At 69.8% G+C, this 53,241-nt stretch carries 54 protein-coding genes, 1 tRNA gene and 3 pseudogenes (2 of these 58 cut by a window edge); 36 read left to right on the top strand and 22 right to left on the bottom strand.

Translation table 11 applies throughout. From position 1 onward, the window contains the following. Nucleotides 1-57, top strand: the 3' portion of a protein-coding gene (locus ACFJIX_RS19285) for a transporter substrate-binding domain-containing protein (RefSeq protein WP_377153844.1). The gene continues 1,599 nt to the left of window position 1, outside the view; 57 of the gene's 1,656 nt are visible here — the last part of the coding sequence; its start codon lies beyond the left edge, outside the window; it ends in the stop codon at nucleotides 55-57. Further along, nucleotides 54-695, top strand: a complete 642-nt coding sequence (locus ACFJIX_RS19290; protein WP_377153847.1) for a hypothetical protein — start codon at nucleotides 54-56, stop codon at nucleotides 693-695. The genes ACFJIX_RS19285 and ACFJIX_RS19290 overlap by 4 nt, the downstream gene beginning before the upstream one ends. 27 nt (nucleotides 696-722) lie before the next feature. Here ACFJIX_RS19290 and ACFJIX_RS19295 read toward each other — a convergent pair whose 3' ends face one another. From ACFJIX_RS19295 to ACFJIX_RS19305, 3 genes are all read right to left on the bottom strand, one after another. After that, nucleotides 723-1,949, bottom strand: a complete 1,227-nt coding sequence (locus ACFJIX_RS19295) for a TAXI family TRAP transporter solute-binding subunit (RefSeq protein ID WP_377153850.1) — start codon at nucleotides 1,947-1,949, stop codon at nucleotides 723-725. Between the two features lie 278 nt (nucleotides 1,950-2,227). Next, a complete protein-coding gene (locus ACFJIX_RS19300) occupies nucleotides 2,228-2,689 on the bottom strand; it encodes a cupin domain-containing protein (protein WP_377153852.1) in 462 nt (153 codons plus the stop codon). A 133-nt stretch (nucleotides 2,690-2,822) separates the two neighbouring features. Further along, entirely contained in the window at nucleotides 2,823-5,012 is a 2,190-nt protein-coding gene (locus ACFJIX_RS19305; RefSeq protein ID WP_377153854.1) for an acyl-CoA dehydrogenase, read from the bottom strand. A gap of 139 nt (nucleotides 5,013-5,151) precedes the next feature. Between ACFJIX_RS19305 and ACFJIX_RS19310 the strand changes: the two genes are divergently transcribed. The 3 genes from ACFJIX_RS19310 to ACFJIX_RS19320 are packed head-to-tail and all read left to right on the top strand — an operon-like array spanning nucleotide 5,152 to nucleotide 8,314. Then, nucleotides 5,152-6,966, top strand: a complete 1,815-nt coding sequence (locus tag ACFJIX_RS19310) for a GMC family oxidoreductase (protein WP_377153856.1) — start codon at nucleotides 5,152-5,154, stop codon at nucleotides 6,964-6,966. 2 nt (nucleotides 6,967-6,968) lie between these two features. Continuing rightward, nucleotides 6,969-7,646: a gluconate 2-dehydrogenase subunit 3 family protein gene (locus ACFJIX_RS19315; protein WP_377153857.1), complete on the top strand. Its 678-nt coding sequence runs from the start codon at nucleotides 6,969-6,971 to the stop codon at nucleotides 7,644-7,646. After that, nucleotides 7,646-8,314, top strand: a complete 669-nt coding sequence (locus tag ACFJIX_RS19320; RefSeq protein ID WP_377153858.1) for a DUF1080 domain-containing protein — start codon at nucleotides 7,646-7,648, stop codon at nucleotides 8,312-8,314. Before ACFJIX_RS19315 ends, ACFJIX_RS19320 begins: the two co-directional genes overlap by 1 nt. A gap of 30 nt (nucleotides 8,315-8,344) precedes the next feature. Here ACFJIX_RS19320 and ACFJIX_RS19325 read toward each other — a convergent pair whose 3' ends face one another. Further along, nucleotides 8,345-8,836, bottom strand: a complete 492-nt coding sequence (locus ACFJIX_RS19325; RefSeq protein ID WP_377153859.1) for a hypothetical protein — start codon at nucleotides 8,834-8,836, stop codon at nucleotides 8,345-8,347. A gap of 188 nt (nucleotides 8,837-9,024) precedes the next feature. Here ACFJIX_RS19325 and ACFJIX_RS19330 point away from each other — a divergent pair, with 188 nt between their 5' ends. Next, on the top strand, nucleotides 9,025-9,867 hold the full coding sequence (locus ACFJIX_RS19330) for a DUF3667 domain-containing protein (protein WP_377153861.1): 843 nt from the start codon (nucleotides 9,025-9,027) through the stop codon (nucleotides 9,865-9,867). Between the two features lie 12 nt (nucleotides 9,868-9,879). On the opposite strand, the gene ACFJIX_RS19335 is transcribed toward ACFJIX_RS19330, so the two are convergent. Then, nucleotides 9,880-12,084, bottom strand: a complete 2,205-nt coding sequence (locus tag ACFJIX_RS19335) for an ATP-binding protein (RefSeq protein WP_377153864.1) — start codon at nucleotides 12,082-12,084, stop codon at nucleotides 9,880-9,882. A gap of 251 nt (nucleotides 12,085-12,335) precedes the next feature. Continuing rightward, nucleotides 12,336-12,938 (bottom strand): CHRD domain-containing protein, encoded by a 603-nt coding sequence (locus tag ACFJIX_RS19340; protein ID WP_377153867.1) that lies wholly within the window; start codon nucleotides 12,936-12,938, stop codon nucleotides 12,336-12,338. Here ACFJIX_RS19340 and ACFJIX_RS19345 point away from each other — a divergent pair. Next, nucleotides 12,937-13,077, top strand: a complete 141-nt coding sequence (locus ACFJIX_RS19345) for a hypothetical protein (RefSeq protein ID WP_377153869.1) — start codon at nucleotides 12,937-12,939, stop codon at nucleotides 13,075-13,077. The genes ACFJIX_RS19340 and ACFJIX_RS19345 overlap by 2 nt on opposite strands. Nucleotides 13,078-13,271: 194 nt before the next feature. Here ACFJIX_RS19345 and ACFJIX_RS19350 read toward each other — a convergent pair whose 3' ends face one another. Continuing rightward, complete coding sequence (locus ACFJIX_RS19350) at nucleotides 13,272-14,378, bottom strand: Glu/Leu/Phe/Val dehydrogenase (protein ID WP_377153872.1); 1,107 nt, start codon at nucleotides 14,376-14,378, stop codon at nucleotides 13,272-13,274. Nucleotides 14,379-14,602: 224 nt separating this feature from the next. Here ACFJIX_RS19350 and ACFJIX_RS19355 point away from each other — a divergent pair, with 224 nt between their 5' ends. The 3 genes from ACFJIX_RS19355 to ACFJIX_RS19365 are packed head-to-tail and all read left to right on the top strand — an operon-like array spanning nucleotide 14,603 to nucleotide 17,342. Beyond that, nucleotides 14,603-15,703: an ATP-binding protein gene (locus ACFJIX_RS19355; RefSeq protein WP_377153875.1), complete on the top strand. Its 1,101-nt coding sequence runs from the start codon at nucleotides 14,603-14,605 to the stop codon at nucleotides 15,701-15,703. Beyond that, on the top strand, nucleotides 15,700-16,125 hold the full coding sequence (locus ACFJIX_RS19360) for a response regulator (RefSeq protein ID WP_377153878.1): 426 nt from the start codon (nucleotides 15,700-15,702) through the stop codon (nucleotides 16,123-16,125). Before ACFJIX_RS19355 ends, ACFJIX_RS19360 begins: the two co-directional genes overlap by 4 nt. Continuing rightward, on the top strand, nucleotides 16,122-17,342 hold the full coding sequence (locus ACFJIX_RS19365) for an ATP-binding protein (RefSeq protein WP_377153881.1): 1,221 nt from the start codon (nucleotides 16,122-16,124) through the stop codon (nucleotides 17,340-17,342). Before ACFJIX_RS19360 ends, ACFJIX_RS19365 begins: the two co-directional genes overlap by 4 nt. On the opposite strand, the gene ACFJIX_RS19370 is transcribed toward ACFJIX_RS19365, so the two are convergent. Both ACFJIX_RS19370 and ACFJIX_RS19375 read right to left on the bottom strand, forming a co-directional pair. Beyond that, nucleotides 17,329-18,075, bottom strand: coding sequence for a 2OG-Fe dioxygenase family protein (locus tag ACFJIX_RS19370; RefSeq protein WP_377153883.1), 747 nt, complete (start codon nucleotides 18,073-18,075; stop codon nucleotides 17,329-17,331). The two genes, ACFJIX_RS19365 and ACFJIX_RS19370, sit on opposite strands and share 14 nt — an antisense overlap. A gap of 83 nt (nucleotides 18,076-18,158) precedes the next feature. Then, nucleotides 18,159-19,196 carry a CDP-6-deoxy-delta-3,4-glucoseen reductase gene (locus ACFJIX_RS19375; RefSeq protein WP_377161858.1) on the bottom strand — a complete coding sequence of 346 codons (1,038 nt, stop codon included), beginning with the start codon at nucleotides 19,194-19,196 and terminating at the stop codon, nucleotides 18,159-18,161. Nucleotides 19,197-19,356: 160 nt separating this feature from the next. On the opposite strand from ACFJIX_RS19375, the gene ACFJIX_RS19380 reads away from it, so the two are divergent. Further along, nucleotides 19,357-20,280, top strand: coding sequence for an NAD-dependent epimerase/dehydratase family protein (locus ACFJIX_RS19380; RefSeq protein ID WP_377153886.1), 924 nt, complete (start codon nucleotides 19,357-19,359; stop codon nucleotides 20,278-20,280). Between the two features lie 44 nt (nucleotides 20,281-20,324). Here ACFJIX_RS19380 and ACFJIX_RS19385 read toward each other — a convergent pair whose 3' ends face one another. Then, nucleotides 20,325-20,912, bottom strand: coding sequence for a rhomboid family intramembrane serine protease (locus ACFJIX_RS19385; RefSeq protein ID WP_377153889.1), 588 nt, complete (start codon nucleotides 20,910-20,912; stop codon nucleotides 20,325-20,327). 279 nt (nucleotides 20,913-21,191) lie between these two features. After that, a tRNA-Leu gene (locus ACFJIX_RS19390) sits at nucleotides 21,192-21,277 on the bottom strand. Between the two features lie 155 nt (nucleotides 21,278-21,432). Between ACFJIX_RS19390 and cysM the strand changes: the two genes are divergently transcribed. From cysM to ACFJIX_RS19405, 3 genes are all read left to right on the top strand, one after another. Next, nucleotides 21,433-22,362, top strand: coding sequence for a cysteine synthase CysM (cysM, locus tag ACFJIX_RS19395; protein WP_067274271.1), 930 nt, complete (start codon nucleotides 21,433-21,435; stop codon nucleotides 22,360-22,362). A 66-nt stretch (nucleotides 22,363-22,428) separates the two neighbouring features. Continuing rightward, nucleotides 22,429-22,956 (top strand): NUDIX domain-containing protein, encoded by a 528-nt coding sequence (locus ACFJIX_RS19400; protein ID WP_377153893.1) that lies wholly within the window; start codon nucleotides 22,429-22,431, stop codon nucleotides 22,954-22,956. 57 nt (nucleotides 22,957-23,013) lie between these two features. Next, complete coding sequence (locus tag ACFJIX_RS19405) at nucleotides 23,014-23,241, top strand: sulfurtransferase TusA family protein (protein WP_067274265.1); 228 nt, start codon at nucleotides 23,014-23,016, stop codon at nucleotides 23,239-23,241. A 103-nt stretch (nucleotides 23,242-23,344) separates the two neighbouring features. On the opposite strand, the gene galU is transcribed toward ACFJIX_RS19405, so the two are convergent. Then, nucleotides 23,345-24,214, bottom strand: a complete 870-nt coding sequence (gene galU / locus ACFJIX_RS19410) for a UTP--glucose-1-phosphate uridylyltransferase GalU (RefSeq protein ID WP_377153896.1) — start codon at nucleotides 24,212-24,214, stop codon at nucleotides 23,345-23,347. 84 nt (nucleotides 24,215-24,298) lie between these two features. On the opposite strand from galU, the gene ACFJIX_RS19415 reads away from it, so the two are divergent. Beyond that, complete coding sequence (locus tag ACFJIX_RS19415) at nucleotides 24,299-25,273, top strand: NAD(P)-dependent oxidoreductase (protein ID WP_377153899.1); 975 nt, start codon at nucleotides 24,299-24,301, stop codon at nucleotides 25,271-25,273. Here the strand turns inward: ACFJIX_RS19415 and ACFJIX_RS19420 are convergent. Next, on the bottom strand, nucleotides 25,215-28,073 hold the full coding sequence (locus ACFJIX_RS19420; RefSeq protein WP_377153901.1) for a valine--tRNA ligase: 2,859 nt from the start codon (nucleotides 28,071-28,073) through the stop codon (nucleotides 25,215-25,217). The genes ACFJIX_RS19415 and ACFJIX_RS19420 overlap by 59 nt on opposite strands. Nucleotides 28,074-28,442: 369 nt before the next feature. On the opposite strand from ACFJIX_RS19420, the gene ACFJIX_RS19425 reads away from it, so the two are divergent. The 9 genes from ACFJIX_RS19425 (at nucleotide 28,443) to ACFJIX_RS19465 (ending at nucleotide 35,888) form a co-directional block, all read left to right on the top strand. Continuing rightward, on the top strand, nucleotides 28,443-29,192 hold the full coding sequence (locus ACFJIX_RS19425; protein ID WP_377153904.1) for a hypothetical protein: 750 nt from the start codon (nucleotides 28,443-28,445) through the stop codon (nucleotides 29,190-29,192). Beyond that, the gene (locus ACFJIX_RS19430) at nucleotides 29,192-29,515 is read left to right on the top strand and encodes a 4Fe-4S binding protein (RefSeq protein ID WP_377153906.1); all 324 of its coding nucleotides are present in this window, start codon (nucleotides 29,192-29,194) and stop codon (nucleotides 29,513-29,515) included. The genes ACFJIX_RS19425 and ACFJIX_RS19430 overlap by 1 nt, the downstream gene beginning before the upstream one ends. Further along, on the top strand, nucleotides 29,493-30,212 hold the full coding sequence (locus ACFJIX_RS19435) for a response regulator transcription factor (RefSeq protein ID WP_377153908.1): 720 nt from the start codon (nucleotides 29,493-29,495) through the stop codon (nucleotides 30,210-30,212). Before ACFJIX_RS19430 ends, ACFJIX_RS19435 begins: the two co-directional genes overlap by 23 nt. Then, nucleotides 30,209-31,363: a sensor histidine kinase gene (locus ACFJIX_RS19440; RefSeq protein WP_377153911.1), complete on the top strand. Its 1,155-nt coding sequence runs from the start codon at nucleotides 30,209-30,211 to the stop codon at nucleotides 31,361-31,363. The genes ACFJIX_RS19435 and ACFJIX_RS19440 overlap by 4 nt, the downstream gene beginning before the upstream one ends. Before the next feature lie 270 nt (nucleotides 31,364-31,633). Beyond that, entirely contained in the window at nucleotides 31,634-32,329 is a 696-nt protein-coding gene (locus tag ACFJIX_RS19445) for a hypothetical protein (protein WP_377153914.1), read from the top strand. Nucleotides 32,330-32,394: 65 nt separating this feature from the next. Next, the gene (locus ACFJIX_RS19450; RefSeq protein ID WP_377153917.1) at nucleotides 32,395-33,078 is read left to right on the top strand and encodes a response regulator transcription factor; all 684 of its coding nucleotides are present in this window, start codon (nucleotides 32,395-32,397) and stop codon (nucleotides 33,076-33,078) included. Next, nucleotides 33,062-34,567: a sensor histidine kinase gene (locus ACFJIX_RS19455; RefSeq protein ID WP_377153920.1), complete on the top strand. Its 1,506-nt coding sequence runs from the start codon at nucleotides 33,062-33,064 to the stop codon at nucleotides 34,565-34,567. Before ACFJIX_RS19450 ends, ACFJIX_RS19455 begins: the two co-directional genes overlap by 17 nt. Nucleotides 34,568-34,658: 91 nt before the next feature. Then, nucleotides 34,659-35,003: a hypothetical protein gene (locus tag ACFJIX_RS19460; RefSeq protein ID WP_377153923.1), complete on the top strand. Its 345-nt coding sequence runs from the start codon at nucleotides 34,659-34,661 to the stop codon at nucleotides 35,001-35,003. A gap of 78 nt (nucleotides 35,004-35,081) precedes the next feature. Beyond that, the gene (locus ACFJIX_RS19465; protein ID WP_377153926.1) at nucleotides 35,082-35,888 is read left to right on the top strand and encodes an N-acyl homoserine lactonase family protein; all 807 of its coding nucleotides are present in this window, start codon (nucleotides 35,082-35,084) and stop codon (nucleotides 35,886-35,888) included. A gap of 74 nt (nucleotides 35,889-35,962) precedes the next feature. Here ACFJIX_RS19465 and ACFJIX_RS19470 read toward each other — a convergent pair whose 3' ends face one another. The 3 genes from ACFJIX_RS19470 to ACFJIX_RS19480 are packed head-to-tail and all read right to left on the bottom strand — an operon-like array spanning nucleotide 35,963 to nucleotide 38,435. Further along, nucleotides 35,963-36,790 (bottom strand): helix-turn-helix domain-containing protein, encoded by an 828-nt coding sequence (locus ACFJIX_RS19470; RefSeq protein WP_377153929.1) that lies wholly within the window; start codon nucleotides 36,788-36,790, stop codon nucleotides 35,963-35,965. A 32-nt stretch (nucleotides 36,791-36,822) separates the two neighbouring features. Then, on the bottom strand, nucleotides 36,823-37,554 hold the full coding sequence (locus tag ACFJIX_RS19475; RefSeq protein ID WP_377153932.1) for a lipase secretion chaperone: 732 nt from the start codon (nucleotides 37,552-37,554) through the stop codon (nucleotides 36,823-36,825). 17 nt (nucleotides 37,555-37,571) lie between these two features. Continuing rightward, nucleotides 37,572-38,435, bottom strand: coding sequence for an alpha/beta hydrolase family protein (locus ACFJIX_RS19480; RefSeq protein ID WP_377153935.1), 864 nt, complete (start codon nucleotides 38,433-38,435; stop codon nucleotides 37,572-37,574). Nucleotides 38,436-38,591: 156 nt separating this feature from the next. Between ACFJIX_RS19480 and ACFJIX_RS19485 the strand changes: the two genes are divergently transcribed. The 3 genes from ACFJIX_RS19485 (at nucleotide 38,592) to ACFJIX_RS19495 (ending at nucleotide 40,098) form a co-directional block, all read left to right on the top strand. Next, the gene (locus ACFJIX_RS19485) at nucleotides 38,592-39,059 is read left to right on the top strand and encodes a helix-turn-helix transcriptional regulator (RefSeq protein WP_377153937.1); all 468 of its coding nucleotides are present in this window, start codon (nucleotides 38,592-38,594) and stop codon (nucleotides 39,057-39,059) included. A gap of 74 nt (nucleotides 39,060-39,133) precedes the next feature. Further along, a complete protein-coding gene (locus tag ACFJIX_RS19490) occupies nucleotides 39,134-39,547 on the top strand; it encodes a VOC family protein (RefSeq protein ID WP_377153939.1) in 414 nt (137 codons plus the stop codon). A gap of 173 nt (nucleotides 39,548-39,720) precedes the next feature. Then, nucleotides 39,721-40,098, top strand: coding sequence for a DUF1801 domain-containing protein (locus ACFJIX_RS19495; RefSeq protein WP_377161860.1), 378 nt, complete (start codon nucleotides 39,721-39,723; stop codon nucleotides 40,096-40,098). Nucleotides 40,099-40,154: 56 nt separating this feature from the next. On the opposite strand, the gene ACFJIX_RS19500 is transcribed toward ACFJIX_RS19495, so the two are convergent. Beyond that, the gene (locus ACFJIX_RS19500; RefSeq protein ID WP_377153941.1) at nucleotides 40,155-40,574 is read right to left on the bottom strand and encodes a VOC family protein; all 420 of its coding nucleotides are present in this window, start codon (nucleotides 40,572-40,574) and stop codon (nucleotides 40,155-40,157) included. 200 nt (nucleotides 40,575-40,774) lie between these two features. Further along, on the bottom strand, nucleotides 40,775-41,374 hold the full coding sequence (locus ACFJIX_RS19505) for an alpha-ketoglutarate-dependent dioxygenase AlkB (RefSeq protein ID WP_377153943.1): 600 nt from the start codon (nucleotides 41,372-41,374) through the stop codon (nucleotides 40,775-40,777). A gap of 54 nt (nucleotides 41,375-41,428) precedes the next feature. Between ACFJIX_RS19505 and ACFJIX_RS19510 the strand changes: the two genes are divergently transcribed. Beyond that, complete coding sequence (locus tag ACFJIX_RS19510) at nucleotides 41,429-41,806, top strand: hypothetical protein (RefSeq protein WP_377153945.1); 378 nt, start codon at nucleotides 41,429-41,431, stop codon at nucleotides 41,804-41,806. Between the two features lie 28 nt (nucleotides 41,807-41,834). On the opposite strand, the gene ACFJIX_RS19515 is transcribed toward ACFJIX_RS19510, so the two are convergent. Continuing rightward, the gene (locus ACFJIX_RS19515) at nucleotides 41,835-42,365 is read right to left on the bottom strand and encodes a gamma carbonic anhydrase family protein (protein ID WP_377153947.1); all 531 of its coding nucleotides are present in this window, start codon (nucleotides 42,363-42,365) and stop codon (nucleotides 41,835-41,837) included. Between the two features lie 175 nt (nucleotides 42,366-42,540). Here ACFJIX_RS19515 and ACFJIX_RS19520 point away from each other — a divergent pair. The 5 genes and pseudogenes from ACFJIX_RS19520 to ACFJIX_RS19540 form a co-directional block, all read left to right on the top strand. Beyond that, nucleotides 42,541-42,861 (top strand): annotated as a pseudogene (locus ACFJIX_RS19520) (hypothetical protein); the annotation flags it as partial. Nucleotides 42,862-42,974: 113 nt separating this feature from the next. Beyond that, a pseudogene (locus ACFJIX_RS19525) lies at nucleotides 42,975-43,937 on the top strand (threo-3-hydroxy-L-aspartate ammonia-lyase); the annotation flags it as partial. Nucleotides 43,938-44,085: 148 nt separating this feature from the next. Further along, on the top strand, nucleotides 44,086-45,063 hold the full coding sequence (locus tag ACFJIX_RS19530; protein WP_377153949.1) for a M15 family metallopeptidase: 978 nt from the start codon (nucleotides 44,086-44,088) through the stop codon (nucleotides 45,061-45,063). A 153-nt stretch (nucleotides 45,064-45,216) separates the two neighbouring features. Continuing rightward, the gene (locus tag ACFJIX_RS19535) at nucleotides 45,217-45,684 is read left to right on the top strand and encodes a hypothetical protein (protein ID WP_377153951.1); all 468 of its coding nucleotides are present in this window, start codon (nucleotides 45,217-45,219) and stop codon (nucleotides 45,682-45,684) included. A 45-nt stretch (nucleotides 45,685-45,729) separates the two neighbouring features. Further along, complete coding sequence (locus ACFJIX_RS19540) at nucleotides 45,730-46,353, top strand: phosphohydrolase (protein WP_377153953.1); 624 nt, start codon at nucleotides 45,730-45,732, stop codon at nucleotides 46,351-46,353. A 63-nt stretch (nucleotides 46,354-46,416) separates the two neighbouring features. Here the strand turns inward: ACFJIX_RS19540 and ACFJIX_RS19545 are convergent, their stop codons facing one another. Beyond that, a complete protein-coding gene (locus ACFJIX_RS19545; RefSeq protein ID WP_377153955.1) occupies nucleotides 46,417-47,064 on the bottom strand; it encodes a TetR/AcrR family transcriptional regulator in 648 nt (215 codons plus the stop codon). Nucleotides 47,065-47,169: 105 nt separating this feature from the next. On the opposite strand from ACFJIX_RS19545, the gene ACFJIX_RS19550 reads away from it, so the two are divergent. From ACFJIX_RS19550 to ACFJIX_RS19560, 3 genes are read left to right on the top strand one after another with little or no spacing between them, the layout of a single operon-like run. After that, the gene (locus ACFJIX_RS19550; RefSeq protein WP_377153957.1) at nucleotides 47,170-48,252 is read left to right on the top strand and encodes a dipeptidase; all 1,083 of its coding nucleotides are present in this window, start codon (nucleotides 47,170-47,172) and stop codon (nucleotides 48,250-48,252) included. Further along, complete coding sequence (locus tag ACFJIX_RS19555) at nucleotides 48,249-50,363, top strand: amidohydrolase family protein (protein ID WP_377153959.1); 2,115 nt, start codon at nucleotides 48,249-48,251, stop codon at nucleotides 50,361-50,363. The genes ACFJIX_RS19550 and ACFJIX_RS19555 overlap by 4 nt, the downstream gene beginning before the upstream one ends. 10 nt (nucleotides 50,364-50,373) lie before the next feature. After that, nucleotides 50,374-50,781, top strand: a complete 408-nt coding sequence (locus ACFJIX_RS19560) for a RidA family protein (protein WP_377153960.1) — start codon at nucleotides 50,374-50,376, stop codon at nucleotides 50,779-50,781. A gap of 15 nt (nucleotides 50,782-50,796) precedes the next feature. On the opposite strand, the gene ACFJIX_RS19565 is transcribed toward ACFJIX_RS19560, so the two are convergent. Together ACFJIX_RS19565 and ACFJIX_RS19570 are read right to left on the bottom strand one after the other, a co-directional pair. Then, entirely contained in the window at nucleotides 50,797-51,348 is a 552-nt protein-coding gene (locus tag ACFJIX_RS19565) for a hypothetical protein (protein WP_377153961.1), read from the bottom strand. Nucleotides 51,349-51,562: 214 nt separating this feature from the next. Beyond that, a pseudogene (locus ACFJIX_RS19570) lies at nucleotides 51,563-53,241 on the bottom strand (TonB-dependent receptor domain-containing protein); it runs 224 nt beyond the window's last position.

Genomic DNA, 53,241 nt, shown 5'->3' on the forward strand with positions numbered 1-53,241 from the left:
GAGTCGCGGCTGCAAGCGGCGCCAACCGCGCCGCGACCGACACAGGCGCCGCAATGAGCGCGCCGGACGCTTCGCTGCTTCAGGTCCTGTCGGTCTTCGCGCCGACCTTCGTGCGCGCGCTCGGCACGAACCTGTCGCTCGCCCTGGAGGCGCTCGCGATCGGGCTGCCGGCGGGGCTGGCGCTCGGCGCGTTGCGCCTGCCCGAGACCCACGGCGAGCCATCGACGTGGCGGCGGCTGAGCGCGAGCGGGGCCGGCACCGTGGTCGCACTGCTGCGGGCGGCGCCGGCCTTCGTCGTCATGCATGTGCTGCTGCATGCGCTGCCCGCCCGCTGGGCGATGTCGCCGGGCGGCGCGGTGGCGTGGTCGTTGTCGGCCTATGCCGCCGCCTACGTGGCGGACAACCTGCGGGTGGCCGTTCTGGACTGGCGGGCCGGCGCGCGTGGCGGCGTGCCGCTGTTCCTGATGGGGCTGGCCCGGGCCTATTTCGTCATGGTGCTGTCCAGCGGCTTCGGCGCCGCCGTCGGCGTCAAGGAAGCGACCGCCGTGACGCTGCGCGCGCTGGAGCAACTGCCCCAGGCCGCCGACCGGCTGTGCCTGATCGGGGGCGTGGTGCTGGTCTTCGTCGCGCTTCGCCAGGCGGTGGACGCGGCGATCCTGGCCGCGCAACGGGGGGTGGAGCGCCGCTCCGGCTAGGCGCCGCTGAAGGGTGCTCGCCCGGGCTCAGCCCGCCGACATGTGCGGCCGCAAACGCTCCAGCCGATCGCGCGCGATCTGCTCCTGGCCCTGGCGCAGGATCACCGGCTCGACCATCCGGAACAGCATCCGTCCTCCCCAGCCGGGGCGTCCGCCGCGATCGACACGCCGCTGCAGCCAGCCCAGCCACCGCAGCGCGATGCCGAGCAACGCGGCCTCGATGAAGCCGGTCAGCGAGGTGAGCGTGCCGAAGGCCGACACCACCGCCACCAGGACCAGCACCGGTCCCCAATAGGCATCGACGACGCCGGCCACCGCCGCGGGAAGATGCTCGTACAGCCAGGGCGTGCCGCTTTTGGCCCATTCCAGCGCCAGCGGATGCACCGGCAATGCCGCGCCGGTCTGGCGCGGGTAGTCGCCCGGATCGGACACCAGCGTCTGGCCCTTGTGCACCTCGTTCATCGCCTGCAGCAGCGCATAGAGCACGGCGGGATGGAGGTCCTCGCGGACGACGACGTTGACCGTCGCGCCCACCAGCGACACGTCGCGCGGCGGCAGCGGCCCCTGCAGATCGAAGGCGCCGCGCACCAGCGTCGCGGGCTTCAGGTAGTCCAGGTTGCGGGCGATGCCCCGGCTGTCGCTCAGCGAGAACATCTGCAGCCCCGGATCGACCGCGAGCTTGCGCACCAGCGCGTTGTCGGGCGCCAGCATGAAGAAGCCGGCCTCGTGCTCGCCGCGCTGCAGCGCGTCGACGGCCTCGCTCATCTGCCGGAATGAGAAGGTGGCATTGGCCGCGCTGACGCCGTAGCGCGCCAGCACATCGTGGGCGGCTTGCGCGGTCGCGCTCCCCTCGAGCGGCATGACCAGTCGGCGGCCCTTCAGGCCGGCCAGCGTGGCCGGTTCCGACCCTTCGCGGCGCAGGAACAGGAACAGCGGCTGCAGTTCGACCACGCCCGCCGACAGGACCTGCGGATGCCGCGCCGCATCGACGCGCTGCGCGGTGAAGCCGATGTGCACGCCGGTGCTGGACGTGTCGAGCTTGTCGATGATGCGCAGGCTGTCGTTCTGGTTGCGCACCTCGGCCTGCAGGCCATGCGCGCGCAGATGCTCGGCGTAGCGGTGGGCATGGTTGTCGAACGATCCACCGGGCGGCCCCGCCTGGATGACGACGCGCTGCGGCGGCAACGCACGTCGGACGCCGCCCGACACTGCCCAGCACAGCGTCGCCAGCACGATCAGAACCCAGAGACTCAAGCGCGACATCGTGACCTCCCGGACTGCGCCATCGCGGCGCCGTGGCCATGATGATTGCCAACGCCGCGTCTGGCGCGGCCCACGGCGCGATCGCGGCATTCCGGAGGTGAAGAATCAGATCGGTTCCTAGGCCGACGGTGCGATCCGTTGCGAAGGCGCCGCAAGGCGCAGGCCCGATTCAGACCGTGACCGCGCTGGTGCCGTGCCGGTGCTCTCGACGATGTAGCTGAGCGGCCAATCGCGGGGCGTACCTCCGGGGCTGGAACTCCGGCTGGCGCCTACTCACGCTCGATGGGGGAGCCATCGCTTCTGGTGAAACGGCGTCCGCTACCGTCGTGATGCAGGACCACGTCGTGGTCCGGGTAGTGGACGGTCCCTGTCAATGCCCGGGTGCCCACAACGAGGTACACGGCCTCGGAGGTGGTTCGATTCTCCAGGCAGTGAGCCACAGGCGACCCCGCGGCCCAGGCGGCGGCCTCTCCGGCATGCAGAACGGACTCTTCGTTCTCGATGAGCACCAGCTCGCCGGAGAGCACGTACACGAATTCATCTTCCGTTTCGTGCCAGTGTCGATGCGAGGAACGAGAACCCGCCGGGAGGCGTTCGAGCCGCGCGCCGAACTGCGTCAGGCCGGCCTGGTCACCGAGGACAAGCTCGGCATAGGGACCATCATTCTGTCCGGAGAAGCGATTGACGACGCCGGGATGGTCGGTCCAGAGAGCGGTATTGAGCTTTGGCATTGCAGCGGCTCGGTGATGCGCGGGCTGGGAGGCGATGCGCGGGCCGGGTGTTCGGCGCCTTGAATCGCGAATGTACTAGCGCGGAGCCGGACCGACCGACTTGATGCAGCAATGCAGTGATGTCGCGCGGACTCTATCCGGCCGAGACGCGTAGACGCGGCTGAATCCGTTCAACGTCCCCAGCGCTTCGGGGCTCGTCCTCATCCACGGCAATCACTTGCTCCGCGGCTCGCAGATAGGCCAGCGCCGCGTCGGGATCGCGTGAGCCACGCGCCACCTCTTCCAGCGAACCGGAGCGGCGCAGCGCCTTGTTGAGCTCGGGCACCTCGTCGCCCAGCTTGCGGGCCGCATCCAGCGCGCTCATCAGGTCGAGCAGGCCGCCGTGCTTCGGACGCGAGACGTCGGGGCACAGACGGCGCACCAGCTCCGGCTGCGTGCGCAGCGCGTCGGCCAGCGCGATGGCCTCGCGGTCGCGCAACGGGGCGAGGTGGCCGGTGCCGTGCAGCAGCATCGGCGCCACCGCGCGCAGCAAGCGCGAGGGCAGGTTGGCGTAAAGCTCGCGCAGCAGCGTCGCGGCCTCGTACAGCTGCAGACGGATCGCCGCGCGCGCCACCGGCAGCGTCGCCGGGTCGTTCTCGACCTGGTAGCGCCACACGCAGGCGGCCGCGAGGTAGAGCGCGGCGAGCACGTCGCCCAGGCGCGCCGACAACAGCTCCATGCGCTTGAGCTTGCCCCCCAGCAGACCCATGGCGAGGTCGGCGGTAAGCGCGTAGCGGGCGGACAGCGAGGCGATGAGCGTCGCCTCGGCGCGCAGGTCGACCGGCGGCTTCCCGCGCAGCGGCGTGTGCGCCAGGCTGCGCCAGAGGTTGCGCATCACATGGCCGACATGGCCCGCGAGCGCGCGGCCGAGTCGCTCCTCGTCCTTGGCCTGCACGGCCGACATCTCTTCCAGCACGAAGGGATGGCAGCGCGTCGCGCCCTGACCGAAGATGATCAGCGCCCGCGACAGCAGGTTGGCGCCTTCCACCGTGATCGCGATGGGCGCATGGCGGTAGGCCACGCCCAGCAGGTTGCGCGGCCCGGAGATGATGCCCTTGCCGCCGAGCACGTCCATGCCGTCGTTGACCGCGCGGCGTCCCGCCTCGGTGAGCTGCACCTTGAGGATGGCGCTGGCGACGCTGGGCTGCTCGCCGGCATCGAGCGCCGCGGCGGTGTAGCGTCGCGCGGCATCGGTGGCGTAGAGCCGCGCGGCCATCTGCGCGGTGATGCCCGCGATCGCGTGGAATCGTCCGATGGGCAGGCCGAACTGCTCGCGCACCTGGCCGTAGCCGTTGACCACGAACAGCGCCGTCTGCTGCATCGCCGCGCCCAGCGCCGGCAGCGAGATGGCGCGGCCGGCGGCCAGGCATTCCATCAGCATGCGCCAGCCCTGGCCGACACGTTCCTCGCCGCCGATCACCCAGTCCATGGGCACGAAGACGTCCTCGCCACGGATGGGGCCGTTCATGAAGGCCGAGTCCATCGGACGGTGGCGGTGACCGATCTCCATGCCGGGCGTGGGCACGGGCAGCAGCGCGCAGGTGATGCCGAGTTCCTGCTGACCTTCGGGCCGCGAGGGATCGATCGCCTGGAAGGCGAGGCCCACCACGCTGGCCACCGGCGCGAGCGTGATGTAGCGCTTGTCGAAGCGCACGCTGAAGCCACGCACCGAGCGGCCGTCGATGACGCGCTCGGTGAGTACGCCGCGGTCGGGGATGGAGGCGGCGTCCGACCCCGCGTACGGCGAGGTGAGGCCGAAGCAGGGCAGTTCGCGGCCATCGGCCAGGCGCGGCAGGTAGTGCTGCTGCTGGGCCGGCGTGCCGTAGCGCAGCAGCAGTTCGGCCGGGCCCAGCGAATTGGGCACCATCACCGTCACCGCGCAGGCGGTGTTGACGGTGGCGATGCGGGTCACGACCTCGGCATGCGCGTAGTGGCCGAAGCCCAGGCCGCCGTATTCCTTGGGAATGATCATCCCGAAGAAGCGGTGCTCGCGCAGGTACCGCCACGCCTCGGGCGGCAGGTCGCCGGCCGTGTCGATGGCGTGGTCGTCGAGCATGCCGATGAGCGTGCGCACCTCGTGATCGAGGAAACGACGCTCCTCGTCGGTGAGGCGATTGGGACCTCGCGCGATCAGCACATCGAAATCGGGCTGGCCGGCGAAGAGCTGGCCCTCGAAGCCCACCGTGCCGGCTTCGAGCGCGGCACGTTCCGTGTCGCCCATCGCGGGCAAGGCCTTGGAGAAGGGCGTCATCGCCAGGCGCCCGAGGAGTCGGTGGAATCCCATAGGCAGAGCCTAGGTCCCCGTGCCCGGCGGCGACGTCGGCCTGGAACGCAGGCGCGCGTAGGACGCACGGCCACGATGGGCGGCCGCCAGGCACGCGGGAGCCGGTGGCACACTCCGCCGACCTGTTCAGGAGGGGCGCATGGGTTTTGTGACGACGCGCAACATGGCGCGCGACTACGACGTCATCGTCGTCGGCTCGGGTGCCGGCGGCGGCCAGACGGCCTACACGCTGGCCCTCGAGGGCGTGAAGGTGCTGATGCTGGAAGCCGGCCGGTACTACGACTTCCGCACCGAGACGCCGATGTTCCAGGCCTCGCACGACGCCCCGCTGCGCGGCGCGGGCACGCCGGACAAGCCCTTCGGCTTCTACGACGCGACCGTGGACGGCGGCTGGCAGGTGCCGGGCGAACCCTACACGCAGGCCTCCGACAACGAGGAGCAGCGCTTCGACTGGTGGCGCGCCCGCATGCTGGGCGGCCGCACGAATCATTGGGGCCGCATCTCGCTGCGCAACGGGCCCTACGACTTCAAGCCGCACAGCCGCGACGGCCTGGGCTTCGACTGGCCGATCGGCTATGAAGACCTGGCCCCGTACTACGACAAGGTCGAGATGCTGGTGGGCATCTACGGCAGCAACGAGGGCCTGGAGAACACGCCCGATTCGCCCGACGGCTGCCTGCTGCCCGCGCCCGCCGCGCGCGTGGGTGAACGCCTCATCGCCCAGCGCGCCGGCAAGCTCGGCATCCCGGTGGTGCCCATCCACCGCGCGGTGCTGACCGCGAAGCTCGACGACACCCGCCTCCCCGCGCTGCTGCATCCCGGCAACCCGCGCGCGCAGGCGCTGGTCGCGCAGTCCATGCGCGAGCGCGCCGCCTGCTTCTGGGCCACGCCGTGCTCGCGCGGCTGCTCCATCGGCGCGACCTACCAGAGCCCTGCGGTGCATCTGCCGCCGGCGCTCGCCAGCGGCAATCTCGACGTGCTGTGCGACGCCATGGTCTACGAGGTGACCACCAAGGACGGCAAGGCCAGCGGCGTGCGCTTCGTCGATCGCAAGACCGGCAAGCACATCGAGGCCAGGGGCCGCGCCGTCGTGCTGTCCGCCAGTGCCTGCGAGTCGGTGCGCATCCTGCTCAACAGCAAGACCAGCGCCTACCCGCAGGGCCTGGCCAACAGCAGCGGCAAGGTCGGCAAGTACGTGATGGACACCGTCGGCAGCGACCTGTCCGGTCAGGTGCCGCTGCTGGAGAACCTGCCCCCGCACAACGAAGACGGGGCAGGGGGCTCGCACATGTACGCCCCCTGGTGGCTGTACGGCCAGCAGGGCAAGGGCTGGGCCGAGAAGGGCCTGGGTTTCCCCCGCGGTTATCACATCGAGCTGGGCACCGGCCGCCGAATGCCCGGCGCCAGCACCGGCGCGAACCTGGAGTGGCTGACGAAGGGCAGCTACGGCGCGACGTTCAAGCAGGACGTGCGCCGCACCTTCGGCTCGTTCGTGTACCTCTCTGGGCGCGGCGAGATGATCCCCAACGAGCACTCGTTCTGCGAGATCGACCCGACGACGAAAGACCGCTTCGGCATTCCCGTGCCGCGTTTCCACTGGCAGTGGGCCGAGCACGAAACCCGCCAGGCCGCCCACATGCAGAAGACCTTCGCCGAGATCATCGCGGCCATGGGCGGCCGGGTGCTCGACGGCGGTCCCGAGCTGGACGGCCGCAAGGCCATCGCGCCCGGCGGCTCGATCATCCACGAGGTCGGCGGCGCCATCATGGGCGCGGACGCCAGGACCTCCGTCACCAACGGCTGGGGCCAGACCTGGGACGTGCCCAACCTGTTCCTGTCCGACGGTGCGCCTTTCGCCTCCAACGCCGACAAGAACCCCACGCTGACCATCATGGCGCTGGCCTGGCGCCAGGCCGACCACATCGTCGACCGCTTCCGCAAGAAGGAGCTCTGAGCATGGACCGCAGAACGACCCTGCAATGGATGCTGGCCGCCGCCGCGGCGCTCAGCGTCGACGTGTCGGCCGGTGCCACGCCCGCCACCAAAGGCGGCAAAGGCGGCAAAAGCGGCAAAAGCGGCAAAAGCGGCAAGGCGGGCATCGGCGGCAAGCCCGAGGGCTACGGCACCGACCCCACGCTGACGAAGAGCTACCAGGCCGGCGAGCTGTGGCCGTTGACTTTCAGCGCCGCGCAGAACCGCACCGCGCAGGCGCTGTGCGGCCTCATCATCCCGGCCGACGACCAGTCGCCCAGCGCCGCGCAATTGCAGGTGCACCGCTTCATCGACGAATGGGTCAGCGCGCCGTATCCCAACCAGGCCAAGGACAAGCCCGTCATCGTGAATGGCCTGGACTGGCTGGAGGCCGAGAGCCACAAGCGCTTCGGCGGCAAGCGCTTCGACCAACTCGACGTCGCCCAGCAATCGCAGATCGCCGACGACATCTGCTGGACCGAGACCGCCAAGCCCGGGTTCGCCACCGCCGCGCGCTTCTTCAAGCGTTTCCGCGACCTGACCGCCGGCGGCTTCTACACGACGCCCGACGGCATGAAGGACGTCGGCTTCGTCGGCAACATCCCCTCCGTCACCTTCGACGGCCCGCCCCTCAAGGTCCTGCAGATCGTTGGAGTCGCCTGATGCGCATTGCCCCCGTTGTCGCCGCGGCTGCTGCCGCCTTCACCCTGTCCGCCACTGTCCACGCCGCCGACATGCCCAACACGCTCACCGCCGAAGAGACCGCCGCCGGCTGGCAACTGCTGTTCGACGGCAAGAGCCTGGACCACTGGCGCGCCAGCGACCAGCCCGGCTCCTTCAGCGTGAAGGACGGCGCCATCGTCGTCCGCGGCCCGCGTTCGCACCTGTTCTACATGGGGCCGGTGCAGCAGCACGACTTCAGGAACTTCGAGCTGAAGGTCGACGTGATGACCTTCCCCAAGGCCAACTCCGGCGTCTACTTCCACACCAGGTGGCAGGAGGTGGGCTGGCCCGAGCTGGGCTACGAGGTGCAGGTCAACAACTCCCACAGCGACCCCAGCCGCACCGGCGGCCTGTGGGGCGTGCAGGACTACCTGAAGGTCGTGTCGCCGGACCACCAGTGGTTCACGCTGACCGTGCGCGTCGAAGGCAAGCACGTCACGACCTTCGTCAACAGCGAGAAGACGGCCGACTACACCGAAGAGGCGCCCCTCGTCCGCAAGAAGGGCCTGGAGAAGCGCTACCTGGCCAGCGGCACCTTCGCGCTGCAGGGCCACGATCCGGAGAGCGAGGCGCACTTCCGCAACATCAAGGTGAAGGTGCTGCCCTGACGGATCGGGAGTGCGAAGACGCGGAGGCGTTCAGCGTCCCTTCTGGCCCTGCTGGCCCTGCTGGCCCTTCTGGCCCTTTTCCACGTCCATCTTGCTGTCCGGATCCAGCGTGCGCACGAGGTAGCGCGTGCGCGCGTCGAAGGACCCGCGGGCGATGACGACGCCGGGGTTCTCCGCGTGATAGACCGCCGCCTCGAGGATCACCGGGTCCTTGGACGGCGCGATCAGCCAGCCGCCCGGTGCCACCTTGGGCAGCGGCGAGCACGGCATCGGTCCGGTGTGTTCCGCGATGCCCTTCTCGGGATACCAGATCACGCACTGGCCCTTCTTGAGCGGCAGCAGCGGCGCGGGGATGCGGTTCTTCGCCGTCACGTTGAAGTAGGAGTTGTCCTGCCCCGGCGCGGCGCGGCCGACGTCCCGCTCGGGGTCCGAGGCCTTGCCGACGGACTGGGCCGCGGCACCGAGGCCGGTCAGCAGGGCGGCAGCGCCGAGGACGGCGGCGGCCAGGTGGCGATGGGTCATGACGATCTCCTGTTGTGCTGGCGGCCTCCTCCTGAGGCCCTCGCCGACAACAGGCAACCGGCATGCCAGCGCCGCGGTGCCGGGGAACCCGGCCCGGCGTGCCCGGGCGCCCGACCTATCATCGTGCCCGCGCCGCCGGCAGGGAGTGAGCAGCCGGCGCGTCCACGACGACTTCGGAGCCGCCTGCAATGACGCCTCTCTCTCCGGCCCGCCACCCGACCCCCGGCGCCGCGACCTGCCACAACTGTGACCTGTCGCTCCAGCCGGGCGGGCACTTCTGTCCCCATTGCGGTCAGGAGGCGCATCTGCATGCGGCCTCGATGCGGGAGTTCATCCATGAGTTCGTCGGCCACTACGTCGCGCTCGAAGGGCCGTTGTGGCGGACCTTGTGGGCGATGCTGTTCCTGCCGGGGCGTCTGACGCGCGAGTACTTCATCGGCCGGCGCCGGCGCTATGTCCAGCCACTGCGCCTGTACCTGAGCCTGAGCTTCGTGTTCTTCATCGCCGTGCATCTGCTGCCGGGCGATCACATGCTCACGGTCAAGCGCGACGAACAGGCCATGGCGCAGGCGCGTCAAGGCAGTTGCTCCAGCCCGGGCAGCACCTGCAGCTGGTGGGAGCGCCGCCTCGACCACGTCGGCGAGCGTCTGGCCGGCGGCTCCGTCGCGCAGGTGCAGAAGCGCATGGACAAGCTCGCCCCCTACGCGATGCTGCTGATGCAGCCGGTCTTTGCCGGCCTGCTGGCGCTGATGTTCCTGCGACGGCGGATGAAGTATGCGGAGCACTTCGTCTTCGCGCTGCACCTGCATGCCTGCTGGTTCGTCGCCTATCTGCTGGCGCTCGTGATGCCCGCGCTGGCGACGGTCATCGTCGCGCTGGTGCTGCTGCATGGCGTGATCGCGCTGCGGGTCGTCTACGGCACGAGCTGGTGGGGCGGGATCTGGCGTGGCGGGCTGCTGGCGGGGCTCTATCTGCCGCTGCTGCTGATGGGCGTCGTGGGACTGGTGATCGGGGCGGCGCTGCTGGCTTGAGCGGTCGGCCGGTCAGTGGCTGGCGTCCAGCAGCTCCTGCATCACCTGCTCCAGCTCGTTGAACTCCACGGGCTTCACCAGGTGGGCGTCGAAGCCCGCGGCCGCCGTGGCGTCGCGATCGGAGCGCTGGCCCCAGCCGGTGATCGCGATCAGCGCGAGCGGCTCGGCGCCGCGCGTCGCTCTCAGCCGCCGCGCGACGTCCGTCCCGGAGAGCCCCGGCAGCCCGATGTCCAGCAGCACCACGCGCGGCTGCGTGTCCTCGAACACCGCCAGCGCCTCCTCGCCGCTGTACGCGACCGTCGCGCGATAACCGACGCCGCGCAGGACCTCGGCCAGCGTGTTGGCCGCGTCCACGTTGTCGTCGACGACCAGGACCAGGGTCTGCGCCTGCGTCGCCGTCGGGCGTGTCCCGTCGCCGCCGGCCCCGGGCTCGTTCGCGTGCGGGGTCTGCCCGTTGTCCGCCAGCGGCAGGGTGACCGTGAAGCGGCTGCCGTGCCCCAGGCCCTCGCTCGCCGCGGTGATCGTGCCGTTGTGCAGCTGCACGAGCTGCTTCGACACGGCCAGGCCGATGCCCAGCCCCGACGGCGCCGCCCCGCGCGCGTCGATCCGCGTGAAGAGCTCGAAGACCCGCGGCTGCATCGCCGGCGCGATGCCCACGCCCCGGTCCGTCACCGTGATCTGCGCCCGGTCCGCGACCACCGCCACGTGCACGTGCACCTCGCCCGGCTCCGGGCTGTACTTGGCCGCGTTGTCCAGCAGGTTGCCCAGCACCTGCTGCAGCCGCGTCGGATCGCCGTCGACCGGCACCGGCGTCGGCGGCAGCGACAGCGTGACGCGGTGCTTCATCTCGCTGTACAGCGGCTCGATCGCCTCCAGCGCCTGCCTCACCACCGTGCGCAGGTCGATGACCTGTCGCTTGAGCTCCACCACGTTGCGCGTGATGCGGCTCATGTCCAGCAGGTCGTCGAGCAGCCGCGCCATGTGCGCCGACTGCCGCGCGATGATATCCGTGGCCTGCGCGCGCGTGTCGTCGGACGACGACTGCCGCAGCATCGCCACCGCGTAGCGGATCGGCGCCATCGGGTTGCGCAGCTCATGCGCCAGCGTCGCGAGGAACGAGTCCTTGCGTTCGCTCTCGCGGCGCAGTTCCTCCTGCGCGGCGGACAGCTCGGTCACGTCGACCGTCGCGCCGATCACCCGCTGCACCTGCCCGTCGTGCGCCGTGATCGGCCGCAGCGAGGTCAGCAGCTGGTAGGTCCTGCCGCCGTGCGTCGTGCGCTGCGCCAGGTTCATCGCCTGGCCTGTGATCACCGCCTCGCGGACGATGCCGGCGAACTCCGGCTCGCCGACCAGGCTGCCGACCTCCGCGCCGATCAGCGCCTCGCGCGTGAAGCCCATCGGCGTGTTGAAGGCCCAGGTGTAGCGGCCCTGGACGTCGCATTCCCATGCCATCACCTTGCCGCTCTGCAGCGCGAGGTGGAAGCGCTCCTCGGCCGCCTGGCTCGCGCGCAGCGCCTCCTGCTGCGAGGTGACGTCGACCGCGACCCCGTAGGCATGCACCGCGCGGCCCTTCGCGTCCAGGCTCACGTAGCCGTCGAACTGCGTCCACACGACCTCGTCGTTGTCCGCGCGGGTGATCGGGCAGGCCAGGCTGAAGCGGCCGCCGCTCTCCGTCGCGTAGCGGTAGCGGTCGCGGAAGCGCGTGGCGTCCTGCGCGGACATGCCGGCCAGCATGTCGTCCATCGACGCCCAGTTGCGCCCGAACAGCTGCTTCGCGCCGCCGCCGGTGGTGGCGAATCCGGTGACCGCGTCCCAGTCCCAGGTGATCATGCGGCCCGCCGCCAGCGCGAGGTTGAGACGGCGCCGGCTGTTGCGCTCCTTCTGCATCAGCCGGCCCGCCCACGCCGAGACCGTCGCGACCAGCGAGCCGGTCAGCAGGAACAGCACGACCATCGCCGCGTCCGCGAACGAGTTGACCGGGAACATCTGCCCGACCGGCTCGATCCAGAAGTAGAGGATCGCCAGGCTGGCCGCCACCAGGAAGGTCAGCGCCGGGGCGAGGCCGCAGACCAGCCCGACGATCACCAGCGACGGGAAGTAGGGCAGCAGCGGCTCGCGGCTGTTGAGCGCGGGCTGGAGGAACAGGTTGAGCCAGGTCGCGGCGACGAAGACAAGCACCGCCGCGGGCCAGCGTAACCAGAACCTCTCGATCACCATCTCCCTGCCCCTCCCCCGTGCTGCCGCGGCGCCGCTTTGGGCGCACCGCGTCGTTGCAAATCCTCGCCATAGCCCCGCTATGGCTCCGGTTTGCGCCTAGCGCTGCATCCCAAATCGGAGCCGCGTCAGCACGGGGGAATCATGCGGGACTTTCCTGTGGGGCGAGCATACAGAGGGCGGGCGGGGTTCGAACGCTCAGCGTGTCCCCGACGTGTGTCGAGGGATGACAGCGGTGACTGGGGGGGGGAGGGTCAGGACCGGCGCGCGCGTCGCCGCGCCAGTCCGCCGACCGTCAGCAGGCCGGCAACCATCAGCGCGTAGCTCGACGGCTCGGGCACCGCGCTCGCAGTCAGGAAGCCGCGGATCTCGCCGCCCGGCGCGAAGGTCGAGTGCACGTTGAGGTAGGCACTGCCGCCCGCCAGCCCCGTCGACAGCGCCGCGAAGGCGCCCGCGATCGTGCCGCCGTTGGCGTTGATGAAGGCCGCGTTCCAGCTGCTGGTCTGCGTCAGGTCGAAAGTCTGGTCGTAGCTCCCGGAGCTCACGCCGAGCGGGAAGTTCGGGAAGGTCGGCGTCGTCGTCGCGACGCCCGCGTTGCCGGCGCCCGCCACCGCCGTGCAGCAGTGGATGTGCGCCGCCGTCGTCGTGCCGGTCAGCCCGGCGAAGCTGACCTGCACGCGCATCGTGAAGTCGTCGTCGTTGAAGGTCACCCGCGCCAGCCCGGTGCCGGCGGAGGCGTTCGACGGGAACTCGGCCGCGCCGCTCAGCGGCGCGGTGTAGACGATGTCGTGCGCGACGGCGGGCATCGCAAGGCTCGCGGCCGCGATCGCCAGCGCCGCGAGGGGCAAGGACTTCATGGACTTCAAGCACTTCATGGACGTCGTCATGACGGTCTCCTGGGTTCGGCTCCGCAACGGGCTGCGCGGAACTCAGGCGGCGGTATACGTCGATGCCATCGGGCTTGTGCGCGACCGGCAGCCCGGCGTGGGGAGATGAAGTCCCTGGCGGGGACGGGAGGCAACCGGATCGCTGAAATCAGGCACACGGTCTGATGTAACGGGGTGTGCGCGGCGGGCACGCGGATTGCGTGAGCCATCGTTGGGACAGCCTCGGACGGTGGTGGAGGCAGACGAAAAAACGGCGCCCTGAAGGCGCCGTTGTCATCGAGGAGCGCGGCGGCTCCCGTGTCGTCAGGCCGGCTTGACCAGCAGCGAACGCGCCCAGGCGTCCGCCTCGCGGGCCGGCGTCTGGCCGCTGACGCGGATGCGGTCCAGCAGCTCGGCGACGCGGCCGCGGATCTGGCCGACCTCGGCCATCACGGCGTTCTCTTCGCCTTCGTTGCGGAACTCGCGCGCGACGCTGATGATGCCGCCGGCGTTCACCAGGTAGTCCGGCAGGTAGGTGATGCCGCGGGCCTGCAGCGCGTCGCCGTCGGCGGCGGTCGCGAGCTGGTTGTTGGCGGCGCCGGCGATCAGCGCGGCCTGCAGCGCGGGGATGGACTGCGCGTTCAGCGTCGCGCCCAGCGCGCACGGCGCGACCACGTCGACGTCGGCGGCCAGGATCTCATGGATGCCGACGGCCTTCGCGCCCAGCTCGGTCTGCGCGCGCGCGACCTTCTCGGCGTTCACGTCGGCGACGACCAGCTTCGCGCCGGCGCGGTGCAGGTATTCGGCCAGGTGCCAGCCCACCGCGCCCAGGCCTTGCAGGGCGACGCGCACACCCTCGAGCGACTCTCGGCGCAGCACGCGCTTGACGCCTTCGTCGATGGACACGAACACGCCGTACGCGGTCTTGGGGCTGGGGTCGCCGCCGAAGGCGCCGTCGCGCGGGATGCCCGAGACGTACTGCGTGTGCGCCATCATGCCCAGCATGTCGGCGGTGGTGGTGCCGACGTCCTCGGCGGTGATGTAGGCGCCGTCCAGCGACTGCACCGCGCGACCGAAGGCCGCGAACAGCGCGGCGCGGTCGAAGTCGCCCTGCGGCTTGATGATCACGGCCTTGCCGCCGCCGAAGGGCAGGTTGGCCAGCGCGTTCTTCAGGCTCATGCCCTGCGACAGGCGCAGCGCGTCGTTCAGTGCGGCCAGTTCGTTGTCGTAGCTCCAGAAGCGGCAGCCGCCGAAGGCCGGGCCGCGCGCGGTGCTGTGCACCGCCAGGATGGCCTTGAGACCGGTCACCGGATCGGCGGCCAGCAGCACGCGTTCGTGCGGAGCCTGGTCGGGCAGGCCGAAGAGGGAGGAGGGGATGGCGTCGGTCGAGCCGGCGGCGAGCGCGCGGGCGATGTCGGTGATGGCGTTCATGGGAACCTGCACTTGTGATGCTTGAAGAAGACCGGATCGCGGCGATCCGGCGGGGTCCGCTGCGCTTGTGGCGCACCGGCCCCGGAGTTTAAGCCGCCCTGTCGCGCCCGCGCCGCAGCACCCCGAGGTCCCCATGTCGGGCGATTGGCGCACGAGCAACGACGTGTTACACCTATCCATCGGAGAAGGACACAAGACGAATCCAATCGTCAGGGAGGCTCCGCATGTCAACTGATCGCAGCGACGACCGGTACCGGTCGATCGTGGAGGCGATCCCGAGCGCCATCGTGCTCGTGGATCGCCAGCGCCGGATCCGGCTGGTCAACCGCAAGGCCGAGGAGCTCTTCGGCTACGCCCGCGACGAGTTGCTCGACGCCTCGGTGGAGCTGTTGATCCCCAACCGCTTCCATGGCGACCACCCGCGTCACGTCGCGCAGTTCTTCGCGCAGCCGGAAACGCGGCCCATGGGCGCGGGGCGGGACCTCTTCGGCCGGCGCAAGGGCGGCGAGGAGGTGCCGATCGAGATCGGCCTGAGTCCGATCGAGACCGCCGAGGGCCTGTGCACGCTCGCCTCCATCATCGACATCACCGAGCGCAAGAGCGCGCGGGAACGTTACGAGGACGAGCTCCGGCGCAGCAATGCGGACCTGGAGCAGTTCGCCTACGTCGCCTCGCACGATCTGCAGGAGCCGCTGCGCATGGTCGCCAACTACACCGAGCTCCTGGCGCAGCGCTATGCGGGCCAGTTGGATGAGCGGGCCGACAAGTACATCCGTTACGCCTCCGACGGGGCGCGCCGCATGCAGCGGCTGGTGGCGGATCTGCTGGCCTACTCGCGGGTGGGATCGCAGGGCAAGCCGCTGGCGCCGGTCGCGGCGGACGAGGTGCTCGCCGCGGTGACGCACGGCCTGCAGCGCCTGCTGAGAGAGTCCGGCGGCACCGTCGACGCCGGGCCGCTGCCGCTCGTGCTGGCCGACGAGGTCCAGTTGCATCAGCTGCTGCAGAACCTGGTGAGCAATGCCATCAAGTTCCGCTCGGAGGCGGCGCCGCGCGTGCGCGTCGAGGCCCAGCGCGAGGGCCCGCGCTGGCGGTTCCGGGTCGGCGACAACGGCATCGGCATCGACATGCAGTACGCGGAGCGCGTCTTCCAGATGTTCCAGCGGCTGCACGAGCAGGGGCGATACGACGGCAGCGGCATCGGCCTGGCGATCGCCAAGCGCATCGTGGAACGGCATGGCGGCACGATCCGGATCGACTCGGAGCCGGGGCGCGGCAGTGTCGTGTCCTTCACGCTGCCCGCGGCCCAACCGGAGCAGCTCTCGTGAGCCGGCCGCTGAGCGTGCTCCTGGTCGAGGACAACCCCGGCGACGCCGATCTGGTGATCGAGACCCTGGAGCAGGGCAAGCTGATGCTGGACATCGCGGTGGCCGTCGACGGCGCGCAGGCGCTGGCGCGGCTGCTGCGCCAGCCGCCATTCGAGGCGGCGATGCCGCCCGACCTCATCCTGCTCGATCTGAACCTGCCCAAGGTGACCGGCCGCGAGGTGCTGGCGCGCATCAAGCAGGAGCCCGGCCTGCGGGAGATCCCGGTGGTGGTGCTGACCTCGTCCGACGCCGAGCACGACATCGTCAGGAGCTACCAGCTGGGGGCCAACTGCTACGTGACCAAGCCGGTGGGGCTGGTGGCGTTCCAGTCCATCGTGCAGGCGATCGAGGGCTTCTGGTTCACCGTGGTGAAACTGCCATGAGCGCCTTGCCCGACGACCTGGCCCTCGAGCCTCGACGCGCGCCCTGGCCGATCCTGCTGGTGGAGGACAACGACGGCGACGCCGACCTGATCACCGACCTGCTGGCCGAGGGCGGCACGGTGCCGCCCCGTCCGGTGCTGCGGGCCGCGCGGCTGGACGAGGCCGTGCGCGCGCTGCAGCAGCAGCGCATGTCGGCCATCCTGCTGGACCTGCGCCTGCCCGATGGGGAAGGCATCGACTGCGTGAAGGCCGTGCGGGCGCAGGCGCGCGACACGCCGATCGTCGTGCTCACGGGCATGGAGGACGACCAGCTCGCGCTGTCCTGCATGACGGCCGGCGCGCAGGACTATCTGTCCAAGCAGGACGTGCGCCCGCGCTCGCTGCTGAGGGCCATCGACTACGCGATCGTCCGCGCCCGCGAGGGTCGCGAGCGGATGCGCTCGCAGGCGCTGCGGCTGCGCAGCGCGGAGCTGGAGCTGGAGAACAAGCGCATCCTGGAAGTCAGCCGGCAGAAGGGTCGGGTGCTGGCCAACATGTCGCACGAGTTGCGCACGCCGCTGAACGCGATCATCGGCTTCTCCCAGTTGCTGACCGACGGCGCCGCCGGCCCGGACAGCCCGGCGGTGCAGCGCTACGGCGGACACATCCTGGCCAGCGGCCGCCATCTGCTGGCGTTGATCAACGACATCCTCGACATGGCGCGCATCGAGGCCGGCGGGATCGACCTGCATCCGGAAGCGACCCCTGTCGCCGAACTGGCGCGCGAAGTGGTCGACGTGGTGGCGGGCAGCTTCACCGACAAGGCGATGACGGTGCGGATGGAGATCGATGACGGACTGGGGAGCGTCTGGACCGATCCGCTGCGCTTGCGTCAGGTGCTCTACAACTACCTGTCCAACGCCTGGAAGTTCACGCCGGCGAACGGCGAGATCGTCGTGCGCGGCCGGCGCACCGGGGCACACGGCTTCCGGGTGGAAGTCTGCGACACCGGCCTGGGCATCGCGGCCGAGCATCTGCCCCGGCTGTTCACCGAGTTCACGCAGTTGCCCTCGGAAGAACGCCGCCGCTATCGGGGAACCGGCCTGGGTCTGGCGCTGAGCAAGCGCATCGTCGAGGCCCAGGGCGGCAGCGTCGGGGTGATGAGCTCGCCGGGCAACGGCTCGACCTTCTTCGCCGAACTGCCCGACCCGGGCGTGCCGCTCGTCAGCGCCCCATGAACGCGTCCGCGCGCAGCGTCACGACCAGCGTGTCACGATGGCCGGCATGCGCGGGATCGATCGGCTGGATAGGCGTGGTCTCGTGGATGACGCGTTCGTCGTCGAGCAGCAGCAGCGTCCACGGCTCCATCATCGTGAAGCGCTGGCCGCGCGGGCCATCCGCTTCGAAGACGCGCGACTCGCCGCCCTTGATGCCGTGGCGCGCCAGCATGAACACCGCCACCAGGTCCACGCCGTCGCGGTGCGCGCCCTCGGGCGTGGGCCGGCCGATGCCGCCCGCCGTGTCGATGCGGAACTGGTGCGCCTCGATGAACCAGGGCCGCGCGCCCTTGAGCCGGTCCGCGACCGAGGCCAGTCCCAGCAGCAGCCGCGGCCAGATCGGCAGGTCGACGGCGGCGGGATCCATCGGCTCGAACCAGCGTTCGATGCCGCCGTGCAGCGCGTTGTAGTCCACCGGCTGCCAATGCGCGCGATGCGGCGCCAGACGCACCGACGGCTCGGCCTGCGAGTCCACGACGAAGCTCGCATGCCGCCGGAACCGGTAGCGGCCGCCGTCGCGCAGGTAGGCGTCCGGGGGCAGGTCGTTCCAGTAGGTCTGCAGCGCGCGCAGATCCCCGGCCTGGCAGTGCAGCCAGTGCGTCAGGCTCTCGGGCGCGATGACGGTGTGGCCGAGGTTCTGCAGTTGATGTTCGAACTGCGCGGCGCTGGAGTACGGCGGCGGGAAATGCTTCATGCGCGAAAGTATGGAGCGTCGCGCCCGGGATGGCACATGTCACGCCGTGAACGCGGGATTGCCGGGGCGCTACGTGGACCGGATCAGCCCGCGTGTTTATCCAATTCGGACGTGAACGCGTCGGCGTAGAACTCTTCGGCGGGCAGGCCGCAGGACGCGACGAAGTCGCGCTGCGCGGACTCCACCATCACCGGCGCGCCGCACGCATAGACCTGGTGCTTCGACAGGTCGGGCAGGTCGGCCATCAGGACCTGGTGGACGAAGCCGGTGCGGCCGGTCCAGCCGTCCTCGGCCTTCGGCTCGGACAGCACCGGCACGTAGGTGAAGGTCGGCATCGCGGCGGCGGTCGCCACGGCCCAGTCGTGCAGGTAGAGGTCGACCTGGGACCGGCAGCCCCAGTACAGCGTCACGGGCCGGGTGATGCCCTCGTCCTGGATGCGCTCCAGGATCGCCTTGATCGGCGCGAAGCCCGTGCCCGAGGCGAGCAGCACGATCGGCTTGTCGCTGTCCTCGCGCAGGAAGAAGCTGCCGAACGGGCCTTCCATGCGCAGGATGTCCTTCTCCTTGAGCGCGCCGAAGACGTGGTCGGTGAACTTGCCGCCGGGCATGTGGCGGATGTGCAGCTCGATCGCCGGCGGCGTGCCGAGGCGGCTCGGCGCGTTGGCCATCGAGTAGCTGCGTCGCGCGCCGTCGCGCAGGATGAATTCGACGTACTGGCCGGCCCGGTACTGCAGGTTCTGCGTGGCCGGCAGCTGGAGCCTGACCACGGCGACGTCGCCGGCCGGCTTCTCCACGGTGATCACGCGGCTGGGCAGCTTCAGCACCGGGAACTCGCCGGCGCCGGGCACGGTGCGGGCCTCGACGGTGCAGTCCGTCTGCGGCTTGGCGCAGCAGGTCAGGATCAGGCCGGCGGCTTCTTCTTCCGGCGACAGCGCCTTGGTCTGGTGCTCGCCGTGCACGACCTGACCCTCCATCAGCCGGCTCTTGCAGGAACCGCAGGCGCCGTCCTTGCAGCCGTAGGGCAGGCCGATGCCCTGGCGGATGGCCGCGGCCAGCACGGTTTCGTCGTCGTCGACGGTGAAGTTGCGGCCGGCGGGCAGGACGGTGACCTGGAAGCTCATGATGCGGAGTCGGCGCGGCACGGGGCCGCGCGATGTCGTAAGAGGAGAGGGCGGAAGCGACACGGCCCGCGCGGTCCGCAGACCGGGGCGCGAGCCGTTCGAGCCATGAAGGCGATCTAAACTGGCCCGCCATTTTGCCCCAGCCCCGCTTCGACCCGCCATGTCCGGTGCCAATCCCGCCTCGCCCTCCGTCCACCGCCGCGGCCGCCGCAGCCGTCTGCTGATCGTCGGATGCGGCGATGTCGGGATGCGTGTGCTGCGGCAACTGGCCGGGCGCTGGACGGTGATGGCGTTGACGAGCAGCGCCGCGCGGGTCGATGAACTGCGCACCGCCGGCGCGATCCCGCTGATCGGCAACCTCGACGACGCCGCGACGCTGGGGCGGCTCGCGGGGCTCGCGGATCGCGTGCTGCATCTGGCGCCGCCGGCCGCGCAGGGGCGGACCGACGAGCGCACCCGGCGGCTGTTGCAGGCGCTGTCGCGCTCGGCGGCACCGGCGCATCTGGTCTACGCGAGCACGAGCGGGGTCTACGGCGATTGCGGGGGCGCGCGCATCGACGAGACGCGCCGCCCCAATCCGTCCAATGACCGCGCCTGGCGCCGGGTCGATGCCGAGGACCAGTTGCGCCAGTGGGGCCGCGCGACGGGCGCGCCGGTGACGATCCTGCGCGTGCCCGGCATCTACGCGTTCAACCGCGACGGCGGGCATCCGCGCGAGCGCCTCGGCAAGGGGCTGCCGGTGCTGGCGCGCGAGGACGATGTCTACACCAACCACATCCAGGCCGACGACCTGGCGCGCGCCTGCGTGCTGGCGCTGATGCGCGGCCCGCCGCAGCGGATCCTGCACGCGAGCGACGACAGCGAGCTGCTGATGGGCGACTACTTCGAGCTGGCCGCCACCGTGTGCGGCCTGCCGCCGCCGTCCCGCGTCACGCGGACCGACGCCCCCGGCGTGTTCTCGCCGATGCAGATGAGCTTCATGAACGAATCGCGCCGGATGGACAACCGTCGCCTCAAGCGCGAGCTGCGCCTGCGGCTGCGCTACCCGACGCCGCGCGAGGGGCTGCTCGCCGTCGAGGACTGAAGAGGGCGCGACGACTGAAGGGAAGGGCCGAGGGCGAGGGCGGCTCAGCGCCGGCGGCTGCCGCGCCAGTAGTTGATCATCAGCCAGGCGCCGAGCATGCCGCCCAGGTGCGCGAAGTGCGCGATGCCGCTGCCGCCGGTGATGCCCAGGAACAGTTCGAGCGCGCCGAAGATGGCGACGAAGTACTTGGCCTTCATCGGGATCGGCGGGAACAGCGGCATGATGACCCGGTCGGGGAACAGCAGCCCGTAGGACAGCAGCAGGCCGAACAGCGCCCCGGACGCGCCGACGGTGGGCGCGAGCGATCCCATCAGCAGCGTGAACACCAGTTGCGCCGCGGCGGCGGTCAGCGCGCTGGCCACCAGCAGTTGCGCGTAGCGCTTGCCGCCCCACACCGTCTCCAGCTCGGAGCCGAACATCCAGAGCCCGAACATGTTGAAGAACAGATGGGCGACGCTGCCATGCAGGAAGGCGTAGGTGATCGGCTGCCAGAACTCGAATCTGCCGGAATTCAGCGGCCACAGCTCCATCCCGACATTCATCGACGCCAGCGGCGTGATGACGATCGGGAGACAGAACAGGCCCACGCAGATCAGCATGAAGGCCTTGGTCACCGGAGGAATGAAGGGCATGGGGCAGGCGTCTTCAGAAGGCACCGCGGACGGCGCGTTGGGAAGGCGCAATGGACATGAGGTCAAGCCAATGCGTTCGGACCAGTGTAGCCCGGGCATGCGCAAGACCCGACCCGGGCCGCGCACGGCTTTCCCTTCAGCGGGATGACGGGAACCTGACAGAGGCGGCCAGGACGTCCGTGGCGCGGCTTGACATGCGGAACGGCCTGCCGAAAAACGCGGAACGATTGGAGGATGAGTTGCGGAAGAGGAGTTGCCAAGACCTGACCACCTGGAGGGTGGTGCCCGGAGCCGGACTCGAACCGGCACACCTTGCGGCGGGGGGATTTTGAGTCCCCTGCGTCTACCGATTTCGCCATCCGGGCGTCACGGCAACTTTCTGCGTGCGAAGCCACCGGGGGTGGCCTGCATGATCTGTTTCGGGGTTCGGAAGCGTTGCCGTGGAGGCAACGGTGAGCCGCGAAATGAGAAAGACATTATGCCACGCAGGAACACGCCTCCACTGAGAGAATGCATGCTTATGAGTGATGCAAGCGCCTTCGACCCCACGAGCTATCCGACCCTGGAAGACGTCATCGGCAACACGCCGCTGGTTCGGCTGCAACGCATGCTGGGGCCCGAACTGGCGGCGCGCGGCAACGTGCTGCTGGCCAAGCTCGAAGGGAACAACCCGGCGGGCTCGGTCAAGGACCGCCCCGCCATCAGCATGATCCGGCGCGCCGAGGAGCGCGGCGAGATCAAGCCCGGCGACACGCTGATCGAGGCGACGTCCGGCAACACCGGCATCGCGCTGGCGATGGCCGCCGCGATCCGGGGCTACCGCATGGTGCTGATCATGCCGGAGGACCTCTCGGTCGAACGCGCCCAGACGATGAAGGCCTTCGGGGCCGAGCTGATCCTGACGCCGCGTTCCGGCGGCATGGAATACGCCCGCGATCTGGCCGAACAGATGCAGCGCGACGGGAAGGGCCGGGTGCTCGACCAGTTCGCCAACAACGACAACCCGCGAATCCACTACGAAACTACCGGGCCCGAGATCTGGCGCGACACCGGCGGGCGCATCACGCACTTCGTCAGCGCGATGGGCACGACCGGCACGATCACCGGCGTGTCGCGTTTCCTGAAGGAGAAGAACCCGGAGGTGCGCATCGTCGGCGCGCAACCGGCCGAGGGCTCGCGCATTCCCGGCATCCGCAAGTGGCCGGCCGCGTATCTGCCCAAGATCTACCGGCCTGAGACCGTGGACGAGCTGGTGCTGGTCGGCCAGTCCGACGCCGAGGACATGGCCCGCCGCCTGGCGCGCGAGGAAGGCCTGTTCGGGGGCATCTCGGCCGCCGGCGCCTGCTGGGTCGCGATGCAGATCGCGCGCCAGGTCTCGAACGCGACGATCGTCTTCGTGGTCTGCGACCGGGGTGATCGATATCTGTCGACGGGCGTCTTCCCGGCCTGACGGCGCGCGGCCAATCAGGGATGATGGCCGCATCGCGACACGCAGGCGCCACCGCGCCCACGCCTCATGAGCTTCCGCTTCTGCCCGCAATGCGCCAGTGAACTGGCATGGATCGAGCTGCCGGAAGACGGCGGCCCGAAGACCCGGCTGCGTTGCCCGAACTGCGACTTCACCCACTGGAACAACCCGACGCCGGTGCTGGCCGCCGTCGTCGAATGCGTCGACCGCGAGGGCCAGGTCTTGCTCGCGCGCAACGCGGCGTGGCCGGGACCGTTCTTCGGCCTGATCACCGGGTTCATGGAAGCCGGCGAGTCGCCGGAAGAGGGCATCCGGCGCGAGGTGCTGGAAGAGACCTCGCTGGAAGCGCTGGGCGCGACGCTGATCGGCGTCTACGACTTCCAGAAGAAGAACCAGGTCATCATCGCGTACCACGTGCCGGCGCGCGGCGAGGTCACGCTGTCGCCGGAACTGGTTGAGTACACGCTGACGCCGCCGGGGCAGCTCGAGTGCTGGCCCGCCGGTACCGGCCAGGCGCTGGCGGACTGGCTGCGCGGGCGCGGCATCGAACCGAAGTGGATGGCGCCTCGCGGCTGAGGGGGCTGACTAGAATCCGCTTCATCGCCCCCGGTCATCGGCGGCAAGGACGCTCTCATGGACATTCACAAGGAACTCGACACCCGCGGCCTGAACTGCCCGCTGCCCATCCTCAAGGCCAAGAAGGCCCTGGCGGAGATGGAAAGCGGCCAGCTGCTGAAGGTCGTCGCGACGGATCCCGGCTCGACGCGCGACTTCCAGGCCTTCGCGCGACAGACCGGCAACGAGTTGGTCGAGCAGAGCTCGGCGGGCGACGAATACATCCACGTGCTCAAACGACGCTGAGTCGAAGACATCCCCGGAAACGAAGAAGGCCACGCGATGCGTGGCCTTCGTGCTTCATGACGCGGCAGTGACGGGAAGTCCTGCCGTCAGAAGTTCAGCGCGGTCAGATTTCCAGGGCCTTGAGGTACTCGCGGAAGCTGGCGCCCAGTTCCGGGTGCGCCAGCGCCAGTTCGACGTTGGCCTGCAGGAAGCCTTCCTTGCTGCCGCAGTCGTAGCGCTTGCCTTCATAACGGAAGGCGAAGACCTTCTCGCGGCGCATCAGCGCGGCGATGCCGTCGGTCAGCTGGATCTCGCCGCCGACACCGCGCGGCTGGGTCGCGATCTCGCGGAACACGCCCGGCGTCAGGATGTAGCGGCCGGCCACGCCCAGGCGCGACGGCGCGTCCTCGGGGGCGGGCTTCTCGACCATGTGGGTGAGATCCATCAGGCGGTCGCTGATCGCCGCGCCGGCCACGATGCCGTAGCGCTTGGTGTGCTCGGGCGGCACTTCTTGGACCGCCAGGATGGACGCCTGCCATTCGGCGAACTGGTCCACCATCTGCTTGAGCACCGGCGGCTTGCCGACCATCAGGTCGTCGGCCAGCAGCACGGCGAAGGGCTCGTTGACGACGACGCATTGCGCGCACAGCACCGCATGGCCCAGGCCCAGGGCCTTGGGCTGGCGGATGTAGATGCACTCCATGTCGTCCGGCTTGATCGAATGGACCATCGCCAGCAGTTCCTTCTTGCCGGCGGCTTCCAGTTCGGTCTCGAGTTCGAAGGCGGTGTCGAAGTGATCCGGAATGGCACGCTTGTTACGGCCGTTCACGAAGATCATCTGACGGATGCCCGCCGCGTAGGCTTCCTCCACCGCGTACTGGATCAGCGGCTTGTCGACCACCGGCAGCATCTCTTTGGGCTGCGCCTTCGTGGCGGGCAGAAAGCGTGTGCCGAGTCCGGCAACCGGGAAGATTGCCTTGTTGATGAGGGCCATTTACGTACACTCCGACGGTAATTGCGCCGGCATTCTTGCACGGCGCAGCTGAAAGAAAATCAAACAAACCTCTCCAAACCGCTCATGGCAGTGCTAGTCCTGGAACCGCTGGAGGCTGACGTCCTGGAATGGCTGGCGGAGCGCCACGTCATCCAGGCCGCACCCGATCTGGCGGAGGCGCCGCACGCCTTGAGAGAGCATGTTGCGCAGGCCCAGGCAATTTTCTTGCCCGCCTCGATCGCGCTGGATGCGGAGATGGTCCGGCGCGCGCCTCGCCTGCGTGCCGTGGGCCGCATCGGCGCCGGCGCGGAGAACATCGATCTCGAAGCCTGCCGCGCCGCCAACATCGAGGTCGTGCGTGCGCCGACCGCGGCGGCATCGGCGGAAGCCGAGTTCGTCATCGGCGCGCTGCTGGCGCTGCTGCGCCGCGTCCCCGTGCAAGGGGCGGATGGCAACTGGGTGGGACGCGAGCTGGGTTGCGCCACGGTCGGCCTGGTCGGCCTCACGCCGTCGGCGCGCCAACTGGCGACGCTGCTGCCGGCCTTTGGTGCGCGCGTGATCGGTTATGACCCCAGCCTGCACCATGCCGACCCGCTCTGGGGTCAGTGGGGCATCGAGCCCTACGGCTTGCGCGAGTTGATGCAGGCCGCCGACGCGGTCAGCGTGCAGCTGGCCTACTTCCCGCGCTACCGCGGCCTGATCGGCGAGCGGGTGCTGAACTTCTGCAAGCCGTCGCAGGTACTGGTGTCGACCTCGCACTCGGCGCTGTTCGATGAACAGGCGCTGGCCGACGCGCTGCAAGGCGGCCGGCTGCTGGCGGCCTGGCTGGATCTGATGGAGCCCGGCCTCATGGAAGCCGGGCGTCCCTTGCATGGCGTGCCCGGATTGCAGGTCACGCCGCGGATCTCGGCGACGACGCGCGAGTCACGCATGCGCGCCGCGTGGAGCGTGGCGCGGCGGATCTCTGAGATCCTGGCCACGCCCGCCGTCCAGCCTGAGTTCAGGCCGACCCACCCAGGCGCGCTGCCTGATCTTTTAGCCGAGCCACGGTGGCGCTGAAGTCGGCGATGCGCTGACGTTCCTGCTCCACGACGGCCGCCGGCGCGCGCGCCACGAAGCCTTCGTTGTCCAGCTTGGCCTTGGCCTTGGTGATCTCGCCTTCCAGACGGGCGGTTTCCTTGGCGATGCGGGCGCGCTCGGCCTCGACGTCGATCTCCACCTTCAGCGCCAGACGCGCCGTGCCGTGCACCAGGACCGGCGACATCGCGCTCTGCGCGTTGAAGGCGGTCTCGTCCTCGATCAGCTCGACGCTCTGCAGCTTGGCCAGCACCTTCAGCGCGGGCGCCGCCTCGCGCAGGAAGGACAGGTCGCCGCCGGCCAGCAGCGGCACGCGGTCGGACGGGCTCAGGCCCATCTCGCTGCGCAGGCTGCGGCAGGTGCCGACGACCGACTTCAATTGCTCGACCCAGGCCACGGCCTGCGGATCGATGCGCTCCGGCTGGGCGACGGGGTAGGCGGCCGTGACCAGGTACTCGGTGGACTTGCGGCCCGCGATCGGGGCGACGGTCTGCCAGAGTTCCTCGGTGATGAACGGCGCGATCGGGTGCAGCAGGCGCAGGATGGTCTCCAGCACCCGGATCAGCGTGCGGCGCGTGGCGCGCTGCGCGCCGTCGTTGCCTTCGGCCTGCGCAGTCTGCAGCTGGACCTTGGCCAGCTCCAGGTACCAGTCGCAGTACTCGTCCCACACGAACGAATAGATCGCGTTGGCGACCTGGTCCAGGCGGTAGTCCGCGAAGCCTTGCGCGACGGCCTGTTCGACCTTCTGCAGCTCGCTGACGATCCAGCGGTCGGCCTGCGAGAACTGCAGGTAGCCGTGGGCGCTGCCGCCGGGGGCGCATTGTTCCTTCGTGTGCTCCACCAGGCCGCAGTCCTGGCCTTGCGTGTTCATCAGCACGAAGCGCGTGGCGTTCCACAGCTTGTTGCAGAAGTTCCGGTAGCCCTCGCAGCGCTTGCTGTCGAAGTTGACGCTGCGACCCAGCGTCGCCATCGCCGCGAAGGTGAAGCGCAGCGCATCGGCGCCGTAGCCGGGGATGCCTTCGGGGAACTCCTTCTCCGTGGCCTTGCGGACCTTGGGCGCGGTCTCGGGCTTGCGCAGGCCCTGCGTGCGCTTGTCCAGCAGCGGGGCCAGCTCGATGCCGTCGATCAGGTCGACCGGGTCGAGCACGTTGCCCTCGGACTTGCTCATCTTCTTGCCCTGCGCGTCGAGCACCAGGCCGTGGATGTAGACGTGCTTGAAGGGCACCTGGCCGGTGAAGTGCGTCGTCATCATGATCATCCGGGCGACCCAGAAGAAGATGATGTCGTAGCCGGTCACCAGCACCGACGACGGCAGGAAGAGGTCCTGCTCCAGCGTCTTCGCCGGCCAGCCCAGCGTCGAGAAGGGCACCAGCGCCGACGAGTACCAGGTGTCCAGCACGTCCTCGTCGCGCGTCAGCGGGCCGGTGTAGCCGGCCGCCGTGGCCTTGGCCTGGGCTTCGGCCTCGTCATGGGCGACGAAGACCTCGCCGTTGCTGCCGTACCAGGCGGGGATCTGATGGCCCCACCACAGCTGGCGCGAGATGCACCAGTCCTGGATGTTGTTCATCCACTGGTTGTAGGTGTTGACCCAGTTCTCGGGAACGAACTTCACCTCGCCGCTGGCGACGACGTCGATCGCCTTCTGCGCGATGGACTTGCCGTCCTTGCCCGGCTTGCGGGTGGCGACGAACCACTGGTCCGTCAGCATCGGCTCGACGATCTGGCCGGTGCGGGTGCAGCGCGGCACCATCAGCTTGTGCTTCTTGACCTCGACCAGCAGGCCCTGGTCCTCGAGCGCCTTGACGATCAGCTTGCGCGCGGCGAAGCGGTCCAGGCCGCGGTACTCGGCCGGGATCTCGTCCATCGTGTCCACGACGGTCGCATCCAGCGTGAAGATCGTCAGCATCGGCAGCTGGTGACGCTGGCCGACCTGGTAGTCGTTGGTGTCGTGCGCCGGCGTGACCTTGACGACGCCGGTCCCGAATTCCTTGTCGACGTACTCGTCGGCAATGACCGGCACCAGGCGGCCCGTGATGGGCAGCTTCACCTGGCGGCCGATCAGGTGCTTGTAGCGCTCGTCCTCCGGATGGACCATGACGGCGGTGTCGCCCAGCATGGTCTCGGGACGCGTGGTCGCGACGACCAGCGACTCATCGCCCTCGGCCATCGGATAGCGGATGTGCCACAGCGAGCCGTCTTCCTCCTCGCTCTCGACCTCGAGGTCGGAGACGGCGGACTTCAGGATCGGGTCCCAGCTCACGAGGCGCTTGCCGCGGTAGATCAGGCCCTCGTCGAAGAGCTTGACGAAGGTGTCGACGACGACGGGCGAGAGCTTCTCGTCCATCGTGAAGTACTCGTGGCCCCAGGACACCGAGTCGCCCATGCGGCGCATCTGCTGCGTGATGGTGGAGCCGGACTGCTGCTTCCACTCCCAGACCCGGGCGACGAAGTTCTTGCGGCCCAGGTCGTGGCGGTTCTGGCCCTGGCCCTGCAGCTGGCGCTCCACGACGATCTGCGTGGCGATGCCGGCGTGGTCGGTGCCGGGGACCCACAGCGTGTTGTGGCCGCGCATGCGGTGGTAGCGCGTCAGCGAGTCCATGATGGTCTGGTTGAACGCGTGGCCCATGTGCAGCGTGCCCGTCACGTTCGGCGGGGGCAGCTGGATGCTGAACGACGGCTTGGCCGGATCGAGCGTCGGCTCATAAAGGCCCTTGGACTCCCACAGCGGGCCCCAGTGGGCTTCCAGGGACGCGGGTTCGAAGGACTTGGCGAGTTCGGTCATGGGGGCGCTCCGCCGTGAGGCGGTGTCATCTGGGCGAGGGACAAGGTGAGCCGACGATTGTAGGGCGCCAGGACCGCACGAAGCCTCTGGCCGAGGGGCCGCAGACGGGGGACACCCCAGAGAGGGGTGCGCTTCCGCCGGGTAGCGGATGTCGAATCCGGACACCCTGACGCGTCGTGTCAGCAGGGACGCCGTTTGCGGCTGCGTTTCGCCCAGTTCCCCCTTGGAGGCATTCCCTCGGACAGGGCAACGGCGATACAAAACGAAAAACAGCGATACCGCGGTGAGATGCCCTGGCGAGGGGGCATGGGAATCATGGCGACATGGATTCACCGCCCGGACACCCGGGCTTTACCGAGGAATTGCAACATGCATCTGTTTCGACGCTGGAGCCACCACCATGAACGTCAGCACGCTCACTTCGACCACGATGGTCGTTTCAGTCCTGTCGGCCCTGTGTGTGACGATGGCTACTACGGCCCGCTGCCCGTCACCGGCCCCTGGTACCGCTTCGGCGGTTTCGGCGGCTTCCCCTGGGGGTGGGGCGGTCTTGGATACGGGCATGGCGGTGGGCATGGCGGTGGACATGGACGCGGACACGGTCGCCACGGCCACCACGGTCGCCATGGTCACCACGGCGGTCATGGGTGGGGCGGCTTCGGCGGGGGCCTGGGATCCGATGCCCACCACGCCGGCCGCGGCGAGAGGCTGCAAGCCCGGACCCGCGCCTTTCTGGACCTGAGCGACAGCCAGGCCGAACTGCTGGAGCGGCTGATCAGCCATCTCGCCGCGGCGCGGCGCGCGGTCAGGGCGCTGGCGCGCGGCCCGGAGGTCGCCCGCCTCGTCGAGACCGAGAACTTCCGTCGCGACGAGGCGCAGGAGCTCTTCGACGGCCAGATCGAAGCGCTGCGCGCGACCGGTCCGGCGCTGGTCGCGGCCTCCGGCGACTTCTTCGACGCCCTGGACTTCGACCAGCAGCAGATGCTGCGCTTCCTGCTGCGCCGGCTGCGTCGCCGGGCGGGGCGGGGAGAGGGCCGTGACGGACGCGAGGGACGCGATGGCCGCGACGGTCGGGACCGTCCGGACCCGCGCGACGCCGCCGACGACCGGAGCCTCTGATGGACAGCCGCGACTGCCGGCAGCCCCCCGGGCTGCTGCGGCCGGTCATCGACCGCAACCGCTGCGAAGGCAAGGGCGATTGCGTCGAGGTCTGCCCCTACGGTGTCTTCTCGGTCGGCACCTTGCCGGTGGAACGGCGCAAGGAACTGAACCTGTTCGGCAAGCTGCGCGGCTACGCGCACGGCTGGCAGCAGGCGTTCACGCCGAACGCCGACGTGTGCCGCGCCTGCGGCCATTGCGTCAAGGCCTGTCCCGAGCGGGCGATCACGCTGGTCCGGCACGGCCACAATGGACGCCACGATGCATCGATTGCTGCTGATTGACGACGACGAGGCGCTGGCCGCGCCGCTGGCGAGCTACCTGGCGCGCTTCGACTTCGCGCTGAGCGCCGTGACGCGGCCGAGCGCCGCGCTCGCGCGCCTGGCCGAGGAGCGCTTCGACGCGCTGATCCTGGACGGCATGCTGCCGGAGATGGACGGCTTCGCGTTCTGCAAGCGCGTGCGCGGCGGGACGGAGCCGTGGCGCGAGATCCCCATCCTGATGCTGACCGCGCGCGGCGACCTGACCGACCGCGTGGTCGGCCTGGAGCTGGGCGCGGACGATTATTTGTCCAAGCCCTTCGAGCCGCGGGAACTCGCGGCGCGGCTGCAGACGATCCTGCGTCGCACGCGACTGTCCCCCGCGGCGGCGGCGGCGGCGCCGGCCGCGACGACATTGCGCTTCGTGGGCCTGGACATCGATACCGCGCGCCGACAGGTCACCGTGGCCAGTGGCCCCGTCGAGCTGACGAGCACCGAGTACGAACTGCTCGTGATGCTGGCGCGGGAACCCGGGCGCGTGTTCTCGCGTGACGAGATCCTGAACCAGCTGCGCGGCCAGGAGGCTGACATCTTCACCCGGGCGGTCGACATCCTGGTGAGCCGGATGCGCCGCAAGCTCGAACCGCTGGAGGCGCTCAAGACGCTGCGCAACGCGGGCTACTGCTTCGCGTTGCCGGCCGCGGGCGAGGAGGGCGCATGAACGATCCGCGCCATCCCTACGATCACTGGAACGATCCCCGCCACCATGAGCGGCGGCGCGACGACTGGCGTCGCCGGGAACGGCAGGTCCGGCGCCTGCACAAGCTGGAGAAGATGCGCCGCTGGGCGGAGATGGAGGCCAAGGGCATCCCGTTCCCGCGCGAGCGCGGCTGGCGCTGGCACATGCGGGCGCGCAACCGCTGGCACCAGCGCTGGCATCGGCATCATGCGCATTTCAAGCATTCGCTGGGCGCGCGGCTGATCGCGATCTTCGTCGTGCTGGCCTGTGCCGGGATCGGCATCCTGTGGGCGTCGATGCAGGTCGAGTACGGCCTGCTCTGGGCGATCCCGCTGCTGCTGCTGGTGACAGGTCTTGCCTACGGCGGCATCCGCCACCTGGTGGGGCCGCTGCGCGAGCTGGCGGCGGGGGCGGAAGCGTTCGGGCGGGGCGACCTCGCGCATCGCGTCCCGATCTACCACCGCGACGAGATCGGCGACCTCGCGCACCGCTTCAACCAGATGGCCGAGGACATCCAGGCGATGCTCGACGGCAAGCGCGCGCTGCTGCTGGCGATCAGCCACGAGCTGAGAAGCCCGCTGACGCGGGCGCGGCTGCATGCGGAGCTGGTCGACGAGGGCGCTTCGAAAGCGGCGTTGCTGGACGAGCTGGGCCAGATGCGCGAGCTGATCTCGGCGCTGCTGGAGAGCGAGCGCCTGGGCAGCGGCCACCGTGCGCTGCAGGTCAGCGATTGCGACCTCGGCGCGCTGGCGCGGGAGCGGGCCCAGCCGGGCGTCGCGCTGCGCGTCGACCGTGACCTGCCCGTGCTGAAGCTCGATCGCATGCGGGTGCAACTGCTGCTGAGAAATCTCGTCCACAACGCCCTGCGGCACAACGACCCGGACGTCGGGCCGGTGATGGTGAGCGTCGAACGTGATGGCGACGGCGCGACGCTCACCGTGCGCGATCACGGGCCGGGCGTGCCGGCGGAGGCGCTGCCGCAGCTCGGCCAGCCGTTCTTCCGCCCGACGAGGCGCGGGCGCGCAGCGAGGGCGGCGTGGGTCTGGGCCTGTCGCTGTGCCGGCTGGTTGCCGAGGCGCACGGCAGCCGGCTGGAGCTGCGCAACGCGCAGCCGGGCTTCGAGGCGGTGGTGAGATTCCCCTGAGCGGCGGGCTCACCCACTCGTGCTCACCCACTCATGCGAGTGGGATCCGGCGATTCGCCTACCGAGACAGGTCGGTCCTCCTGCGAGAACCCGTGTGGCGCCGATGCCAACGATTTCATTGAATCGATTTCATTGATCTTTTCGTGCCAGGTCTTGCGGGTGTCGCAGGAAGATCCCTCTCCCGCGTCGTCAGGCGCGGTCCATGTCATCCCGACGAAGGTGATGTTTATGAATTGATCCGATCTGACTGGAGTGGTCCATGTCCCCGATGTCCTCGTCTTCCTCTTCTCAAGCCAGCCCTTGCGGCGCTTCCAACCTTTCCTTCTCTTCGGCCGCCTCGGCCGCCTCGGCCCGCTTCCGTGTCCCGGCCGGCTTCCACGCCAGCCTCGATGACGAGCTCGACGACGATCCCGGCGCCGAGCTCGCCGCGAGGGCGCTCGACGCGATGTCCCTCGATGCGGGCGCCGGCGGCGGCATGCCGCCTGCGCCGCCCGCGCCGCCACCGGCGTCCGCCGCCGCTGCGGCTCCCCGTCGCCCGAAGACGCTGTTCATGCAGCGCCGCCTGATGGAACTGCGACCGCTGCTGCGCCTGAACGGCGAGGAGTTCGAAGCCTTCCTCTATCAATCGCGCATGTACCCGACGCTGAGCCGCTTCGCGCCCGGCAACGTCGAGTACTGCGTGCCGCGCCGCGACATCACGGTCGGCGTGGCGATGAAGACGCTGCGCGAGCGCATCGAGCATGCCGCGGTCATCGCCGAGCTGGTCTGCCGCCTCAAGCGCGACGACGAGGAGGAGGGCGCGCTGTGCAACGACGACGAGGCGGTCGTGGCCACCGCCGCCATCCGCGACGACCTGCGCGAGGCGCTGGGCATGCTCGGCGTCTACGAGCAGGCGATCCGCGACGGCGTGCCGGTGGTGCAGTACCACGAGCCGGTGGAGGACGACGCCCGGTAAGCCGCGGGTAAGTCGGGGGAACGGAGGATGCGCCCTTAACATCCGCACTTCCGCCCCCGCTGCCCATGAACCGAATCGCCCTGGTCGAGGACCACGTCCGGCTGGCCGGCCTGATCCGTCAGGCCCTGCAGGCCGCCGGCATTCCGACCGATGTCTTCCACGCGATGGAAGCCGCCTGGGTCGCGCATCGCGACGTCGGCTACGCGGCGCTGGTCATCGACCGGGGCCTGCCGGACGGCGACGGCCTGTCGCTGGTCAAGCGCCTGCGCGCCGCGCACCAGGGCACGCCCTGCCTGATGCTCACGGCGCGCGACGCGTTGCACGACCGCATCGACGGACTCGAATCCGGCGCCGATGACTACCTCGCCAAGCCCTTCCCGATGGAGGAGCTCGTGGCTCGCGTGCGGGCGCTGATGCGCCGGTCCGTGGCGGTACGGCCGTCGCGCGCCGTCTTCGGCGACATCGAGGTCGTCATCGAGGAGGCGCTGCTGGTGCGCGGCGAGGTCTCCGTGACGCTGGCGCCGGCGGAGCTGCAGATCGCGATCGCGCTGGTGCAGCAGCAGGGGCGCACGGTGCGGCGCGCGGCGCTGGAGGCGGCGGCCTGGGGCCTGTCCGAGGCGGTGACGCCGAATGCGCTCGACGTCGCGCTGCATCGCCTGCGCAAGAAGCTGAATTCCCTCGGCTCGGCGCTGCGCATCGTCAATCTCAGGAACCACGGGTATGCGCTTCAAGATGCGGTGGCCGAATAGCCTGCGCAACCGCGTGCTGGCGGTGCTGGGGGCCAGCATGGTGCTCAGCGCGGTACTGGTGGGCGTGGCGTCCATGGTGCTGTGGGAGCCCTTCACGCGCTGGGTGCTGCGTGACCAGATCGAGGACAACGGTGATGCACTGGCGCGCAATCTGCGCTTCGATGCGCAGGGCTGGCCGGTCGGCATCAACGAGAAGGCGATCGAGCCCTGGGTCTTCGACAGCCTGCGCAACGAGGTCATGTTGCGCGTGGCCGACCGCGAGGGCCGGGTCGCGTATGCCCCCGACGGATTGAAGACCACGTTCGCACCGGACTGGAAGCCCTTCGAGCCGCGACGCCAGTCCTTCACCTTCCACCGCAACGGCGTGGCGATGCATGCGGCCACCGTGCCCTACGACCATGCCGGGCGCCGCTGGTACATCCAGTTCGCCGTCACCGATCGTCTGGTGCTGCTGATGCGGAAGTCGATCGGTTTCGACGTGTTCCGGCAGGGGGTGATCGCCCTGGGCGCGACCTTCGTGCTGGTGTTCCTGATCACGATCCACGTGGCGCTGCGGCAGGCCTTGCAACCGGTGCGCGAAGCCTCCAGCGCCGCACGTCGCATCGAACCGCGCACGCTGGCCGACCGGCTGCCGGCGGCGGGTCAGCCGCGGGAATTGCGCCCGTTGATCGAGGCCTTCAACGCGGCGTTGGACCGCCTGCAGGGCGGCTTCAGGACGCAGCAGGAATTTCTGTCGAATGCCGCGCACGAGCTGAAGACGCCGCTGGCGCTGATCCGCGCCCAGGTGGAGCTGGTCGAGCCCGGCGCGTGGCGCGATCAGGTGCTGGACGACATCGACCGCGTCGCGCGGCAGGTGCAGCAACTGCTGCTGCTGGCGGAGGCCAGCGAGCAGCGCAACTACCGCGTCGAGGCGATCGATCCGACGCCGGCACTGCGTGAGGTCTTCGAGTTCATGGAGCGCGTGGCCGCGAGGCACGACGTGACCCTGGGCCTGCACGTGAACCCGTCGCTGCGCTTCTGGCGGGCGGATCGCGGGGCGCTGTTCACGCTGCTGAAGAACCTGCTGGAGAATGCGATCCAGCACAGCCCGCGCGAAGGCGTGGTCACGCTGATGGCGGGGCCGGACGGCTTCGCGGTCGCGGACCAGGGCAAAGGCGTGGCCGAGCGGGACCTGCCGCGCATCTTCGAGCGCTTCTGGCGCGGTGCCGACCGGCGAGAGCAGGGGGCCGGCCTGGGGCTGTCGATCTGCACCGAGATCGCGGCGGCGCACGGCTGGCGGCTGAGCGCGCATCGGCGGATGCCGGGGCCGGGGCTGGAGCTGCGGTGCGCCATGACGGCGGCGACCGATGCCTGGCCAGACCGAGGGGCTGCGCCAGCGATGCCCGGACGCGGCATCGAGCCACCGACGGCGCCGGAGGCCACCGCAAGCCCCTCGGGCGCCGGGGTCCAGGCGGGCTACTCGCAGGCCTTGGCGCGCGCGTTGTTCTGAGCGGGGGCTGCCGACCGTCTGGTGGATTGACGGCCATGCCGCCCGCGGCTCAATAATCCTGCCGCGAAAAGAACCTTCAGGGAATCAAGGCGTGCAGCACTTTCACCGATTCAATGTTGCCCGATGCGCAACGGCCATCGCGATCCTCTTCGGCCTGTCTGCTTGCCAGACAGTGCAGCCCGAGGAGGACTCGATGCTGACGGCGGATGCCGTCTCCGTCTTCAGCACCGAGCAGGACGCGGCGGCGGTGGCCTCCGGCCATCCTGGCGCCGTGCCCCGGATGATCGCCCGCGAGACGGACCTGGTGGTGATCGGACGACGGACCTGTGACGCGGGCGCAGTGCAGGTCAAGGCGCCGGACGGGTTGATGGGATGGTCTGTGGCGACGTCGCTCAAAAGCGCCGGACCCTGTCCGCTTCCCGGTGTGACTGGCTGACGGATCGACTCGTCCGTGACTGACCCGGCACACGCCGGGCTGCTTCGTGGCTATCATCGCCGCGATCAAGGAGACGACATGACCACACGCTTCTGGATGGCGCTCACCGCGGGCGCACTCTTGGCCCTGACTTCCCTGTCTGCGGCGGCTCAGGAGGTCACGTTGACGCGGCTCGATTGCGGCAACGGGACCAACGACCCTCGGCGCTTCAGCGATACCTTCGCCTACACCGAGACGAGCAAGCCCTTCACCTTCAGCTGCTACGTCATCCGGCACGGCTCGGACGTGATGGTCTGGGACACCGGCTACCTGCCGGGCTCCGCGCCCAACGCGACCAACAAGCCGCTGGGGGATCTGCTCAAGCAGATCAAGGTCGATCCGGCCGACGTGAAGTACGTGGGCATCAGCCACTTCCACGCCGATCACACCGGTCAGGTGAGCCTGTTCAAGAACGCGACGCTGCTGATCGGCAAGGCCGATTGGGAAGCCATCAACGCGACGCCGCCGATGGCCGGCGCGAACGCCAAAGGCTTCGCCGAGTGGATCGCCGAGAAGCGCAAGGTCGAGCCGCTGAGCGCGGACAAGGACGTCTTCGGCGACGGCACCGTCATGGTCCTGCGCGCACCGGGCCACACGCCGGGGCACAGCATCCTGCTGGTCCGCCTCAAGGAGATGGGGCCGGTGATCCTCAGCGGCGATTCCGTCCACTTCCACGAGAACTACGAGCACGACGGCGTGCCCGGCTTCAACGACGATCGCGCGCAGACGCTCGCCTCGATCCAGCGCGTCAAGCAGATCGAGAAGAACCTCAAGGCGACGGTCATCATCCAGCACGACCCGCGCGACATCGGCAAGCTGCCGGCCTTCCCGGCGGCAGCGAAGTAACGGCTTCGGAGCGCCGAGGCCGAGGCTGAAGCCAGGGCCGAAGCGCTCCGGATCGAGCCTCGCTCAAGCGCCGCTCAAGCGCCGCTCAAGCCCTGCGCCAGGCTGACCTGCTGCCGCCAGGCATGGTCCACGCGACCGTCCTGCGTGCTGCGGTGCTCCGCGAAGTAGCGCGACGGGCAGTCGCCATAGCAGCGCATCCACACCTTCGCCAGGTGGGCGGAATCGGTGAATCCCGACGCCTGCGCGATGGCGGTCAGGGCGCGTCCGCTGCCGAAGAACATCGCTGCGCGCTGGATCTTCACCGCCAGCGCGTATTGCCGCGCGGAGATGCCCAGCGATCGCAGGAAGCCGCGCGACGCCTGCGCGGCGGTCATGCCGACCGGCGCGCCGAGCGCGGCCAGATCCTGTGCGGGGTCGAGCCGGAGGCCCGCCATCATCTGCGCCACGCGCGGATCGAGCGGCCGATGCGGCGCGACGCTGTCCGCCACGCTGCCCACCAGCATCTGCACCGACGCTCGCAGCCGCCGTCCGCTCAAGGCATCGCGGGCAAAAGCGGCGGCGCAGTCCAGCAGGCCCGCGAAGTGCTGGTCATCCAGCACCCGCACCGGCGCGCGATCCGGCCAGCGGCTGAAGGTGTTGTAGCGCGGGTGGGACGGCTCGAGGTCGATCAGCACGACCGGCTGCCCGCCGGAGTCGATGGCGCGCGATGCAAACGGACGCACCGCCACCAGACGGCCTTGCCAGTGCTGGCCGTCGACGCTGACGCTCAGCGGTTGCGGCGTCAGCGCGCAGGCCAGCGTCACCGAGTGCCGCCGCACCCGCGAGCGCACGGCGCCGCTCGCGTAGATGAAGCTGTCGCCCAACAGGCCCAGGCGAGGGCCGACGAAGTTGCCAGACATCATGGCGGCATGCTGCGTCCTGCGACGCCGCCGCGTCAAGGCTGAACCGCGCCGCGCTCCTGGTCATAGCGGACCTGCGCGCGCATGGCCTTCTCCTCCATGCTGCGCGCTGTCGAGGTGTCCTCGCGCATGAGCTCCAGGATGCGACGCGCGACGGCGTCGTCCTGCGCGAACATCTGCTGGGCCGCTTCCGCGCCGAAGTGGGCGGCTCGCAGCGCCTGCATCGTCCGCAGTTGCGCCAGTCCCTCTTCGGGCACCAGCGGCGCCTGGCCCGGCGGGAACGCGGCGGCCTGGGCGGTCTGGTAGGCCTCGAACTGCGCCACCAGCTCGCGGGCGCGCGCGGCGGCCGGCGCCGGCAGGCCGGCGAGCTCGGCGTCCATGCGGGCGGCCAGCGCATCGCCTTCGTTGAGCGCCAGCATCGATTCGGCGCGCAGGCGCATCGGCTGGTCGACGACCAGCCGCCCCCGTGCATCGGTACGGAACACGCGTTGCGGCTTCCCATCAAGACCTGGCACCGCTGCGGGCAATGGGACCGCGGCGCCCGCGGCGCCCGCGTCGACCGGAACTCGGGCCGACGCTGTCGGCGTGCCGACGGCCTCGGAAGCGGCGGTCGAGCGGGACCAGGGGAATGCCGTCTTCGGGTCCTCGACGACCGCCGGCGCGTGAGCGCCGGCGGCCAGCCAGGCGAGGAGGGCCACGGCGCCGAGGCCGGCGGCGAGGGCCAGCGCGACGCGCCGGCCCCGTTGGCGATCGGACATGTGCGACATGGCGTCCTCCATCGGGCTCAGTAGGGGCAGTTCTGGTTGTAGCGGTCGAAGATCAGCGCGGTCGCGTAGGCCGTGTGCGGCGCGCCGCACAGGAACGGCGAGTAGCGCGTGTCCGCGTCCACGAAGCGCTTCATCCAGGTCACGCCGTAGCGGCCGATCGGCGTGTTGGTGCTGTTGGGCGTGAAGTGGGTGGCGCCGTTGAGCTCCGCATAGGCCTTGAAGGTCGTGGCCGGCAGGCTGGCGTAGAAGGGCCGCGCATGCACGGCCACCGAGGCCACCGTGTCGCCGTCGGCGCCGACGATGAGTGTCGGCACCCGCACCTGGGTGAAGCTGGTGCTGAGGTTCCACGGCGTCAGCGGCAGCGCGGCCTTCAGCGTCGGGTTGTCCTCGGCCGCGATCAACGCGCCGCCGCCGCCCATCGAGTGGCCGGCCACGGCCAGCCGCGTGCTGTCCACGCGGCTTCTCACGGTGCTGCTGGCGCTGTTGACCACGTGGTTGAGCGCCGCCATCAACTGCGTGGCGCGACTGGCGGGCTGGTCCAGCGTCGTGTTGGTGTTGATCGTGATCACCACCAGGCCGTGAGTGGCCAGGCGGCGGCCGAGCCAGGCGATGCTGGATTCGGTGGCGGTGAAGCCGGGGCTGATGGCGACCACGCCGTAACGGCCGGCGGTGGTGGGGTAGTAGATGGTGCCGCCGCCGAAGCCGCGTGCGAGCGTCACGTTGCTGGTCGCGACCGCGAAGGATCCCGAGGTGGCGTTCAGGCTGGCGGAGGTGGGGTCGGGACCGATCTGGGCCGAGGCGCTGCCGGCCGCGAAGGTGGCGAAGGCGGCGCACAAGGCTGCGGTCCGCCAGGCGGTCCGCAGCGAAGCTGGCTGAGTCATGGTGTCTCCCTTGATGAGGTGCCGCGGTGCGAGATGCACCGGGCCAGCCCAGTCTAGGAAGCGCACCGTCGGAGTGCCTTGTATGCATCCGGGGGAGGCACCCCCTAGGATCGTTGAGGGAAAACCCTGGGCGGATCTCACCGCTAGGATGCCGGCATGCCCACCGTCGCCCCTGAGGTCGCAGCCACGCCCGACGCCGCCAGCACCCGCCTGCGCGACCTCGCGCGCCTGCGGCGCGTGCGTGACCGCATCGACCGCGAGTACGCCCAGCCGCTGGACGTCGAGGCGCTCGCGTTGGGCATCGGCATGTCGTCCGGGCACCTCAGCCGGCAGTTCCGGCTGGCCTACGGCGAATCGGTCTACGCCTACCTGATGACCCGCCGCATCGAGCGCGCGATGGCGCTGCTGCGCCGCGGCGACCTCAGCGTCACCGAAGTCTGCTTCGAGGTCGGCTGCTCGTCGCTGGGCACCTTCAGCACGCGCTTCACCGAGCTGGTCGGCATGCCGCCGAGCGTCTACCGCCGCGACTCGGCGGCCGAGGCCGAAGGCCTGCCGTCCTGCGTCGCCAAACAGGTGACGCGTCCGATCAGGAATCGAGAAGCGCCGGAGAAGACGTCCCCCTAGACTGCCTTCCAAGGGTCCGGACCCCGGCGGCGACGGCCGCCGACCTCTCTGACACCACCCATCTGGAGACACGCATGGACATCACCATTCATTCGACCTTCCTGCCGCACGCGGACGCCGAGGAGTCGCTGGCCTTCTACCGCGACGGTCTGGACTTCGAGATCCGCAAGGACGTCGCCTTCGGCGGCAACCGCTGGATCACGATCGGGCCGAAGGGCAAGCCGGACACGTCCATCGTCCTGTTCCCGCCCAACGCCACGCCCGGCCTCACCGACGAGGAGAAGCGCACCGTCGCCGAGATGATGGCCAAGGGCACCTACGCGATGCTGCTGCTGGGCGCGAAGGACCTGGACGCGACCTTCCAGCGCCTGCAGTCGCGGGACGCGGAGATCGTGCAGGAACCCACCGACCAGCCCTACGGCGTGCGCGACTTCGGCGTGCGCGACCCGGCGGGCAACATGATCCGTATCCAGCAGCTCAAGAACTGACCCCGGAGACTCGAATGCCCAGCACCACCGATCCGAAGAAGAAGCCCTTGACCGGCGCCGCCAGGCACGCCGCGAAGTACGTGGCGAAGAAGGCGGTCACGCCGGTCGCCAAGAGCACCTTCAGGAGCGCCGCGCCCAGCGACGACAACGTGCCTGGCGTGGACGCTTCCAAGATGATCGATGCCCGCATCGCGGAGCTCGGCGACTGGCGCGGCGAGTTGCTCGCGCGGCTGCGCCAGCTCATGAAGGAGGCGGTGCCGGGTGTCGAGGAGACGTGGAAATGGCGTGGCACGCCGGTGTTCGAGCACAACGGCCAGATCTGCACCGGCGAGACCTACAAGGAGGTCGTGAAGATGACCTTCGCGAAGGGCGCGAAGCTGGCGGATCCGGGCAAGCTCTTCAACTCGAGCCTCGACGGCAACGCGCGCCGCGCCATCGACGTCCGCAAGGGCGAGAAGATCGATGAGACGGCGTTGAAGGCGCTGTTCAAGGCGGCCGCGGCGCTGAACGACGCGGCCGCCAAGCCGAAGAAGGCCAAGCCGGCGGCTTGAGGCCGCCGGCTCGGTGCTTCAGCTGTCAGCCGTTGTCAGCGGTCAGCCGTCGGTCTTCAGGCCTGCTGACTCGCGAAGGTCCTGCGGAACTCCGGCGCCGCGTCCTCGCGGGTGTTGACCTCGAGCATCAGGCGCCCCGGCATCCAGCAGAAGAAGCGCGAGCCGCGCGCATGCGAGATCAGCTCGGTCTCCATCGGCACGCCCGCGCCGAGCATGTCGGCGTGGATGCGCTGGAGATCCGTCAGCGTCGAGACCTCGACCCCGATGTGGAAGTTGCCGGGCCAATGGATGTCGCGATCGCGGGCGTCCTCGATGACGATGTCGAGGGCGTCCTTCTTCACGACGCGGCTGCTGCCCATCGAGAGCACGGCGAAGCCGAGGAAATGCTCGAAGAACGCGGCGGTCGCGGGAACGTCGTGGGAGGGGAAGCTCAGGTGGTTGAGCGTGGAACGGACCGTGGTGGTGTGCGTGGTCATGAAATGCCTATGCGCAAGCCGGCACGACGCTGAGGCGTCGGAATGCCAGTGGGGTTGCGCGTTGGCTGACGTAAACGCTTACGGCCCGGTGCCAGGGTGATGGCTGCGTAGCGGTTGTCATCGTAGTGGCGCCGCGCGAACGCGGTCAAGCGCGAGGATGCCGAGCGGCCCGTCGTCGTGCGATCAGCGGATGAGCGCCTTCATCGATCCCGTCGCGCCGTCCGGAACGTGATCGACCAGCGCAGCCGTTCCACCGGCGCGACGCTGTGCTGCCACGCCCATCGCGACGGTCCTCGCAGCGCGTAGATCGATCGCGGCTCGACGCTCACCTTGATGACGTCGGCGCGCTTGGGCGCATCGGGCGGGTAGGGGCGGAAGCGCAGCGTCGCGGCCGCGCCCAGCGAGACGCCGAAGACCTCCTCGAAGTCCGGCACGTCGCGATGCCAGCCCAGCGGCGTGCCGGGCGAGTACTCGGCCACCAGCGCGTGCACGAGCGCCTCCGGCGCAATACCTGCCCATTCCGCGACGCGCTGCCGCAGTGGCTCCAGTTCCTCGATGAGCGCCTGTGCCGGGCGCAGCCGGTTGGTGTCGTAGTCGAAGCTGCCGCCGTAGCTGATGACGCGGCGCCGCGCGGTGTACGCCTTGTACTGCGCAGCCTCCAGCGGCAGCGAGCGGATCAGCTCGATCAACGTTTCTTCCTTCTCCGACGACAGGAAGCCCGAGCGATACGTCATGCCCTCGGGCAACGCGTCGGCGGGCGGGTCGAGATCGAAGAGCGAGGTCTGGTCGGCGGGGGCCATGCGGCAGTGTTCCGGCGGGTCAAAAATCCGCCGCTGTCGACACAGGGAGGACGCATGACCGAAGCAGTCATCAAGAAATCATTCTGGCGCGAGTGGGGCATCCTGATCGGGTTCGCGGTCTTCGCGGTTGCGGCGATCGGCGCGTTCCGCATGTGGACCGAGTACAAGGCCGAGCAGCCCATCGTCGAGCCGTACAAGCGCTACCTCAACGAGTTGGCGGCGGCCTCGCCGGGTGCGACGGCGTTCCTCCAGCAATACCGCGCCGTGCACCGTCGGGACAGCGTGGCCTCGATGCATTACCCCCACATGTGCGGCGCGATGACCCGCCTCGCGGAAGGCGAGGGCGTCGATCCCGGAAAGATCGATCCGGGACAGGCGCCGACCTGCAGCCATCTGGGCAAGCTCATGCCGGAGCAGTTGGTGATCCCGTGAGGCGCTGAGGCCCGGCCAGGGCCAGGCCTCAAGCGCCCAGGTAGTTGTCCTTCACCCGGATGTAATGCTCGGCGGAGTACTTCAGGTAGGCGATCTCGTCGGCGGTCAGTTCGCGCACGGGCATCGCCGGTCGGCCGATGTAGAGGTGGCCGCTCTTGAGCACCTTGCCCGGCGACACCAGGCTGCCGGCGCCCAGCATCACGCGGTCTTCGATGACGACGTCGTCCATCACGATGCTGCCCATGCCGATCAGGCATTCGTTGCCGATGCGGCAGCCGTGCAGGATGACGGAGTGACCGACCGTCACGTGGTCCCCGATGATCAGCGGCGAGCCTTCCGGCTTCTTCGGGTTCTTGTGCGAGACGTGCCCCATCGTCAGGTCCTGCACGTTGGTGCCGGTGCCGATCACAATGCGGTTCACGTCGCCCCGCAGCACCGTGTTGCACCAGACCGAGCTGTCGGGACCGAGGGTCACGTCGCCGATCACCTGGGCGGATCCATGGACGAAGACGCGCTCGGCGAGCACCGGGGCGGTATCGAGGTAAGGGGACAGCGGCATGGCGGGCGAGGGCGGGCAGCGGAAGAAGAAGGCCATTGTCGCGGCGTCGAAGAAGACCGCCGCGAAGCCTGCTGCCAAAACCACAGCCAAGCCGACTGCGAAACCGGCTGCGAAACCGGCTGCCAAACGGGCAGTCAAACGCGCGACGAAGCCCGCCGCCAAGGCGCCGCGCGAGAAGCGCCATCACCACTACGTCTACGTCGTCGAGCTCGCCGACCAGGTCTGGAACGAGCCGCGCTTCCGCAAGTCGAATCCGGACTACCGCCTCGGCATGCCCTTCGTCTACGTCGGCATGACGGGGCTCGATCCCGACCTGCGCTTCGACAAGCACAAGGCCGGCATCCAGTCCAACCGCTTCGTCTTCGACTACGGCCTGCGCCTGCTGCCGCAGCTGTACGAGGTCTACAACCCCATGCCCTACGAGGCCGCGCGGGAGATGGAGGTGGAGCTCGCCATCGGCCTGCGCGAGGCCGGGTACGGGGTCTGGCAGGCCTGAATGGCCGGCCCGACGCTGTTCCGATACAGCCCTGCGGCATGATGGCCCGGCCCTTCGTGCAGGAGCAGAGATGACCGCCACGTCCCCCACCGCCGCCACGCCCGTGGCGCTCCCCGACCTACGCCGACGTCGAGGCCGCCGCCCGCCGCATCGACGGTCAGACGCATCGCACGCCGGTGCTGACCTCGCGCACCGTCGACGAGCTGCTCGGCGCGCAGGTGTTCTTCAAGTGCGAGAACTTCCAGCGCATGGGCGCCTTCAAGTTCCGCGGCGCGTTCAACGCGCTGTCGCGCTTCACGCCGGAACAGCGCCGCTTCGGCGTGGTGACGTTCTCGTCGGGCAACCATGCGCAGGCGATCGCGCTGTCCGCGCGGATCCTCGGGATGCCGGCGACCATCGTCATGCCCAAGGACGCGCCCGCGGCCAAGATCGCCGCCACGCGCGGCTACGGCGGCAACGTCGTCCTTTATGACCGCTACACCGAGGACCGCCAGCAGATCGGCCGCGACCTGGCCGAGAAGCACGGCCTGACCCTGATCCCGCCGTTCGACCACCCCGACGTGCTGACGGGGCAGGGCACCGCCGCGAAGGAGCTGTTCGACGAGGTCGGCGCGCTCGACACCGTCTTCGCGCCGCTGGGCGGCGGCGGCCTGCTGTCGGGCACGGCACTGTCGACGCGCGCGCTCTCGCCGAAGGCGACGCTGTACGGCGTCGAACCCGAGGCGGGCAACGACGGCCAGCAGTCGTTCCGCAGCGGCGCCATCGTCGCCATCGACACGCCCCGCACCATCGCCGACGGCGCGCAGACGCCCCACCTGGGCGATATCACCTTCGCGCTGATCCGCCAGCACGTCGACGACGTCCTCACCGCGACCGACGCGGAACTGGTCGACGCGATGGGCTTTTTCGCGTCGCGGATGAAGATGCTGGTCGAGCCGACCGGCTGCCTGGGTTTCGCCGCCGCGAAGGCGATGAAGGATCAGTTGAAAGGCCTGCGCGTCGGCATCGTCATCAGCGGGGGCAACGTCGACATGGCGCGCTTCTGCGAGCTCGTCGTCGCCGCCCCGGGGGCTTGACCGGGGGGCGCTGGGCGCTCCGCGTTACCGTCCGTCACAGCTGAAAGGGACGCGAGCCCGTCGGCGTGACCTTGGTCAATGTCGCCGCCGCAGGTCGATGCCCAGAATGCATCTGCCATCCGACATCAGACAGCAAGGGGATTCCCGCGTGCAAGCTCATCTCATCGACTCCGTCGGCGCCGCCGGCAAGAATCGCAAGGCCGACGTCGAATCCGTCCAGCGTCTGCTGACGGCCCGTCATCTCTATCGCGGTCGCGTCGACGGCCTGTGCGGCCCGCTGACGGTCGACGGCATCCTGCGCTTCCAGCGCGGCTTCATGAGCAAGCCCGACGGGCGCGTCGACCCCAACGGCCGCACCTTCAAGCGCCTGAGCGCGCCCGCCGAGTCCGCGAGCACGCACGCCGCCACGCCGGCCGCGCGCGTCGCGCCGGCCGCCGCCGCCCGCCCGGTCACCGCCGCTCGCCCCACCTCCACGGCCACGCCCACGCACACCGCCACGGCGGCGTCGACCACCAGCGCCGGCAGCACCTCCGCCGCGACGCCCCAGCATGTCGCCGCCAGCGGCGACGCCGGCAGCGCCCGCGCCCTGCTGACCACGCTCGTGCCGCGGCCCGACGCGCACACGATGAACCCCGGCCTGGTGGCCGTGTCCTCGTCCTACATGGTCCAGGCGCTGGGCCAGCCGCGTCACTCGTACTCGCAGGACTGCCAGCCGCTGACCAACGAGAAGCTGAAGAAGCACATCGTGTCGAAGTCGGTGGGCCCGTTCAAGGCCACCGGCCTGGACCTGGCCGTCGACAGCCTGGCCGCCGTGATGGAAGACATCCGCAAGGAGCAGCCCGCCGTCTACGCCGCGCTGGGCACCGCCGGCATGCTCTGCTGCCGCAACATCCGCGGCTCGACGACCGGCATCTCCAACCACTCGTGGGGCACGGCGATCGACCTGACCCTCAACGGCGTCCTGGACCGCCGCGGCGACAGCAAGGTGCAGGTCGGCCTGACGCTGATCGCGCCGATCTTCAATCGCCACGGCTGGTATTGGGGCGCCGCGTTCCGCACCGAGGACGCGATGCACTTCGAGGCCAGCCGCTCGCTGGTCGCGCAGTGGGCGCCGCGCCTGGTCTGAGCCACCTCGCCTGATCTGCCGGCCGGCGACCGCGGTCGCTGGCCCCGAGCGTCGGTCCCGAGCATCGGGGGTGCCGCCCGCCGCGACACCCGTTGTTTCAATCTCCGCGACGCGCGCCCACCGGTGCGCGTCGCCGCATGGATACTTGTCGTCATGAAGCTCCGCCTGATCTCCGCCTTCCGCCTGCTGGCCCTGTCGGGCCTGGTGATGACCGCCGCCTGCCAGCCCACGCTGGCCGCCTGCAACGTGGCCACGCTGCCCGACGGCTGGGCCGCGGGATCGGCGCGCTGGGACGGCGCCTGCGCCGCCGACCGGGCCGACGGCCTGGGCGTGCTCAAGGAGCAGCAGGGCGCCGCCGTGAAGCGCATGTTCCTCGGCCGCGTGGCCAAGGGCGAAATGGCGCTGGGCGTCGTTGACATCCCCGACCAGGGCTACATGGCCGGCCGCTTCGAGCAGGGCAAGCTCGTCCCCAGCGACGACCGCCAGGTGTTCATCCAGGCCTTCGACGAGGCCGCGAAGGCCGCCACGTCGGTCGCGGACCGCTTCGAGAAGGCCGGCAACGCCGCCTCGGCGAAGTTCTACCGCGCCAAGGCCAAGGCCCTGCGCGAGCAGATGGACTGAGCCCTGCTGACAGGGCGCGCCGCGGCGCTCGCTACAGTCGATCGCATGACCGACAGCCCCCGCGCCTGGATCCGCCTGCCCTCCGGGGCGGCGCTCGACCTGATCAATCCGTCCCCCGACGCCTGGACCGACGAGGACCTCGCGCTGCGCCTGGCGCGCACCTACCGGTGGGGCGGCGAGTCCGTCTGGCCCTGGCCGCTGTCGGTCGCGCAGCATTCGCTGCTGGTGCTCGCGCTGCGCCGGTCATGGGCTGAGGAGGGCGGCGAACCCTTGTCGCCCGCGCTGCAGCGCGCGGAGCTCCTGCACGACGCGGAGGAGGGCTTCCTCGGGTTCGATTGCATCTCGCCGCTCAAGCGCGTGCTGGGCGAGCCCTTCCGCGTTGTCGGCGACCGGTTGATGGCGGCGATCGCCGTCCGATATCAACTGCCCGCGTGGACGCCCGACACGCACGCCACGCACAAGCGCGCCGACAGCACCGCCGCCGCGACCGAAGCCGTGCGCTGCACGGGCTGGTCCGAGCTCGAAGTGCGTGAGGTGCTGGGCATCACCCACCCGGTGCTGGACGCGGATCCCTTGCATGCCGCGTACGGTGGGACGCCGTGGGAACCTTGGCCGTCGGATATCGCCGCGGGGCGGTTCCTGGAAGCACTGCGCCGGCTCAATACCTGACCCCAGGCGCTTCCCGGCGAGCAGGCGCCGCACACCTGGCGGACACGGCTGCCGATGTGGAATTCAGATGTGCCGCGCGATCGACCGCCAGGCGGCTTCGGCCAGGATCGCCCCCCGGTCCGCCGGGCTCGCCAGCCGGCGCCCCGCCAGCCACGAGCGGCTGTACCACTCCGCCGCGCCCAGCACGAGCGCCGGGATCAGTTCCTCCGGCAGCGGCATCACGCGCCCGTACTTCACGTCGCGCGCGAAACACGCGTCGATCGGCGCGTATCGCGCCGCGATCCGCACCCGGAGGTCGTCGCCGAACGGCCCGCCCGCGACCACTTCGCGGGCGATGAAGTAGAAACGCGCCAGCTCCGCATGCTCGGTGATCCAGTCCACATAGGCGGTGATCAGGGCGTCAACCACCGCATGGCTGTCCTCCAGCCCGCCGATCCGCGCCGAGATGGCGCGGCTCTGGTCGTCCACCGCCGCGAACAGCAGCGCCGCGACCACGCCTTCCTTGTTCTTGAAGTGGTGATAGATCGTGCCCACACTCTGGCCGCTGGCCGCGCGCAGGTCGTCGATCGTCGTGGCCTCGATGCCGCGGGCGTTGAAGGCCGACAAGGCCTGCGCCAGGATCAGCCGCTTGGTCTCGGCGCGGTCCTCCGGATAGGCGGCCTTCAGTACTTGCTCGGTCCTCGCGACGGCCTTGGCGGTCTTCGTGGGCATGATTAGAATAATCTTCTAGAGTTGTCGGCGATCCCGTCCGGGGATCTGGAGATCGCGGGGCTGTAGCCGCGATCATCCCTCAAAGAACATGGTGTCCGCGCACGCATGAAACCCTCTTTGCTGCCCGTCCTGAACGCCCTCGGTGTCCTGGACAACCCAAACCGGCCATTGCTCCCGCATCTGCAGCCGGCTTCCGGCGATCGTCGCGCGATGGCCTATGCCAGCAGCGCGCAGAACGTCGATGCGCGCTCGCTGGACGACGCGTTGGCGTCGGGGCTCTATGCGGTCAACGTCACGCTGGGTCATGTCGCAGGCAGTGACGATGCGCGCTCTGCCACGGAGCGCGACATCGCCGGCTGGGACGCGTTCATCGCGGCGCATCCGCAGTTGCTGAAGGTGGGCACGGGCGAGGACCTCGCCGCGGCGCGCCGGGACGGCCGCATCGGCGTGATCTACGGTTTCCAGAACACCGAGATGCTGGGCACCGACGTGGCGGCCGTGGACCACTTCGCCGACCTGGGCGTGCGGGTGATCCAGCTGACCTACAACGGCCGCAACGCGGTGGGCTGCGGCGCGACGGTGCAGGACGACGACGGCCTGAGCGCCTTTGGCGCCGAGGTGGTCGAGCGCCTGCAGCAGCGGCGGGTGCTGGTCGACCTGAGCCACAGCAGCGAGCGCACCTGCCTGGACACGCTGCGGCGGGCGCACCAGCCGGTGGCGATCACGCACACCGGCTGCCGCGCGATCGCCGATCATCCGCGCAACAAGAGCGACACCGAGCTGCGGCTGCTCGCCGAGCGGGGTGGGGTGGTCGGGCTGTACTTCATGCCTTACCTGCGGATGAGCGGGCAGCCGCATGCGGAAGACCTGATCGCGCATCTGGAGCATGCGATCGACGTCTGCGGCGAGGACCACGTGGGCCTCGGCTCCGACGGCGGCAGCACGCACTACGACGACATGGCCGCCTACCGCAAGCACCTCGAGGACGAGATCGCGCTACGCCGCAGCCTGGGCATCGGCGCGCCGGGCGAGACGGCGGACGTGGGGCTGTTCCTGCCGGACCTGTGCGGGCCGGACCAGTACCAGCAGCTGGCGCGGCTGCTGTCGGCGCGGGGACACCGCGCGGCGCGCATCGAGAAGATTCTGCACGGCAACTTCCGCCGGCTGATGACGGAGACCTGGGAATGACAAGAACGACGAAGTGCCGGCTGACCGCCATGCATGCCGCGACGCGGGCCGCGCTGGGTGCGGCCTTGTGTGCGGTGCTCTGGGCGCCGGCCGCCCGCGCGCACGACGATCACGAGCGCAATTGGGCGCCGACGGCCGCCGATGCTCATGCCGCCCAGGCCGCGTTGCCTGCGCCGCAGGTGCTGCCGGGCGCGAAGGCGCAGCTGTCGCAGGTCCAGATCCACGGCATGACCGTCGGCCGGCAGGCGCTCAGCCGGCAGGGCGACGAGGTGCTGGTCGACTACGCCTTCAGCGAGCGCGGCCGCGGCGATCAGCTCCGCGCGCGCTGGACGCTCGATGCGCGCGGCCTGCCGCTGCGCTACGAGGCCGAAGGCAATGACTACTGGAAGGTTCCGCTCACCGAGCGCTTCGACCGCGCGGACGGCAAGGCGTCGTGGAAGAACCGCGTGGAGCAGGGCGGCGCGGCGTGGCCGGAAGCGGGCGCCTTCTACCTGCCCGCCAACGCCCCGCCGGAGTTCACCGGCGTGCTCGCGCGCGCGCTGCTGAAGGCGCCGGGGCAACGCCTGGCCCTGCTGCCGGCGGGCGAGGCGACGCTCGCGAAGGGACCGACGATCGCGGCGGGCGGACGTCGGCTGACCTTGCATCTGATTTCGGGCATCGACTTCACGCCGGTGGCGGTGTGGCTGGACGAGCGCCTGCAGACTGCCGCCGTGATCGACGACTGGTTCGAGGTGCTGGAGGCGCGCGACGTGCCGGCGCTGGCGCGGCTCTCCGCGGCGCAGCGCGACGCGGACAAGCGCTGGTCCGCGGACCTGGCGAAGCGGATGACGCATGTGCCGCAGGGCGACCTGCTGATCCGCCATGCGCGGCTGTTCGAGCCGCGCGACCTGACGGCGCGGGAAGACATGCGGGTGCTGATCCGCGGCGGCTTCATCGTGCGCGTCGAGCCCGACGATGCTTCCCCGGCGCCGGCGGGCACGGAGGTCATCGAGGCCGCTGGCCGATTCCTGATGCCGGGGCTGTGGGACGTGCACCAGCACTTCTCCGGCACGGACGGTGTCTTCGACCTGATCGCCGGCGTGACCAGCGCGCGCGACATGGCCAACGACAACGTCCCGCTGATCGAGCGCGTGAAGCGCTTCGATGCCGGGACCGAGCTCGGTCCGCGCGTGGTGAAGGCCGGCATCGTCGAAGGCGTGGGACCGCTGGCCGGTCCGACCGACGTGCGCGTCGAGACCGTCGAGCAGGCGCGCAAGGCGGTCGACTGGTACGCCGATCGCGGCTACGAGCAGATCAAGATCTATTCGTCCTTCAAGCCGGAGCTGGTGCGCCCCATCGCCGACATGGCGCATGCGCGCGGCCTGCGCGTCAGCGGCCACGTGCCCGCGTTCATGCGGGCGGGGCAGTTCATCGACGCTGGCGCGGACGAGATCCAGCACCTGAACTTCATCGTGCTGAATTTCTTCCCCGAGGTCGCCGACACGCGCGGCAAGGACCGCTACACGGTGATGGCGGAGAAGCTGCTGCAGCTGGACCTCGACAGCGCGCCGGTGACGGGATTCATCGCGGAGCTGCGGCGTCGTCACACGGTGCTCGACCCGACGGTGGCGATCCTGGAGGGCTTGTACTCGGGCGCGCCGGGCGAGCCGCCCGCGGCGCTGAAGGGCATGGCCGAGCGCTTCCCGCCGACCGTGCGGCGGCGGCTGCTGTCCGGCGCGGTGGCGGTGCCGCCGGGCAAGGAGGAGGCGTACCGGCAGGCGCTGCCGCGGCTGCTGCAGCTGGTCAAGCGGCTGCACGACAGCGGCGTGACGCTGATGCCGGGCACGGATGCGTTCGCGGGCTACACGCTGCACCGCGAGCTGGAGCTCTACGTGCGCGCCGGCATCCCCAACGCGGAAGTGCTGCGCCTGGCGACGCTGACGCCGGCGCAGGTGCTGGGCGTCGCGGGGCAACGCGGCGAGATCGCGGCGGGCAAGCAGGCGGACATGGTGCTGCTGGACGGCGATCCGCTGAAGGACATCGCCGCGCTGCGGCAGGTGGTGAAGACGATCAAGGCGGGGCGGGTGTTTGATCCGGCCCAGCTGGAAGCGGCGATGGGGATGACGAAATGAGGAGCCTTCGATGAGCACGACCCACGACACCATCCACCGCTTCAACAGCGGCCTCGTCCTCCCCGCCAGCGTCCCGTTCCCCGAGGGCACGGCCTTCGGGCCGTTCGTGTTCCTGTCGGGTCAGCTGGGCAACAAGCCCGGCACGCTGGAGCTGGTGGAAGGCGGCATCCGCGCCGAGGCGCTCCAGACGCTGCGCAACATCGAGACCGCGCTCCAGGCGCAGGGCCTCGGCGTCGAGCACCTGATGCGCTGCACGGTGATGCTCGCCGACATGGCGGAGTGGGGCGTCTTCAACGAGGTCTACCGCGCGTTCTTCGGCGACCGGCCGCTGCCGGCGCGCAGCGCGTTCGGTTGCAACGGGCTGGCGCTGGGCGCGCGCGTCGAGATCGAATGCACCGCCGCGCGCCCGGCAGCCTGACGCAGGATCCGCGCCTTACGGCGCCGGCTGGAAAGCCACGGCCGTCACGACGCGCGTCGATTGGTTGTATCGGTCCGAAGTGACGATCACCGCGGTCACGCGTTCCATCAACTTGTAGTCCGCCGGGCAGACCCGGTTGATCGAGGCTGCGCTGTGCTGCGTCGTCGTGCCGTTGGCATTGGTCACGTTGAGGAAACACGTGCCCTCGATGGGGCGCGTCATGACCGGACTCTCGATCGTGCCTGTCGTCTCGTTCAACGTGAAGCCGGCCGGCAGCCCGAACTGCGGATCGCGCACCTCCACCTTCAAGCCTTTGAGACAGGCCTGCGTCATACCGCGCGCCTGGAGCGTCCAGGTATTGCGCTGGTTCAGCTTGTAGGTCAGCGCGTCCTGCGCCACCTGGCCGGTGAGCGGCACGCTGGGCGTGAAGTAGACGTCGGCGCGTTCGCCGGTGACCTCGCAGTCATCGTCGCCGCCGCCCCCGCAACCGTTGAGCAGCCCCGCGACGGCCAACGCCGCCAGAACGGCCATCACGCCGCGTCCCCAGGACTTCGAAATCCGCGCCATCACTCACTCCCCGACTTGTCGCGTTTGTTGCTGAAGGGGCGGGATGCTAAAGGGCGCGCGCGTGGCTTCCGCGCGAATGCGTCCCCCGCGTCGGGGGGAGGCGCCGTGATGGATGCCGCAGTGACATCGCTACCAGTCAAGCAGGGTGCGATTGAAGGGCCGCGCGAGCGATCCGTCGCGCGGCCTCCTGCGACCTCATGCAGCTTCGAGCGGCTCAGAAGCCCTTCATGTCATACCGCACCCCGACCCAGGCCTGACGGCCCAGACCCTGGTACGAGTAGACCGGCTGCACGTCGCGATCGGCGACGTTGAGGACCTTGGCCTCCAGGCGCCACTGCGGCAGGAAGCGCCAGGTCGCGCGCAGGTCCGTCACCGCGTAGGCGCCGAGTTGCGCGCCGACATCGGGCCGCGCGCCGACTTCCGTCAGCGAAGCCCCGACGCTCCACACGCCGGTGTCGTAGTCGGCGGAGACGCTCTCCTGATGCGCCGCGCGACGCGGCAGGCGCGCGCCGGTCTCCACATTGCGCGCGTCGAGGAAGTCGACCGTCGCGGTCAGGCTCAGGTTGCCGAAGCGATGCGCGCCGGACAGCGTCGCGCCCTGCAGCTTGGCGCGACCGATGTTGTCCGCGCAGCCGAAGAAGCCCGTCGGGCATTCGGTGCCGGTGGGATCGGGGTTGTAGACGATCAGGTCGCGGACCTTGTTGCGGTACATCGTGGCTGAGGCGCTGCTCGCGCCGGAGCGCCAGTTCACGCCGAGTTCGATGCTGCGACCGCGTTCGGGCTGGATGTCCGGGACGACCATAGAACGGGAAGTACAGGTCGTTGAAGGTCGGCGCGCGGAAGCTGGTGCCGGCGAGGGCGCGCACCTTGAGGGTCTCGGTGATCGCGTAGCTCGCGCCCAGCGTGCCGGTCGTGAAGCCGCCGTAGGCGGAGTTGTCGTCGCGGCGCAGGTTGGCCTGCAGCGAGGTCGCGCCGAACTGGCCCGTGTAGCCGGCGATGTAGGCGTTGTTGTTGCGCTTGAGCGCATCCGTCACCACGCCTTCGGCCTTCTCCGACAGATGCTCGTAGGCGAGCAGCAATTGCTGGTCCGGCGCCAGGCGCAGGGCGTTCTGCCAGGTGGCCTGATCACGGGTCGTCTTGAACGGCACGGGATCCGGCGCGCCGGAGCGCGAGTCGTCGATGCCGTGCGTCGCCAGCACGGTCGTCGTCCAGATCGGCGACAGCGTGCCGCGGTAATCGGCACTGACCACGCGGGTCGTCAGCCGGTTGCGGAAGTCCGGCGACGCATCCGGCAGGAAGTCCGGCGGATTGAAATTGGCGCTGTCGTACTGCGCGTTGAGCTTGTTCTGCGAGGCACTGACGCCGATGCGATGCCCCTCGGCCGGCGTGAAGCCCAGCCGCGCCGTGGCCGACGTGCGGCGGAAGCCGTCGCGGTCGGGGTTGTAGTAGCCGTTGATGTCGTTCGGGCGGATCGACGACACGCCGTCGCTGGTCTCGCGACCGATGCTGGCCGCGTAGTCGAAGCCGGCCTGCGCGCCGCTGAGCGCGAAGTCCGCCTTGCGCGAGTCGTACTCGCCGACGGCGACGCCGGCGGTGATGTTCAGCGGGCCTTGACCCCGCTTCGTGAAGATCTGGATCACGCCGCCGACCGCGTCCGAGCCGTACAGGCCCGAGGCGGGACCGCGCAGCACCTCGATGCGCTCGATCTGGTCGAGGCTCATCGACTCGAAGGCCGCCTGGCCCAGCGTCGCGGAGCCGACGCGCAGACCATCGATCATCACGATGGTGCTGTTGGTGTTGGTGCCGCGCAGCAGGTAGCCGGCGGTCTGTCCGGGACCGCCGTTCTGCAGGACCTGCAGGCCGGCGTAGCGGCGCAGGACCTCTTCGACGCTG

Source organism: Roseateles sp. UC29_93 (assembly GCF_042695725.1).
In the GTDB taxonomy this organism is placed as follows: domain Bacteria; phylum Pseudomonadota; class Gammaproteobacteria; order Burkholderiales; family Burkholderiaceae_C; genus Roseateles; species Roseateles noduli_A.

Excerpts from the sequence above, each read along its gene's own strand:
- ACFJIX_RS19470 (WP_377153929.1), bottom strand. The coding sequence starts at position 36,790 with ATGATGTCTGGCAACTTCGTCGGCCCTCGCCTGGGCCTGTTGGGCGAC.
- ACFJIX_RS19485 (WP_377153937.1), top strand. The coding sequence starts at position 38,592 with ATGCCCACCGTCGCCCCTGAGGTCGCAGCCACGCCCGACGCCGCCAGC.
- ACFJIX_RS19305 (WP_377153854.1), bottom strand. The coding sequence starts at position 5,012 with ATGGGATTCCACCGACTCCTCGGGCGCCTGGCGATGACGCCCTTCTCC.
- ACFJIX_RS19480 (WP_377153935.1), bottom strand. The coding sequence starts at position 38,435 with ATGACTCAGCCAGCTTCGCTGCGGACCGCCTGGCGGACCGCAGCCTTG.
- ACFJIX_RS19510 (WP_377153945.1), top strand. The coding sequence starts at position 41,429 with ATGACCGAAGCAGTCATCAAGAAATCATTCTGGCGCGAGTGGGGCATC.
- ACFJIX_RS19415 (WP_377153899.1), top strand. The coding sequence starts at position 24,299 with ATGGCAGTGCTAGTCCTGGAACCGCTGGAGGCTGACGTCCTGGAATGG.
- galU (WP_377153896.1), bottom strand. The coding sequence starts at position 24,214 with ATGGCCCTCATCAACAAGGCAATCTTCCCGGTTGCCGGACTCGGCACA.
- ACFJIX_RS19490 (WP_377153939.1), top strand. The coding sequence starts at position 39,134 with ATGGACATCACCATTCATTCGACCTTCCTGCCGCACGCGGACGCCGAG.
- ACFJIX_RS19375 (WP_377161858.1), bottom strand. The coding sequence starts at position 19,196 with ATGAGCTTCCAGGTCACCGTCCTGCCCGCCGGCCGCAACTTCACCGTC.
- ACFJIX_RS19310 (WP_377153856.1), top strand. The coding sequence starts at position 5,152 with ATGGGTTTTGTGACGACGCGCAACATGGCGCGCGACTACGACGTCATC.
- ACFJIX_RS19505 (WP_377153943.1), bottom strand. The coding sequence starts at position 41,374 with ATGGCCCCCGCCGACCAGACCTCGCTCTTCGATCTCGACCCGCCCGCC.
- ACFJIX_RS19425 (WP_377153904.1), top strand. The coding sequence starts at position 28,443 with ATGCATCTGTTTCGACGCTGGAGCCACCACCATGAACGTCAGCACGCT.
- ACFJIX_RS19300 (WP_377153852.1), bottom strand. The coding sequence starts at position 2,689 with ATGCCAAAGCTCAATACCGCTCTCTGGACCGACCATCCCGGCGTCGTC.
- ACFJIX_RS19555 (WP_377153959.1), top strand. The coding sequence starts at position 48,249 with ATGACAAGAACGACGAAGTGCCGGCTGACCGCCATGCATGCCGCGACG.
- ACFJIX_RS19290 (WP_377153847.1), top strand. The coding sequence starts at position 54 with ATGAGCGCGCCGGACGCTTCGCTGCTTCAGGTCCTGTCGGTCTTCGCG.
- ACFJIX_RS19560 (WP_377153960.1), top strand. The coding sequence starts at position 50,374 with ATGAGCACGACCCACGACACCATCCACCGCTTCAACAGCGGCCTCGTC.
- ACFJIX_RS19535 (WP_377153951.1), top strand. The coding sequence starts at position 45,217 with ATGAAGCTCCGCCTGATCTCCGCCTTCCGCCTGCTGGCCCTGTCGGGC.
- ACFJIX_RS19475 (WP_377153932.1), bottom strand. The coding sequence starts at position 37,554 with ATGTCGCACATGTCCGATCGCCAACGGGGCCGGCGCGTCGCGCTGGCC.
- ACFJIX_RS19370 (WP_377153883.1), bottom strand. The coding sequence starts at position 18,075 with ATGAAGCATTTCCCGCCGCCGTACTCCAGCGCCGCGCAGTTCGAACAT.
- ACFJIX_RS19420 (WP_377153901.1), bottom strand. The coding sequence starts at position 28,073 with ATGACCGAACTCGCCAAGTCCTTCGAACCCGCGTCCCTGGAAGCCCAC.
- ACFJIX_RS19325 (WP_377153859.1), bottom strand. The coding sequence starts at position 8,836 with ATGACCCATCGCCACCTGGCCGCCGCCGTCCTCGGCGCTGCCGCCCTG.
- ACFJIX_RS19565 (WP_377153961.1), bottom strand. The coding sequence starts at position 51,348 with ATGGCGCGGATTTCGAAGTCCTGGGGACGCGGCGTGATGGCCGTTCTG.
- ACFJIX_RS19545 (WP_377153955.1), bottom strand. The coding sequence starts at position 47,064 with ATGCCCACGAAGACCGCCAAGGCCGTCGCGAGGACCGAGCAAGTACTG.
- ACFJIX_RS19540 (WP_377153953.1), top strand. The coding sequence starts at position 45,730 with ATGACCGACAGCCCCCGCGCCTGGATCCGCCTGCCCTCCGGGGCGGCG.
- ACFJIX_RS19440 (WP_377153911.1), top strand. The coding sequence starts at position 30,209 with ATGAACGATCCGCGCCATCCCTACGATCACTGGAACGATCCCCGCCAC.
- ACFJIX_RS19330 (WP_377153861.1), top strand. The coding sequence starts at position 9,025 with ATGACGCCTCTCTCTCCGGCCCGCCACCCGACCCCCGGCGCCGCGACC.
- ACFJIX_RS19385 (WP_377153889.1), bottom strand. The coding sequence starts at position 20,912 with ATGCCCTTCATTCCTCCGGTGACCAAGGCCTTCATGCTGATCTGCGTG.
- ACFJIX_RS19550 (WP_377153957.1), top strand. The coding sequence starts at position 47,170 with ATGAAACCCTCTTTGCTGCCCGTCCTGAACGCCCTCGGTGTCCTGGAC.
- ACFJIX_RS19445 (WP_377153914.1), top strand. The coding sequence starts at position 31,634 with ATGTCCCCGATGTCCTCGTCTTCCTCTTCTCAAGCCAGCCCTTGCGGC.
- ACFJIX_RS19515 (WP_377153947.1), bottom strand. The coding sequence starts at position 42,365 with ATGCCGCTGTCCCCTTACCTCGATACCGCCCCGGTGCTCGCCGAGCGC.
- ACFJIX_RS19345 (WP_377153869.1), top strand. The coding sequence starts at position 12,937 with ATGGACTTCAAGCACTTCATGGACGTCGTCATGACGGTCTCCTGGGTT.
- ACFJIX_RS19350 (WP_377153872.1), bottom strand. The coding sequence starts at position 14,378 with ATGAACGCCATCACCGACATCGCCCGCGCGCTCGCCGCCGGCTCGACC.
- ACFJIX_RS19335 (WP_377153864.1), bottom strand. The coding sequence starts at position 12,084 with ATGGTGATCGAGAGGTTCTGGTTACGCTGGCCCGCGGCGGTGCTTGTC.
- ACFJIX_RS19340 (WP_377153867.1), bottom strand. The coding sequence starts at position 12,938 with ATGAAGTCCTTGCCCCTCGCGGCGCTGGCGATCGCGGCCGCGAGCCTT.
- ACFJIX_RS19500 (WP_377153941.1), bottom strand. The coding sequence starts at position 40,574 with ATGACCACGCACACCACCACGGTCCGTTCCACGCTCAACCACCTGAGC.
- ACFJIX_RS19355 (WP_377153875.1), top strand. The coding sequence starts at position 14,603 with ATGTCAACTGATCGCAGCGACGACCGGTACCGGTCGATCGTGGAGGCG.
- cysM (WP_067274271.1), top strand. The coding sequence starts at position 21,433 with ATGAGTGATGCAAGCGCCTTCGACCCCACGAGCTATCCGACCCTGGAA.
- ACFJIX_RS19435 (WP_377153908.1), top strand. The coding sequence starts at position 29,493 with ATGCATCGATTGCTGCTGATTGACGACGACGAGGCGCTGGCCGCGCCG.
- ACFJIX_RS19450 (WP_377153917.1), top strand. The coding sequence starts at position 32,395 with ATGAACCGAATCGCCCTGGTCGAGGACCACGTCCGGCTGGCCGGCCTG.
- ACFJIX_RS19455 (WP_377153920.1), top strand. The coding sequence starts at position 33,062 with ATGCGGTGGCCGAATAGCCTGCGCAACCGCGTGCTGGCGGTGCTGGGG.
- ACFJIX_RS19400 (WP_377153893.1), top strand. The coding sequence starts at position 22,429 with ATGAGCTTCCGCTTCTGCCCGCAATGCGCCAGTGAACTGGCATGGATC.
- ACFJIX_RS19495 (WP_377161860.1), top strand. The coding sequence starts at position 39,721 with ATGATCGATGCCCGCATCGCGGAGCTCGGCGACTGGCGCGGCGAGTTG.
- ACFJIX_RS19430 (WP_377153906.1), top strand. The coding sequence starts at position 29,192 with ATGGACAGCCGCGACTGCCGGCAGCCCCCCGGGCTGCTGCGGCCGGTC.
- ACFJIX_RS19365 (WP_377153881.1), top strand. The coding sequence starts at position 16,122 with ATGAGCGCCTTGCCCGACGACCTGGCCCTCGAGCCTCGACGCGCGCCC.
- ACFJIX_RS19315 (WP_377153857.1), top strand. The coding sequence starts at position 6,969 with ATGGACCGCAGAACGACCCTGCAATGGATGCTGGCCGCCGCCGCGGCG.
- ACFJIX_RS19380 (WP_377153886.1), top strand. The coding sequence starts at position 19,357 with ATGTCCGGTGCCAATCCCGCCTCGCCCTCCGTCCACCGCCGCGGCCGC.
- ACFJIX_RS19320 (WP_377153858.1), top strand. The coding sequence starts at position 7,646 with ATGCGCATTGCCCCCGTTGTCGCCGCGGCTGCTGCCGCCTTCACCCTG.
- ACFJIX_RS19405 (WP_067274265.1), top strand. The coding sequence starts at position 23,014 with ATGGACATTCACAAGGAACTCGACACCCGCGGCCTGAACTGCCCGCTG.
- ACFJIX_RS19465 (WP_377153926.1), top strand. The coding sequence starts at position 35,082 with ATGACCACACGCTTCTGGATGGCGCTCACCGCGGGCGCACTCTTGGCC.